This window comes from Acidisoma silvae (genome assembly GCF_020618775.1).
Taxonomy (GTDB): Bacteria; Pseudomonadota; Alphaproteobacteria; order Acetobacterales; family Acetobacteraceae; genus Acidisoma; species Acidisoma silvae.
The window spans coordinates 335918-392177 of sequence record NZ_JAESVB010000003.1; the positions used below are offsets into that span (position 1 = coordinate 335918).

Genomic DNA, 56260 nt, shown 5'->3' on the forward strand with positions numbered 1-56260 from the left:
CGATGTGTCGCAGACGGCCAGCGCCTGATCGCGCAGGCAATGCCCGTCTTCCAGAAGCAGCAGATTATACTTGGCCAGTTCCGCGATGCGGATGGTCTGTCGCGCCGCCAGATCATGATTATTCGGCACCGCGAGCAGAAAGGGCTCCTCGAACAGAAGCTCGGTCTGCAATTGCGGGTCATGGACGGGCAGGGCCAGGATGACAGCATCCAGCTTGCCGGCCTGCAGACGCTCCAGCAGCGGGTCGCTTTTCTCTTCTGTCAGGAACAGTTCCAGATGCGGAAAGCGCTGTTTGATGCCGGACATGACATGCGGCAGCAGATAGGGGCCAAGCGTCGGAAAAATGCCCAGCCGCAGCACGCCGGATTCGGGGGCGCTCATCCGCTTGGCTGCATCCTTGATGGCGGCGGCTTCGTTCAGAATACGCCGCGCGCGGGCGGTGATATCCTGGCCTGCCGGTGTCAGCATGACATTGCGGGGTGACCGCTCAATCAGCGTCACGCCAAGCTCATCTTCCAGCTTGCGGATTTGCGTCGACAGCGTCGGCTGGCTGACCAGGCAAAGCTCCGCCGCCCGGCGGAAATTCCGCTGGTCGGCCAGGGCCACCAGATATTGCAGTTCGCGGAGGTTCATCGGTTGTTGCCACCCGCGCGACAGGCGCGCGGGTGGCAAACCAACTGGCTGCTGATCAAGCGGCCTTCGCTTCTTCCGTCTGCGGGGCAGACGAACGGATCAGGTAATCGAAGGCCGAAAGCGAAGCCTTCGCGCCCTCGCCCGCCGCGATGATGATCTGCTTGTACGGAATCGTTGTGCAGTCACCAGCCGCGAAGACGCCCGGCAGAGAGGTCTGGCCGTGGCCGTCGATGACGATCTCGCCGCGCGGCGACAGGTCGATGGTGCCTTTCAGCCAATCCGTATTCGGCAGCAGGCCGATCTGGACGAAGATGCCTTCCAGATCGATCGTGTGATGCTCACCGGTCACGCGATTCTCATAGACCAGACCGGAAACCTTCTGGCCGTCGCCCTTCACTTCCGTGCTGCGCGCGGAGACGAGAACGGTGACGTTCGGCAGGCTATGCAGCTTGCGCTGAAGCACCGCGTCCGCCCGCAGCTTGGTGTCGAATTCGATCAGCGTGACATGCTTCACGATACCGGCGAGGTCGATGGCGGCTTCGACACCTGAATTGCCGCCGCCGATGACGGCGACGCGCTTGCCCTTGAACAGCGGGCCATCGCAATGCGGGCAATAGGCAACGCCCTTGTTGCGATAGATATCCTCGCCCGGCACGCCCATCTGGCGCCAGCGTGCGCCGGTCGACAGGATGACCGTCTTGGCCTTCAGCACTGCACCGCTTTCCATATGGACGGCAAAATGATCGCCTTCGCGGTTCAGCTCGGCGGCCTTCTGAAGGTTCATGATCTTCACGTCATTCTCGCGCACATGCGTTTCAAGCGCCTGGGCGAGTTTCGGGCCTTCGGTATGCGGGACGGAGATGAAATTCTCGATGCCCATGGTGTCCAGCACCTGGCCGCCGAAGCGCTCGGCCGCCACACCCGTGCGGATGCCCTTGCGCGCCGCATAGACGGCGGCCGCCGCGCCGGCCGGACCGCCGCCGACGATGAGCACCTCAAACGGCGCTTCGGCCGAAAGCTTCTTGGCTTCGCGATGCGCAGCCCCCGTGTCGAGCTTGGCGACGATTTCTTCCACGCCCATGCGGCCCTGGCCAAAAACCTGGCCGTTGAGGAAGATGGTCGGCACGGACATGACCTGACGGGCATCAACTTCCTGCTGGAACAGCGCGCCGTCAATGGCCGTGTGCTTGATGTTCGGGTTGAGCACCGCCATCAGGTTCAGGGCCTGCACAACATCAGGGCAGTTCTGGCAGGAGAGCGAGAAATAGGTCTCGAAGGTCATCTCGCCGTCGAGGTCACGGACCTGCTCGATCACGGCTTGCTCGAGCTTCGACGGATGGCCGCCGACCTGCAGCAATGCCAGGACGAGAGAGGTGAATTCATGCCCCATGGGCAGGCCCGCGAAGCGCAGGCTGATGTCCTGCCCCGGTGTCGTCAGCGCGAAAGACGGAGCGCGCTCGCCATCATCATGGGATTCGGACAAGGAAATTTTTGAGGACGCATCCTGCAATTCATGCAGAAGCTCCAGCATCTCGCGGGATTTGGGGCTGTCATTGACAGAAGCCGTGATCTGGATGGGACGGACAACCCGCTCCAGATAGGCCTTGAGCTGCGTCTTCAGATTGGCATCCAGCATGGATGATCTCCGGCGGCTAAAGGAGGGGAGGTGCCGCCTGCCCAAGAGACAATTTAGAGACCGATTCAGACCTTGGGTTGATTCAACCCAAGGGGGTCATCGGGCTCTAGGACAGGCGGCGTTAGTCAGTGAGCCGAGGCTCAGATCTTGCCGACGAGGTCGAGCGACGGGGCGAGGGTCAGTTCACCTTCTTCCCACTTCGCGGGGCAAACTTCGCCCGGATGGGCTGCGACATACTGGGCGGCCTTGATCTTGCGGAGGAGTTCCTTCGCATTGCGGCCGATGCCCTCGGCGGTGATTTCCACGGACTGCACGATACCGTCCGGATCGACGATGAAGGTCGCGCGGTCGGCGAGGCCCATGCCTTCACGCATCACGCCGAAATTGTTGGTGATGGCGCCCGAAGCATCTCCGAGCATGGTGTACTGGATCTTGCCGATGGTGTCGGATGTGTCGTGCCACGCCTTGTGGACGAAATGCGTGTCGGTGGAGACGGAATAGACTTCCACGTCCATGCGGCGCAGCTCTTCGTAGTGATCGGCCACGTCGCCGAGTTCGGTCGGGCAGACGAAGGTGAAGTCGGCCGGGTAGAAGAAGAAGACAGCCCAGCTGCCGAGGACGTCCTGCTCGGAGACCTCAATGAACTTGCCCTGCTTATAGGCCTGGGTCTTGAAGGGTTTGATCTTGGAATTAACGTTGATCGACATGTGTTTTCCTTCTGGCTCAGTGCGAGTACCGCCGAGAAGGACCATACTGCGATGCACCATATCTACCAAATAGATAAATATGTGCGTTTCAATAGATTTTATCTATCACTCGCTGCACTGCGGCAACGACAGTGGTCTAACCAATTGAATTATGCGGATTAATTGCAGCGCGCTTTTATGTTCCGTCGTAAGGCGATGGTGGGCCTTTCGTGAAGACAGGAAGAAATCAGACCATGAGGTTTTCGATAGGCACTCCGAACACACTGGCTATCGCTGCCATCACGGCCAGGCTGCCGGGCTTCTTGCCCGTTTCTATTTCGGCCAAATAGCTTGGGCTTATATCGGCTGCCTGGGCGAGGGCGCGCTGCGTCATCCCTGCACGCTCGCGTCGGATGGTGATAGGCGAAGCCCCGTCGAGCATTTTCGCTGCTTCCTGGCCGGTGAAGCCGAGGTGCTTGACCCTGTCCAGACCGATCTCTGCAACAAAAGCCTGAAACTTGGCGACCGATGCCAAGTCTTCAGCATTTTCAACAAAGGACTGCCACTCATCGCGGTTCAGCGTGACGGTGTCGTCATCCGATTCAATGATTTTCGGGCGCGTGAGAGCGGTGCTCATCGGTAAATGTCCTTTCGGCCGCCTATGTCAAAAACGATAATAGCGTCGTCGGTGATGTGATACAGCGCGCGATAGTCGCCTTTTCTGAGACGCCAATCCTGGCCAGATGTCCCAACCATTTCTGTCACAAAAGAAAGCCGTTGCGGGTGCTGGTCAGCAACCATCTGCAGCGCTTCCAGAAGCCGTTTCGCATCTGCTTTTGGAAGTTTGCGTAAAGACTGCATTGCCTCAGGGAGCAAGATCAGTTCCATGCACAAATATCGCTAATAGCGAGCGTCTGATCAAGAAATATCGCTAATAGCGAGCATTGGTAGTCACAAAAAAGGGCGAACCTAGCGGCCCCGCCCTTTTGCTAAGCCGATTGGGAAAGGCGTTACCGCCGCTCGACCTGGGACACGTCGCGCACCGCGCCACGCGAGGCCGAGGTCGTCATCGCCGCATAGGCGCGCAGCGCGGGGGAAACCACGCGATCGCGACCTTCCGGCTTCCAGCCGGCGGCACCCTTGGCTTCCATGGCGATACGGCGCAGGCCCAGTTCCTCATCCGTCAGCGCCACGCGCAGGATGCGGTTGGGAATGTCGATTTCGATGATATCGCCGTTCTGCACCAGACCGACCGCGCCGCCTTCGGCGGCTTCGGGGGACATATGACCGATGGACAGGCCCGCCGTCCCGCCTGAGAAGCGACCGTCGGTGATCAGCGCGCAGGCTTTGCCCAGGCCTTTCGACTTCAGATAGCTGGTCGGATAAAGCATTTCCTGCATGCCGGGGCCGCCCTTGGGGCCTTCGTAGCGGATCAGCACCACTTCGCCGGCCTTCACTTCGTCACCCAGAATGCCACGCACGGCGTCATCCTGGCTTTCGAAGATATGCGCGGGACCGGAGAAGACGAGGTTGGACGCATCAACGCCCGCCGTCTTCACGATGGCCCCTTCCGTCGCGATATTGCCAAACAGCACGGCCAGACCGCCATCCTTGCTGAAGGCATTCTCGACATTGCGAATGACACCCTTTTCGCGGTCTGTATCCAATTCCGCAAAGCGGCGATCCTGGCTGAAGGCTTCCACCGTGCGCACGCCACCGGGCGCCGCGCGATACAGCGTGCCGGTAGTGCCATTGGGGTCCGCGCCCACCACATCCCATTGCTCAAGCGCCGCGCCCATGCTGGTGCTGTGAACGGTCGGCAGATCGGTATGGATCAGTCCGGCGCGGTTGAGTTCCGACAGCAGCGCCATGATGCCGCCGGCGCGATGCACGTCTTCCATATGGACGCTCATCACGGAGGGCGAGACCTTGCAGAGGTTTGGCACGCGGCGGGACAGCCGGTCGATATCGGCCATGGTGAAGGGCAGTTCGGCTTCCTGCGCGGCGGCAAGAAGATGCAGCACGGTATTGGTCGACCCGCCCATGGCGATATCCAGCGACATCGCATTCTCGAAAGCTTTGAAGCTCGCGATATTGCGCGGCAGGGCCGAGGCATCATCCTGCTCGTACCAGCGGCGGGCAAGGTCAACGATGGTCCAGCCGGCTTCCACGAACAGCTTGCGGCGATCGGCGTGCGTTGCCAGCAGGCTGCCATTGCCGGGCAGCGACAGGCCCAAAGCTTCCGTCAGGCAGTTCATGGAATTGGCGGTGAACATGCCGGAGCAGGAGCCGCAGGTCGGGCAGGCCGAGCGTTCCTGCACTTCGGCATCGGCATCCGAAACATGCGGATCGGCGGCCGCGACCATGGCCGTGATGAGGTCGGCGCGTTTCTCGACCACAGCACCGCCGGTGCCGTCGGCCTTGATCTTCCCGGCTTCCATAGGGCCGCCGGAGACGAAGATGGCCGGAATATTGAGCCGCATCGCGGCCATCAGCATGCCGGGCGTGATCTTGTCGCAGTTGGAAATGCAGACCAGAGCATCGGCGCAATGGGCCTGCACCATATATTCCACCGCATCCGCGATCAGCTCGCGCGAGGGCAGGCTGTAGAGCATGCCGGAATGCCCCATGGCGATGCCGTCATCGACCGCGATGGTATTGAATTCCTTGGCGACGCCGCCAGCCTTCTGCACTTCCCCGGCAACGAGCTGGCCAAGATCCTTCAGATGGACATGGCCAGGGACAAACTGGGTGAAGGAATTGGCGATAGCGATAATCGGCTTGCCGAAATCGCTGTCGCCCATGCCTGTCGCCCGCCACAGCGCACGCGCGCCGGCCATGTTGCGGCCATGAGTGGAAGTGCGGGAACGATAGGCGGGCATAGCGCAATCCTTACTGAAGCGGCGTCATTCCGTGGCGTCACATTGCCATTTGTGACCTAAAATACGCCGTTCCGCATTATTTTGCGACCCGTCTGGCCTGCCGTCTTGGAATTTCTGATCTCTGCCCAGGGCGTGAGAGGCCCCAATGCACGCCACCGGGAATGATTACGGGCGCAGGCTCACATGCTCGTCCTCCAGGGAGAAGCCGACCTTCAGCGTGACCTGATAGTAGGCCACCTTGCCGTTCTCCACCTGCCCGCGTGTCTCGATGACTTCGAACCAGCGGATATGGCGGATGGTGCTGGACGCCTTGGCGATGGCGGATTGGATGGCGTCTTCAACGCTGCTGGGCGACGAGCCGACGACTTCGATCAGCCGATAAACATGGTCGGTCATGAACCGTTCCCTTCTGTGTCTGAGTGCTTGATGTTGGTGGCGCGGTGCAAAGCTCAAGCGGTCAACACACTGCCTTTACCCGCCTGCCCTCTCGCTTCATCATCCGCCAAAGCAGAAGAGGGGAGCATCTCCATGCATCAGGAAGAACTGGTTTTCGTCGGCATTTGCGATCTGGCGGGCCTCGTCCGTGGCAAGGCTTTCCCGGCCGTGGAACTGGACCAGCGTCTGAGCCAGGGCATGGGCATGACGGGCTCCAACATCATGATTTCTGCTTTCGGCACCATCTTCTCTTCGCCCTTCGGCACCAAAGGCGATCTGGTGATGAAGCCGGACCCGACGACTGGCGTGCTGGTGCCGTTCGACGGCGCGGCGGCCGAGCGATTCTATATCGGCGATCTCCAGGAACTGGACGGCGCGCCCTGGTCCTGCTGCCCGCGTGACTTTCTGCGCCGGGGCCTGGCCGCCCTGGAGCACGAGGCCGGGTTGCGGCTGAAAGGCGCCTTCGAGCAGGAATTCGTCCATCTCGGCATCGAGGACCGGCCAGGCGATGCCTATTCACTGAGTTCCTTCCGCCGGCAGGGGATATTCGGCGAAAGCGTTGTCGGCGCCCTGCGCGCGGCCGGCATCACGCCCGACAGTTTCCTGCCGGAATATGCGCCGCGCCAGTTCGAGGTGACGGTGAAGCCGACCTACGGCATGCGTATCGCCGATGAAGCGGTCATCACCCGCGAGATTCTGCGTGCTGTGGCTGAGCGCAGCGGCCATCGCGTGACGCTGGCGCCCGTTATGGCGCCGGACGGCGTCGGCAGCGGCACGCATATCCATTTCAGCCTGTGGGACAAGGACGGCAAGCCGGCGTCCCGCGACGTGGCCGGCCCCTATGGCATTTCCGCGCGCATGGCGCCCTTCGTGGCGGGCGTGCTGCATCACCTGCCGGCGCTGACGGCCGTGACTGCACCGTCCGTCGCCTCCTATTACCGGTTGCAGCCTGACCGCTGGGCGCCGGTCTGGGCTTTCTTGGGCAGCCAGGACCGCGGCGCGGCGCTCCGCGTGGCGCCGCTCTTCCAAGGCGCGGAGGATCGCGCCGACCGTCAGTTCAATATCGAATTCCGCGTCGGTGACGCGACCGCCTGCCCCTATATGGCGCTGGGCGCCATCGTCCATGCCGGTCTCGACGGCATTCGGAAGAACATGGCCTTGCCGGCGGAATTGCCGGATTTCTGGCAGATGCCGGAAACGGCGCGGGCGGAAGCCGGTGTGCGCACCCTGCCCCGCTCGCTGGATGACGCTCTGGACCTGCTGGAAGCGACTGACGCGGCAAAGGACTGGTTCGGGGAGCCATTGCTCTCCGCCTATCTCGAATTCAAACGCTCGGAAATCCGCGCGCTCGACGCGCTGGAGCCGTCCGATATCTGCGACCGCTACGCCGCCATCTACTGAGGATTTGCCATGAAGGACTTCAAACTCAGCCGCGACGTGCCGGTGGTGCGGGGCGAAACCGCGCTGCTGCTCATCGATACGCAGAATTATACCATGCCGGGCGGCGGTGAATATATCGGTCTCGACCCGGCGGAGATCGACCGCAAATACGGCTATTTTTTCCGCGAGATGGAAAGCCGGGGAATCCCGAATATGCAGCGCCTGCAGGCGGCGTCGCGGCAGGCGGGTATCGAGATTATCTATACGGTGATCGAAAGCCTGACCCAGGACGGCCGCGACATAGGCCTGGACTATAAGATCAGCGGGCTGTTCTGCCCCAAGGGCTCACGCGACGCGCAGGTTCTGGACGCGCTGAAGCCATTGCCGGATGAGATCATCATTCCGAAAACCTCTTCTTCCGTCTTCATCTCCACCAATATCGACTATGTGCTGCGTAATCTCGGCGTGCGCTACCTGATCATCGTCGGGGCCTTGACCGATCAATGTGTCGATTCCGCCGTGCGCGATGCCTGCGATCTCGGCTATCTGGTGACGCTGCCGACGGACGCCTGCGTCACGCAAAGTGCCGAACGGCATGAGACATCGCTTGCGAATAACAAAGGCTATTGCCGGCAGGTGACGACGGCGGCGCTGGTGGCCGAAATTGCCGCCTTGGCAGGCTAAGCCCGAACCGTCCAAACGCGCTCAGAAGGAAAGCGGCCGCCGACACCATAGGTATAGGCGCGGACCTCATTGACCATGGCCTCGTCACTGCCGAACAGTTCCTCGATCTGGCTGGCATAGCAGCGCGCGACGGCGAGGCGATGGCCGATATCGATCGGCGTGACGGACGGCACGGCGTCCCATCGAAAAAAAGCCATTGTCTCGGCAAGATTTCCAGGCCGTTCCTTCGGGAATCGGCCGGCGGCATAAGGCCATTCCTCGTAAAGCCGCAATTCCAGGGCTTCCCGTGCGGCAATACGCTGGGCGGCAGCGATGACGGCCTGATGATCGACATGCCGGCCAAGACCGATAGGCGCATAGATCACCTCGGCGCCGAAATCCCGGGCCTGGTTCAAGACGATTATTGCGATTGTATCGACAATCCTGTCCTGCGCTTCATCCAGGCTGCGGAACATGGCAGTGCGGTCCGGATAAAGCACGTCTCCGCTTGCATCACGCCGGTAGATCGCTTCCAGCAGCCCCTCGTGATGGACATCGATCCCCATCAGCGCGCAGGTCAGTCGGTCTTCCTCGCGGCGCGCGACATAGGGCTGCTCGCCACGTTCCCAGACTGCGTGAAACCGCTGCGCCAAGCATGACAGCGGTCCGGTTCCGTCACCGGTAAACACGGTGACGACGCGCACGGCCTCGCCCGCCGCCAGTTGTGACGCAATCAGGCCTGCGCAGCTCAACGGAACGTCATCCAGATGCGGGGACAGATACAAATGCTTCATGTCGGCCTCATGATCATCACGGCTTAGAGCGCCCTCTACAGTGGCGTTGCCTGCGCTTTTCCGCCATGCTTCGCTCGGCCGCTGCGCAGCCTTCCCGCCCGGATTGTGAAGCCGGATTGCCTTGTAGGGAAGGCAGGTCAGTCTACCTCCACACCAGTCCGGCCTGCGACGAAGTCTACGGACGGATCGGCATAACGAAAAGGATGAGACGCATGAAAACGACTGGTTCGGCTGTCTGGGAAGGCGGCATTAAGGACGGCAAGGGCGCCATCTCCACCAAAAGCGGCGCGCTCAGCGCCTATCCCTATGGTTTTGCCAGCCGCTTCGAAGGCAAGCCCGGCACCAATCCGGAAGAGCTGATCGGCGCGGCCCATTCCGGCTGTTTCACCATGGCGCTGTCGCTCATTCTGGGCGAAGCCGGTTTGAAGGCCAGCCATATGGAAACGACCGCCGAGGTTACGCTCGACAAGGATGGTGAGGGATTTTCCATCACCGCCGTGCATCTAACGCTGCGGGCGACCGTGCCGGGCGCCACGCCGGAAAAGTTCACGGAACTGACCAATATGGCCAAGGCCGGTTGCCCGGTCTCCAAACTGCTAAAGGCCGAGATTACGCTGGACGCGCAACTGGTCGATTGATTCGTCATACAAAAATGAGGCGGGGACATAGCCCCCGCCTCATTTCACTGTCGCCAGATAGCAAGAATCAATTGCCGGCAGCGGTGCCGCTGGCCTTGCCCATGCCTGAGCCCGTACCCGGCTGAGCGCCCGGCGGATTGCCGCTGGCGTTATTCTGGCTGCCCGGCGCCATCATCTGATTCGACGATCCGCTCATCATCATCGTGCCGGACTGCGGCTTGGTCTTGGACGGCACCGGCACGGCATTGGTAGCCGGCGCGTTGGATGCGGCGCTGCTGCTGGTCGTGCTTTGCGCGAAAGCGCCGGTGGCGGCGAGCGGCGACAGAAGAAGCGCCGAGGAAAGAGCGATATAACCGATATTGCGCATGACGTGTTCCAATCTGATATGCGCGGCCGCATGGTTCGGCCGGCTTGCAACAAGACTTGGGAACGGTCACGGGCGATTACCGCTCAATTATCCTTGTTGTCCAAAGACGGTGCCCTCACCTTTCCTCGATGATCCAGCTTGAACTTTTGACAATCGAGCGATGAATTTCACAAACTCTTCCGGTTGACAAAGACCAGACAGACCGGTGTGCCGATTGAATATCGTTCAGTCACCAAAAAGAGTTCGCCTGTTTCGCTGTTGATTTCATAAACCGCCAGATTGTCGCTGTCCTGGGTTGCAACGATCAGGAAGCGCCCGGCGGGGTCGATTGCGAAATCGCGTGGCGCCTTGCCGCAGGCGCTGTACCAGCCGATCACGCTCAATCTCTCCAAGCTATCCCGCAGGTCAATCGCGCAGAGCGAATCATGACCGCGATTGGACGCATAGGCGAAGCGGCCACTGGGATGGATATGCACAGCGGCGGCGCTGCTGGTGCCGGTCCAAGCTTGCGGCAGAATGGACAGGCTGCCGCAACGCGTGATCGCATCCCCGGCCATATCATAGGAGACCACGGTATTCGCCAGTTCGTGAATGACGAGAAAGCCCGATCCGTCGGGCAGAAAGGCGAGATGGCGGGGGAAACTGCCGGGCTCGGTGTCAAGTGACAGATCGGGCGTCGGTGCAATGCCATCTTCCGTCAGGGGATAGCGGATCAGGCGGTCAAGCCCCGCGTCGCAGACAATGACACGGCGGCCGTCCGGCGTCGGCACGGCCTGATGCAGATGTGGCCCTTCCTGGCGCTCGGGGTTTACGCTGCTTCCCTCATGCTGGATGACCTTGACCTGCCGTGTCGGCACGCGATCGGCGTCCAGCCGGATGGTGGCGAAGCGGCCACTCACATAATTGGCGACGAAAAGCTGCTGCTCGGCGTTGTCCAGGCTGAGATGGCAAGGCCAGCTGCCCTGGCTCGGCACGGATGCCAGATGCGTGAGGTTCCGCGCCTGGGTATCGAGTGCGAAGCAGTCGATTGCAGCGCCATCATCCTCGGCGCATTCCTGCACGCTATAAAGTCGCCTGGCATCGCGGGAGACCGTCAGCCAGGTGGGATTGGTGATGCCGCCGAAAGCCGGGCCATCGCTGATGCTGCCCGTCCGGCTATTGAAACCGAGCAGCTGGATGCCCGCTCCCCTGCCCGCCACATGCGGCAGGGTGGTTGTATAGGTGCCGACCACCAACAGCATATCGTTCTGATCTTGGGCCACGCTCTGCTCCGGGTCAGGCTTTTTGCAGCTCGACATAAAGATCGTCCTGCGGGTCATAGCCGAGCCAGGCCTGTGCTTCCTCCAGGCTCCACCCCATGTCGCGATTGCGCGAATTGCCGTTAACCAGAATGGCCGGACCCGGCCAGCCGACGGGATTGGCCGTCAGGCTTTTTTCGATCAGCTGCGCGAAATCCCGATTGGACAGCCACATGGCGCGGAACCAGCGCAGCGCCGTTGCGCTGGCTGTGTCCAATCCCGCCTCGCTCGCAGCTCCGCCCGGCGTGCCGGAGTAATTGATGCCGCTGGCCTTGTTCTCGCCCCGCAGCACCCAGCCGATGCGGATGGTGACGGTCGTCATGCGGCCGCCCGATTCCGCCGCCAGCAGCGCCATGCAGCGCTCACCCATTAGTTTGGAGGCCGCATAGCCGGTGGAATCGACGGTTTCGATGCCATTAAACCAATGCGTGCCGGGCGCGGGCGGCAGGCGGGTGGTCAGCCCGCCTGGGCCGATCGTCTCAGCCAGCGGGGCATCCTTGTAGCCACCCATGACGTGGTTGGAGGAAAGGAAGACCGCCCGTTTCACGCCATGACGCAGGGCGGCCAGACCCAGCGCCTGGATCATATCGAAGGAGATGGCTGCCTCCTCCCAGGTCGCTTCCGGGATGGGGTTGGCTGCCGCGCAATGCAGCAGGCCCTCGATCCCCACCATCGCCGCGTCGAGCGCAGGGGTGACGTGGCTGAGGTCGGTGCGGACCAAAGTCAGCTTCACCCGCGCGGCATCGGAAAATTGTGGATCCTCGTTTCCGAAGACCGTGCCGAGAATCCGCTCGCACCAGGGCGCGGCGCCCAGGGCTTCCACCGCCTTGCCGCCAAGATTACCGCCGGCGCCTGTCACCATGACCGAACGCGGCTTGCTGTATTGGGTGTGACCGTTCATGCGCGGGGCTCTCCTCTGCGATCCGGCCGCTGCCGCCGGATCTTAGACAGATCAGTGTCAGTCCTTGTCCAGGGCAGCTTAGGCGCAACCCCGCGTCTGGCAAAGACCGTCCCTGCGGTCTCATATGCTGAAGGTATTTAGTTGATAAAGCAACTATTGGCCTCTGCCGTGAGCCATTCCGGTCAGGCGTGACGCCGGCCGGCGCTTGGCTTACAAGGCAGGGAACTCCTTCCAAGAGATAACCATGACCCCAACCGGCCGGCCGCGCTCGCTGACAGACGTCGTTCTTGAACGTTTGCGCTATGGTATCGTATCCGGCCGGTTTCGATTGGGTGAGCTTTTGTCCGAGCGGATTCTGGCCGAGCAGTTCGGCGTCTCCAAATCGCCGGTGCGGGAAGCCCTGGGGCAGTTACGTTTGGAAGGCCTGGTGCGCATTGTGCCGCAGCGCGGTGCCTTTGTGTTCACACTGTCGTCTGACGGGGTGCGGCAATTATGCGAGTTTCGCAGAACCCTGGAAAAGACATCCTTTACCCTCGCCTTCGCGCGAGACCCGGCGGCGCTGGCGGATAGCCTGCAACGCTGCGTGACGGAGATGGAACAGGCGCGTGCGGCGGGCGACCAGCGCCGCTATCTCGATCTCGATTCCGCCTATCACAAGGCGAGCTTCGATCTTTGTGGGAACCACTACATCGCCGACGCCTATGCCCTGCATGCCGGCAAGATCGCGGCACTGCGGACGCATCTGTCGACCAAACCGCTTCATATCGAGAAATCCTTCGTCGAACATGGCGAGATGGCAATGGCTGTCGCCACCCATGATCTGGCGTCCGTGCTGGCCATTCTGGACAGGCATATCGGGCGCAGCGAAATGACCTATGAAGCGGGTGTCGCCGATATCGGCGCGGCTGATCAGGCGCCGATTGTCCCGCCCAAGCGCGGAAGGCGCCCGAAGGGGAAAACGGAAGTCTGATCCGGACCATCCGGCGGCATATGGACGAGTTAGCCGCCCGCCGTTTAGGGCTATTTAATATATTCGAAATCAAAACATTTTTGCGGCTATCGCAAACAGGGCGCTAGGCTCAGCGCTTGAATCGCATTAGTCTCCCTTCAGAATAAAAAGACGCGACGATATCGTCCGCCAGCCTGTCGTCGTCTGCATTGGGGAGACGCGCCTGTGACCACGATCATCAGTAGCGGCAGCGTTCAATCCGGTCATGAAATCGCACCGGTGGGCAGCGGGCAAAGCCTGTTGGTCGAAGCGGGTGGGACAGCGATTTCCGCCAAGATTACTGCGGGGACCGAGGTGATCTCCGGCGTCGATAGTGGTGCCGTCGTGACGGAGCATGGTTTCCAGGTTCTGTCTTCCGGCGGCCTTGCGGTCGGTGGCTCTGTCAGCAGCGATGCCTGGCAGGTGATCCACCGCGGTGCGGAATCGCTCTCAACCACTATCGCAGGCGGCGGCTCTCAATTTGTGTCCTCCGGCGGCCTCGCATCGGCCGCGCATATCGCATCCGGCGGCGCGCAGATTTTGATCGACGAGGGTAGTGCGATCGACACGGTCATCGACCAGGGCGCCTATGAGGCAATCAATGGTAACTGGTCCGGGATGTCGACGACCACTGTTGCCAGTGGCAGCACCGTCCATAGCGGCGGGCTAATCGGTGTCGATACCTATGGAACGCTTGCAGATGTCAGCCTGCGCAGCGGTGGCGTTGTTCTTGTTCAATCGGGCGGCATCGTCAGTGGTGGTAGCATTGAGTCCGGTGGCTATCTGATTATGACACCCGGTGCCGTGGTCACCGACATGCCGGCCGGTGCGGCCATCGTCCAAAGCGGCATTGTTGTTATCCAGTCATTCTCGGACGTTGCGCTACAGTCATCGTCCCTCTCGCAAGACCTGGGCAGTGGCGTGGAAGAACTGGTGCTGCCCGGCGGGGTGGTCAGTGGCGGCACCCTGTCATCCGGCGCTGCACTGCATGTCTATTCCGGCGGCCTGACCAGCGATGTGACGCTCAGCGGCAGCTTTGAGGTGGTGAGCAGTGGCGGCATCGCCAGCGGCACGATCATTGATCAGGCCTCGGTCGAATATGTTTTCTCGGGCGGGTTCGCCTCTGGGACGGTCGTCGTGTCCGGCTTCGCCATCGTCGAAGCCGGCGGATCGGCGACGGGGGTGACGGTCAGCGCCGGCGGCAATCTGACCGTTGACGGGAGTTATAATGTCAGCTCCGTCGCTGGTGTCGTGACGGGCGCAACCATCCTTGATGGCGCGACGCTTTATGTGGGCTTCGTCGGCAGCGCCACGGATGTCACGGTGCAGAGCGGCGGCGCCGCCTATATCTTCGGGACGCTGTCGAGCGGCAGTCTGGAAAGCGGTGCTTACGCCATTGTCGAAAGTGCGGTGTCCAAGGTCGAGGCCAGCGGTGCCGCCGGCATTCTGGCGGATAGCGTCATCTCAGGCGCCGCCGTGGTGGTCGAATCTGGCGGCGTGCTGACCGGAGATAGGATCTCGGATGGCAGCGTCGTGCTGGTCGAAAGCGGAGGCAGCAGCGTCGATACGACAGTCTCAGCCGGCGGCACATTGATTCTTTTATCTGGCGCGGCCGTCAGCACGACAACTGCCTCGGGTGGTGCCATCATCACCTCAGGTGCCGTGGCCATAGCGGGGCCAAGCAGCGTGACGGTATCGATGGGGGTGGACTCTGCCGCCGTCGGCAGCGGCACGTCCGCCTATATCCTGTCCGGCGGCGTGGCGAGTGGGGTTGTGGTTCAGAACTACGGCTCGCTTGAGGTTCAGTCGGGTGGCACCGCCATCAATACGGTCCTGACCGCCGGCGGCGCGCTGGTGGTGGATTCCGGTGCCATAGTAAGCGGTGCCGTCACCTTCAGCGGCATCGAGGCCAGTATCGAATTCAGTGCCCTGTCGGCCGGTGAAATCCTGATCAGTGGCTTCGCGGCCAGCGACGCCCTGACCTTCGACATGATTTCCGGCGGATCGGCGGTACTCAGCATCATTTCCGGTCATGAGATTGAGATCGCGGGAACGGAGATGGGCGCGTCCGGTCTCGTGTCCGCCTTTGTCAGCCTCGACCCGTCGTCCAGCTATGTTGCCAGCGATTTTACGGTGACGAATACGACATCAGGGACGGCAGAGGTGACGTTCGCTCCGTCGCCGAAAGATGATGGATCATCTTTGGCATCGGCGGCGGTCGTGCCGGTGGATATCCCGCTTTACGTTCTTCCATATAATAGCGGCTACAAAGTCGGCATCGAAATCAGCCTTGATGGCGGCACAACCTACAAGATGTATGAATTCGATACCGGCGGCACGGGATTCTACGCCTCCTACAATCCCGCCTGGTGGTCTTCCTACACGCCTGTCAGTTCCGCACCCGCGATATTCTCCTATACCAGCGGCAATACCTATACGGCGTCGGTCGTCTCAACGAATCTGACCTTCCAGACGACTGGTGGAAATTCAATCTCTACCGCTGCCGATATCGGATTGATCTCCTCGGCGGAAAATCCCAACACTTTTACCAATCAGGCCTGGAATGCCGACCTGACGAATGTGACGACATCCACGGCACCGCTGGAGGATAATTTCTACGGCGATTTCGGCGTCGGCCTGGGTTCCGCTGAAGATGGCATCGAAAATGTTCTGGCCCAGCTTGGTTCGGGCCTGTCCGACGGTTTCATCATCACGGTCGGCACCAATGACAGTTCGGGGGAAGTTGGCAATCTGCAGGTCGGGCTGACCGCCGAGGATATCGCAAGCTACACGACGGTCGTTCTGATGCAGGGGGAAAACGCGCTCGATACTTTCGCCAATTCCGGGGAATCGACCTACCAGGAACTGCTGGCCGAAGGCATGTATATCATCAGCGGCTATGTCGAAAACAATATGACCCCGACCTCGACCCCGACCAGTGGAACCACCGATTACGTCTTCGATACCGGCGCGCCAGAGACCCAGATCCACATTGGAACGACCGTTCACACCAGCGGCACCTTGTCGGGGGCCATGCTTAGCGCGGGCGCCGCATCACCGAACGACAGTGGCTGGGTATTGAACGTCTCATCCGGCGGCTTTCAGGTTTCGGACGGCAACGCGATCGGCAATACCACCGGCTATATCAATACCGGTCTCAATGCCTTCTGGGGCGTGAGCGTGATGTTCGACATCGCCGACGGTATTCTTGGTTTCAAGCTCATGTGCTTTGCTGCCGGAACCGCCATCCGCACGCCCCGGGGTGACGTGGCTGTTGAAGCTCTGCGGGTCGGTGACCAGGTGCGGACAGTGACCGGGGAGGCAAGGCGGATTACCTGGATCGGCCATCGCGCTATCGATTGCAGGCGCCATCCCCAGCCGGACGCTGTTCTGCCGGTCTGTGTGGCGGCCCATGCTTTCGGTCGAGGCGTGCCGGAACGTGATCTTTACCTCTCGCCGGACCATGCCGTCTATCTCGACGGTGTTCTGATTCCGGTTAAATATTTCATCGACGGCCAAAATATCCGACAAGGAGTGCGAGCAAATTTAACGTATTATCATATCGAATTGTCGAGCCATGATGTCATCCTGGCGGAAGGCCTGCCGGTCGAGACCTATCTGGCGATGGATGATCGATCAAGCTTTGCCAATGGCGGCACGGTCGTGCAGGCATATCCGGTTTTCGCGCCACAGGCCGAGGATGCGCAGCTGCACTGGGACGCACGGGGCTATGCGCCGCTTGTGGTGACAGGGCCAAAGCTAGACGCGCTGCGTCGCGCGCTGGCCGAACGCGCAGCGCCATTATCCGGGCCGGTCAGTGTGGCGGCCCAGCCGCGCCGTTAACCGGCCGCCAGCATATCCTCGCGCGCGCGGGTTGCCAGAACATCGGCGCGTTCGTTCATGACATCGCCGGCATGGCCCCGCACCCAGCGCCAGTCGATTTCGTGCCGTTTGGCGGCATCCAGAATGCGCCGCCAGAGGTCCATATTCGCCACCGGGTCGCCGGCCGCATTGCGCCAGTTCTTGCGCACCCAGCCGGCATGCCAGCGGGTAATGCCGTTGCGCAGGTATTCGCTGTCGGTATTCAAGATGATGGTGCAAGGGCGCGTCAGCGCTTCCAATGCCTCGGCGGCCGCCGTCAGTTCCATGCGGTTATTGGTGGTCGTGCGATCTCCGCCCGACAATTCCTTCTCGGCCGCGCCGAAGCGCAGGATGGCGGCCCAGCCGCCGGGGCCGGGATTGGGCTTGCAGCCGCCGTCCGTCCAGATTTCCACGACCTGTCGCGGCTTCGTGGCTTCGCTTTCCGGCTGGATATCATCCGACATAGGCGGAGATTCCCTTGGCATGACTGTGGAAGCGCAGTTTGCGCAGATATTCGACAGGGTCTTTCGGCGTCACCAGGGCGCCTTCCGGCACGTAAAGCCAGTCGTATAAGCGTGTGAGCAGGAAGCGCAGTGCCGAACCCTGGGCCAAGACCGGCAGGGCGGTGATTTCAGCTTCCGACAGCGGCCGCACGGATTGATAAGCGCCGATCAGCGCCCTGCCCTTCGTCACGTTGAAGGCGCCGTCAGCCTCGAAACACCAGGCATTGAGGCAGATGGCGAGGTCATAGGCGAGCAGATCGGTCGCGGCGAAATAGAAGTCGATAAGGCCGGAAATCTGCCCGTCGAGGAAAAAGACATTGTCGGGGAAAAGATCGGCGTGAATCTGCCCGCGCGGCAGGCCTTCGGGCCAGGCTGCCAGCAGCTGATCCAGCGTCTTGGTCAATTCAGCACCCAATCCGGGCGTCACCTCATCGGCACGGCTAAGACTGCGTTCCAGCAGCGGGCGCCAGCCGGCGGGGCCAAGGGCGTTGATCCGCTCGGGCGCGTAACGCGCGCCGGCGGCATGGAGTTCGGCCAGGGCCTTGCCCAGCGGCGCGCAATGCGCCTGCTGCACGCGGCGCGGCCAGACGCCGGGCAGAAAAGTGGTGATGGCGGCATGGCGATCGGCCAGCAGCCGCAGGGCATTGCCGTCACGCGCCACCACGGGCTGCGGGCAATTCACGCCTTCGGTCGCCAGATGCTGCATGAGGCCGAGGAACCAGGGCAGGTCGTCCGGGTTCACGCGCTTTTCGTATAAGGTGAGGATGAAATCGCCCGTCGTGGTGCGCAGCATGTAATTGCTGTTCTCCACCCCTTCGGCGATGCCGCGAAAGGCAATGGCCTCCCCGATATCATAGTCGGAGAGGAAGGCGCGCAGCGCGTCGTCGGTCACTTCGGTATAGACGGCCATTCAGATCAACCCTGGAAAGACGCCTTTTCCTACGGATCTCCGCCCGCCCGCGCCAGAGGCAAACGTGCTGGCATCCAACAGAAAGGGCGAGGGCCGGTATAACCAGCCCTCGCCCTTTTCAGTGAGGCGCAGTCTTAACTTTGGGCTGCTTACGCGGCCTTGTTCTGGCGCGGACGACGGCCGGAGCCGGAACGCTTGCCACGGCGCTTCGGGCGATCCTGCCCGGGCGCACCGCCCGGATTGGCCGGGGCATGGGCACGCGGCGGACGCGGCGCGCGGGGGGCCTCGTCCTCCACAATGTCATGGAAAACGCCATCGGGCTGGTCGTTCGCGGCAACGGGGCCGGCGACCTTCATGATGACGCCCGTCAGGCGCTGAATATCCTTCAGGAAGCCGCGCTCGCTGGGGTCGCAGAAGGCGAAGGCGATGCCGCTGGCGCCGGCGCGGGCCGTGCGGCCGATGCGATGGACATAGCTTTCCGGCTCGTTCGGCAGTTCATAGTTCACGACATGGGTGATGCCGGTGACATGGATGCCGCGGGCCGCGAGGTCGGTCGCGACCAGCACGCGGGATTCGCCGGCCTTGAAGCGATCCAGAATGCGGGTGCGGGCATTCTGGCTCTTGTTGCCGTGAATGGCGTCGGAATTGATGCCGGATGCGGTCAGATGTTCGGCCACCTTGTCGGCACCGCGCTTCGTGCGGGTGAAGACGATGACGCGGGCCAGCGCCGGGTCACGCAGCAAGGTCACCAGCAGGCGCTTCTTGGCCGGGGCATCGGTGAAATAGACATGCTGCTCGATCTTGTCGGGCGTCGCCGTCTCGGCCTTGACCTGGACGGTTACCGGGTCGCGCAGCAGGCTGCTTGCCAGTTGGCCGATTTCCTTCGGCATGGTGGCCGAGAACAGCATCGACTGGCGCTTCTGCGGCAGGCGCGACAGGATCGTGCGGATGTCCTTGATGAAGCCGAGGTCGAGCATCTGGTCGCCTTCGTCGAGGACGAAATGGCTAACCTGCTCCAGCAGCAGTTCCTGCGTGTTCATCAGGTCGAGCAGGCGGCCCGGCGTGCCGATGACGATATCGGTGCCACGGCGCATGCGGTCGACCTGCGGGGAACGGCCGACGCCACCCAGGATAACCACGGTGCGGATGCCGGTGCCCTGGGAGAATTTCTTGATGCTGTCATTGATCTGCAGCGCCAGTTCACGCGTCGGCGCCAGGATCAGCGCACGAGTGCAGAAGGGGCGGACGCGGCGCGGATCGGCCAGCAGATGCTGGATGACGGGCAGGGCGAAGGCACCGGTCTTGCCGGTGCCGGTCTGGGCAAGGCCGAGCATGTCGCGGCCGGCCAGCAGCTGCGGGATAGCGCGGGCCTGAATGGGCGTCGGTGCCGTGAAATTCTGCGCCGCGAGCGCGGCCAGGATCTGCTCGCTGAGGCCGAGGCCAGCGAAGCTGTCGTTCGTCGTCTTAGGGGTATCGGTCACAATAGTCTCCACGCCGCCCTGGCATTCATATCCAGGCGGTTCGTGTTCAAGCTCCCCGCGCGATGCAGAGTGGAACAGGTTTGAAGAGGATTGCTCAGAAAAGGATGACCCGGATGCGCCCCACGTAAAAGGGCTGCAAGAACAGCTGGATCACCGTTCGCGCATCTCACGAACAATCATGTGCGGCTGGTACCGCAGTGCAGCACGAAGATCAACGTCTATTTGCTGGCACAGGGAAGGGATGCCGCAGCAGTATGGCTGAGGACGGCATCGGCCGTCATGGCATAGCAAGGGAATGGGTCATGAGCGAGAAAGTCGCCATCATCACGGCGGGCGGGTCCGGCATGGGCGCCGCTGCCGCGCGCCGACTGGCTGCGGATGGCTATCGGGTCGCCATTCTCTCGTCCTCCGGCAAGGGCGAGGCTTTGGCCCAGGAACTGGGCGGCGTCGGCGTCACGGGCTCCAACCAGTCTCAGGATGATCTGCGGCGGCTGGTGGACCTGACCATGGCGCGCTGGGGCCGGATCGATGCTTTGGTGAACTCGGCCGGCCACGGGCCGCGCGCCGATCTGCTCGATATCACGGACGCGCAATGGCATCTGGGAATGGACGTCTATCTTATGAGTGTGATCCGGCCGGTGCGGCTGGTCGCCCCCATCATGGCAGCGCAGGGCGCGGGCGGCATCGTTAATATCTCGACCGCCTGGGTGGCCGAGCCGACCGCCATGTTCCCGACGTCCGCCGTATTCCGGGCCGGATTGGCGGCCTTCACCAAGCTCTTCGCCGACCGCTACGCGGCCCAGAACCTCCGCATCAATAATGTCCTGCCCGGCTGGATCGACAGCCTGCCGGGGACGGAGGAACGGCGGGCCAGCGTGCCGATGCAGCGCTACGGCACGTCGGAAGAGGTGGCGGCGACCATCGCCTTCCTGCTGTCGGAGGGGGCCGGCTATATCACCGGCCAAAATCTCCGCATCGATGGCGGGCTGATGCGGTCCATCTGAGCGGGACGCGCGTCCGGCGCTTCAGGCGACGCCGATGAGGAGAAGCAGCAGCCCGGCCAGGCTGACCAGCCAGACCAGCGAGCGGACCATCGGCACGCCCGTGACATAGAGCGGCCAGTAGACGACGCGCGCCCAGAAATAGAGGTTGGCGCCGATCACGGTCAGGGCCGAATGCCGGTGCAGAACCGAGCCGGCCAGGACCAGGGCGGCGAAGAAGGGGAAGGTTTCCCTGAAGTTTTTGAAGGCGCGGATGACACGTCCGCCAATGCCTTCGATCGGTTTCTGGTCATCACGGGCGCTGCCGCCAAAAGTGACGCCGCGCGACAGGGTGACCGCGAAACCGGTCGCGAGGCATTGCAGCAGCCCGATGACCACGGACCAGAGCAGCAGGGACAGTTCAATCGTCATGCTCGGTTCCTATGCGCGATCCTGGGGAGAGGGTAGACTGGGTGATGCTCTTGGCAGATGGGAGCCGGCGGCAAAACCGCCAATGCGATTGAGGTAAAGAATGCGTTTTGCCGAGAGATGGCGCCGGACATCGGGCCTAATACCACGGGCTATCCTGACGGCGGCTTTGGTGCTGGCGGCTGTCACGCCGATCGTGGTTCTGGGCGCGGCCAGCGATCCGCTGGCGCTCTGGAAGATCGTCGACGGCAAATGCGTGGTCGATCAGAAAAATCTCGGCCATCCGGCGCCCTGTACAAGCGTCGACCTATCCGAAGGCTATGCGATCCTGAAGGATCTGGTCGGTAAGACGCAGTATTTGTTGATCCCGACGACGCGGATCACCGGTATCGAAAGCCCGGCTCTGTTACAGCCGGCGACGCCGAATTACTTCGCCGAGGCCTGGTCCCAGACGCCTCTGGTGACCGCGCGGCTGGGGCATTTTCTACCGCGCGTGGATCTAAGTCTTGCGATAAATTCCATCCATGGTCGATCGCAGGATCAGTTGCATATCCATATCGATTGTATCAGCGAGGCCACGCAGGCGGCATTGATGCGTCATATGAACGAGATCACTCCCGCCTGGACGCCATTCCCAGAGCCGTTGCATGGCCAGTCCTATGCGGTCATGCGCATCATGGGGGAAGAGCTGGGCAAAATCGATCCGTTTCAGTTGCTGGCAAGCGGCTTGCCCGGAGCCTCTCAGCAGATGGGCAATTACACGCTGGTTCTGGTGGGTGCCGAGTTTCCTGCCGCCGGCCCCGGCTTCATCCTGCTGGCAGGCAAAGCCGACCTGGCGCATGGTGATTTCGGCAGCGGCGAGGATTTGCAGGATCATGACTGTGCACTGGGGCATGTGCCTTAAGCATTTCGCATTTGCCTTGCCCGCATTATAACCTCGCGACGTGATTGCGATTTAGGCTGCCGTCTTGGGGAAAGATCCGCTCTTGGATTCGATCGTTTTGTCCGCGCCGGATCGACCGGATCAAGCCGCTATTGCCCGTGCGGCGGTCGATGGAGTCTGGTACCGCAGCGCCTATCCCGATGTCGCCTCGGCCGCCATCGATCCGGTAGATCATTACCTTGCCTTCGGCTGGCAGGAAGAGCGCTGGCCGAATCCGGCCTTTGATCCGTTCTTCTACTTGTCGCAATTGCCCAGCCGTCCTGCGGGCGATCCGCTGCTGCACTATCTGCACCATGGCGAGAGCGCCGGGCATCGCCCCATTTCCTGGTTCGATCAGGGCTGGTATCGGACCGCGCAGGCGGTGCCGGAGGGCGATTCCTGCCTTATCCATTATTTGAACGGCCGTCGCGGCGGCCGGCTGAGTCCCAACCGTCGCTTCGATCCGGTCTATTATGCGGCGCAGAACCCGGACGTGGCAGAGGCCGGGATCGACCTCTTCGAGCATTACCTCCATCGGGGACGCCAGGAAGGCCGCCTGCCGCGCGATGAGCGCGAGATCGTGCGTGAGAGTGGTCTCGTCGACGCCAACTATTATTATATCAACGGGCCGGATGTGCATCAGGCGGGGCTCGATGCCGTCGATCATTACGCGGCTGAAGGCTGGCGGGAGCATCGTCGCCCGAATCCCTATTTCGACGGCGTCTGGTATCGTCAGCGCTATAACCCGCCCCAGGATATGAGCCCGCTCTGCCATTATGTGCTTGAGGGGGAGGCTTTGGGCCATCGGCCGAGCCTTTATTTCGATCCGGCCTGGTATCGCAGCACCTATGGGCTGGACGCCGATCAGACCGCGCTGACGCACTACCTGGAACATCGCGCGACCCGGCGCTTCAGCCCTTTGCCCATTTTCGACATTGATTTTTACGTGAAGACCTACGCGGCCGATTTGGGACGGGCGCGCGATATTTTCGCGCATTACCTGGCGATCGGGGCGATGCGCGACTTCAACCCGGCCTCCTGGTTCAAGGCGGCGGAGTATCGGCAGCAGCATATGAACGGCCAACCGCCGCCGCCGGCCGCGACCGGAGAAGTCGCCCGCAATCCGCTGCTTCATTTCCTCTGCAGCTATATCCTGGCCGCCGCTCACTGAGCGCGCTTGGCCCTGGGGGCCGAGCGATGCTAGAGCCCCCGCCGTGATGACCCAATCCGCAGAACTCTCCCGCTCTGATCTGGACACGGCGCCCGACGCCGAAAGCCCCATCGTGATGGCCCTGCCGAAAGGGCGCATCCTGGGCGAATGCGTGCCGCTGTTCGGCCATATGGGCATCACCCTGCCGCAAGACCTGGTGGATGAGAGCGGGCGACGCCTGCGCTTCCCCACCAGCCATCCGGGGCTCGATATCGTGCGCGTGCGCTCCTTCGACGTCGCCACCTTCGTCGCCTTCGGCGCGGCCGAGATCGGCATCTGCGGCGCCGATGTGCTGATGGAATTCGACTATCCGGAAATCTACGCGCCGCTCGACCTCGGCATCGGCCGCTGCCGCGTCTCGGTCGCCGAGCCCGAGGAGACGGCGGGCAAGGATGACCCGTCGCGCTGGTCGCGCGTCCGCGTCGCCTCGAAATATCCCAATATCGCCCGCAAGCACTATGCCGCCCGTGGCATCCATGCCGAGGTCGTGCATCTCAGCGGGGCCATGGAACTGGCGCCCAAGGTCGGCCTATCGCGCCTCATCGTCGATCTGGTGCAGACGGGTTCGACGCTGAAAGCGAATGGCTTGGTGGAGACGGAGGTCATTGCCTCGGTCTCCAGCCGGCTGATCGTCAATCGCACCGCGCTGAAGACCCGCCCCGAGGTCATCGGCGCCTGGATTGCGCGCTTCCGCCAGGCTGTGGAACAGGGGCAGATCTGATGCAGCGCCTCTCGACCCGCAACGCCGGTTTCGCCGCCGATTTTGCGGCCTTGCTGGATCAGGCGCGGGAAACGACCGAGACGGTCGGGCCGCAGGTGGCCGCCATCATCGACGATGTCCGCAAGCGGGGTGACGCCGCTGTCTGCGACTATACCTCCCGCTTCGACCGCGTGAGCATGACGGCGGACCGGCTGGCAGTGACGCCGGCCGAGATCGCGGCGGCCAAAGCTGCAATCGCGCCGGATCTGATGGCGGCGCTGGATCTGGCGGCGACGCGGATCGAGGCGTTTCATCGCGCGCAGATGCCAGCCGATCTGGTGATGACGGATGCGGCCGGCTATCGGCTGGGCATGCGCTGGTCGGCGCTGGATGCGGTCGGCCTTTACGTACCCGGCGGCAAGGCCGCCTATCCGTCCTCGGTGCTGATGAACGCCATACCGGCCAAGGTTGCGGGTGTCGACCGGATTGCCATTTGCGTGCCGGCGCCGGACGGCGTGCTCAACCCCCTGGTTCTGGCGGCGGCAGACCGCGCGGGCGTCACAGAAATCTATCGCGTCGGCGGCGCGCAGGCGGTGGCGGCGCTGGCCTATGGCACCGCGACCATTCCGGCCGTCGACCGCATCGTCGGTCCTGGCAATGCCTATGTGGCGGAAGCGAAGCGGCAGGTCTTCGGCCGGGTGGGCATTGACGGTATCGCCGGTCCCTCGGAAGTCGTCGTCGTCGCCGATGCCGCCAATGACCCGGCCCATGTGGCGATGGACCTGCTGGCCCAGGCGGAACACGATGAATCGGCCCAGAGCATTCTGATCACCGATGACGCGGCTTTCGCCGATGCCGTGGCGGCGGCGGTGACGGAAGCGTTGAAAACCCTGCCGCGCGCCGCCATCGCCCAGGCGAGCTGGGACAGGCATGGCGCCATTCTGCTGGTTGCCGACTGGTCGGAAGCCGCAAGCCTGGTCAACCGCCTGGCCCCCGAACATCTACAAGTGATGCTGGCGGGGCCTCAGCACTTTTTTGCCCAGGTGCGGCACGCGGGGGCGGCCTTCCTCGGCCGCTTCGTGCCGGAAGCTGTGGGCGATTACGTGGCCGGGCCGAACCATGTTCTGCCGACCGGACGCACGGCGCGCTTCGCCTCGGGCCTGTCCGTCTTCGATTTCATCAAGCGCACGACCTGGGTCGAGGGCGATGCGGCGGCGCTGGCGGCCGTCGGGCCGGCCGCGGTGCGTCTGGCCGAGACCGAAGGGTTGACGGCCCATGCGCAGTCAATCGCCATGCGGCTTCAGGATTAAAGCAAACGTTAAAAACGCCATTCTTAATGGCGCAAAATGTTTCTATTAAGATATAAAAAAGAACTTCTCACTATAGATCTCCCCATCGGCGCTTTGGGGGTATCATGTCTGGCACGATTTCGACGGCGATTACGCAAAGCGTGACGCTGACCGTCAGTCCGACATCGGTGACATCGACGGGCTCCGTCGAGACGATTTCGGGCGACGCCATCATTGGTCCAGCGGATACTATAGCGGTTTCGGGATGGTCCATCGTCAACGCAGGTACAGTGGCTGCATCCGGCCCGAGCGCCAATGGTATCGACCTTGCGGCGGCGGGCAGCATTGGCAATAGCGGCGTCATCGCCGGCTACAACAACGGCATCCAGATCACCGGCGGCAAAGGCAGCGTCACCAATAGCGGCACGATCGATTCCAGCCCGACTAAGATCGCTCCCGGATCACCCAATAACCTTTACGATGGCATTTATTTCGGTGCCGGCGGCAGTGTCACCAATCTGGATGCCGGCACGATCTTTGGCGCTATCGGCGGCGTCGACATCGCGGGTGGCGCCGGCACCGTCAATAATTCCGGCCTGATCGAAACGACGACATTGCAGGGCAATGGCGTGGCGCTGGAAAATGGCGGCACCGTCATCAATGCCGGCACAACCGGAATCTATGGCGATTTTTCGGGTGTTTCCGTCTATGGCGCGGCCGGAATCGTCACCAATAGCGCGATGATCGATGCTGTCGGCCTCAACGGCTATGGCATCTATCTGGCGGCCGGCGGCACAGTGACGAATATGGCCAGTGGCTCGGTCATCGGATCCTATGACGGTATCGTCACGGCGGGCGCTGCGGCGACCGTCAGCAATGCCGGCTATGTCTATGGCAGCGATGTCGGCGTTTATTTGCAGGCCGGCGGCCGTATTACCAATCTTGCCGGTGCGACGATCGAATCTGTGTCGGTCGGCGTCATGGTCAATGGTGGAGGCACCGTCATCAATGCCGGCACCATCGATGCTGGCGCCGCCGGGACGGCGGTGGCTTTCGCGGATGGTGTCGCCAATGATCTGGTTGTGCAGAGCGGCGCCGTTTTCGTGGGCCAAGTTATTGGCGGTGGTAGCGGCAGTCGGCTGGAACTGGGGGCCGAGACATCCGGCACGACCGGCACTTTGAGCGGCATTGGCGGCCAGATCACGGCCTTCAATACCATTACCTTCGACAATGGCGATGCCTGGCAGGTGGCCGGTACTTTCGCCGGTTTTGGCGGTGAGACCGTTACCGGCTTCACATCCGGCGACAGCATCCTCCTCACCGGCGTGACGGGAGTTTCATCGAGTATCAACGGATCGGCCCTGTCGCTGACCAGCGGCGGGACGACGGAAAATCTGACCTTCACGGCGCTCGAAGCCGGGACTTTGCATGTGCAGACGGTCGGGACGGATACGGTGGTGACGCTGGTGCCCTGTTTCGTCGCAGGCACCTGGATCGCGACGCCGCGCGGGGACGTTCCGGTGGAGGTTTTGCAGATCGGTGATGAGGTGCTGACCGCTGCGGGCGAGGTTCTTCCCATCGTCTGGACAGGCAAAACCGTGGTCGATTGCCTGGGACATGAAACGCCCGATGCCGTGCGGCCAGTGTGCATCAGGGCGGATGCCTTCGGTCCCCGTGCGCCGCATCGGAACCTGTATCTCTCCCCGGACCATGCCGTGCTGGCCGAGGATGTGCTGATCCCGATCAAATATCTGCTGAATGGGTCAAGCGTCATGCAGGTGGGGCGAACAGAGGTGAGCTATCATCATATTGAGCTGGCCCATCACGATGTGGTTCTGGCCAATGGGCTGGCGACGGAAACCTATCTTGATATCGGGGATCGCGGGGCGCTGGGTCTTGGCCGCAACCTGGTCGCCGAGGATGCGCCGAGAGACGTGCAGTTCCTGCGGGATGCCTTGGCCTGTGCGCCGATCCGCGTGACGGGGCCGGCGGTCGAGAGGGTGCGGCGGTTGCTGGCGGACCGGGCGCAGGCCCCGCATCAGACGCGCGCAGCGTAAGGATTGCGTAACGGGGGATTGAACGTCCAAGCTTCTCCGCATCAGGGGAGACGTGGGGATGACATCCACCAACGAAGCCGCCGGTCTGGAGGCGAAGCGCGACGGCCGGGCCGGGCGGCTTCTGCTGCGACGCCCGCAGGCCCTCAACGCGCTTGACCTATCCATGGTGCGGGCGCTGCACGGGCAGCTGCGTCTTTGGCAGGATGACCCGGATATCGAGATCGTCGTTCTGGAGGGGGAGGGCAGGGCCTTCTGCGCCGGGGGCGATGTTCGCCGCGTGCGCGCCGATATTCTGGCCGGGGCCGGTGACGCGGCCGATACCTTCTTCACCGAGGAATATGCGCTGAACGCGGCCATCGCGCATTTCCCCAAACCCTATGTCAGCCTGATCCAGGGCGCCTGCATGGGCGGCGGCCTAGGCATTTCCATCCATGGCTCCGACCGCGTCCTGACCGAGACGGCCCTGCTCGCCATGCCGGAAACGGCGATCGGCTTCGCCCCGGATATCGGCGCCAGCTATTTTCTGCCACGCCTGCCCGGCGCGCTGGGTTTTTATCTCGGCCTGACCGGAACACGGCTGGCGGGGGCCGATGCGGTTCATGCTGGGCTCGGCACCGCCTTCGTGCCGTCCGACCGCCTCACAGAGCTTGGCGATGCGCTGGCAAAGGACGGACGGGGTGCCATTTCACAGTTCGCTGTCGCTTTGCCGCTCTATTCCCTGGCGCCTCTGCTGCCGGCGATTGACGCATGTTTTTCCGCCGAGAGCGTGCCGGCCATTCTGGCGCGGCTGGCGGCCATGGACAGCGACTGGGCGCGCGCGGCGCTGGCCGAACTCAACCGCCACTCACCCTCCGCCTTGTGCTGGAGCCTGACGGCTTTGAAGGCGGGGGCGCGGCTGGACTTGGACAGCGCGCTCGCGGCCGAGTTGCGGCTGGCACAGCGCCTGATCCGGCTGCCCGATTTCGCGGAAGGCGTGCGCGCCATGCTGGTCGACAAGGATCGCAAGCCGCGCTGGCAGCCGGCCCGGCTGGAGGATGTCGACCCGCGCCTGATCCGGGATCTGTTTCGTCCCTGACCGGCAATGACGGTATGATACGCCATGCGTGGCGATCATCGCCCGGACCCGGATGCTTTGGCGGCTGCCCTTCGCGTGAAGGGCCGCGCGGGCTTGCGCATTTTTCTTGGTGCGGCCCCCGGCGTCGGCAAGACCTGGGAAATGCTGAGTGCCGGCCGGCAGCGGGCGCGCGAAGGCGCGGATGTGCTGATCGGCGTGGTTGAAACCCATGGGCGCGCGGAGACCGAAGCGCAAATCGGCGACCTGCCCATTTTGCCGTCCCGGCAGATTCCCTATCGCGGGCAAACTTTGGCCGAATTCGATCTTGACGGCGCCATCGCGCGCCGGCCGGCGCTGATCCTGATCGATGAACTGGCCCATACCAATGCGCCGGGCAGCCAGCACGCCAAGCGCTGGGAGGATGTGACGGCCCTGCTGGAAGCCGGCATTCCCGTCTGGGCGACGCTGAACGTGCAGCACCTGGAAAGCCTGAACGATGATGTCGCCCGCATCACCGGCGTGCGCGTGACGGAGACGCTGCCCGATCAGGTGTTGGAACTGGCGGATGAGATCGAACTGATCGACATCACGCCGACCGAGCTGCGCAAGCGGCTGACGGATGGCAAGATCTACCGTCCCGAAACCGCGCGGCGGGCGCTGGACGCCTTCTTCCGGGAAGGCAATCTGACGGCATTGCGGGAGATCGCGCTCCGGCGCGTAGCGCAGCATGTCGATGCCGATGTGCGGCTCTATATGCAGACCAATGCCATCAAGGGGCCTTGGCCGGCGAGCGAGCGCATTCTGGCGCTGATCGGCGCCGATGCCTCGGCCGAAGCCGTGGTGCGGCGGGCGAAGCAACTGGCCGATGCGCTGCGCGCGCCCTGGATCGCGCTGCATGTCGAACGGCCGAAGGACGGCCTGTCCGGCGTGCTCAAGTCGCAGGCGCCGAAAGCCCTGGCGGCCCGGCTGGGGGCGGAGGTGGAAACGCGGGCGGGGCGCGATATCGCGGCGATTGCCTTGGATGTCGCGGCAAGCCGCAATGTGACGCAGATCGTCATCGGCTCGCCGCGTCCTAGGCGCTTTCGCCATATCGGCCGCCGGCTTTGGGCACGGCCGTCGCTGGCCGAGCAGCTTTTACGACAGGGCAACGATTTTAACCTGCTGGTCGTGCCGTCCTTGGCCGAGCGGTCGCCGCGCCGCCTCTGGCCCAGACTGCCGCGTACGCCGCTGCCCTGGCTTGCGGGCGTCAGCGTCATCGCGCTGGTCGTCGGCCTGGGCGAGCTGGCGCAGCCCTGGCTGAACCATGAGGCACTGGGCATGGTGTTCCTGGCGGCCGTTATGGCGGTCGCGGCCTTCTATGGCCTTGCCATCGGCCTTTTCGCAGCGGCGCTGGGCTTCCTCAGCTGGAACTTCTTCTTTCTGCCGCCGCTCTATCAGCTGACCATCAATGACCCGCGCGATATCGTGGCGGTGATCGTCTTCGGTATCGTGGCCAGTTCCACCGGCCTGCTGGCCGGCCGCGTTCGCGCCGAGGCCGTGGCGGCGCAAGGGCGGATCGAAGGTCTGCGCCGTATCGGCCTTTTCAGCCGCCGCCTGGGCGAGCCCGCGACCGAGGACGAGCTGATGGTCGAAATCGCGCAGCAGGCGGCGGCGCTCGCGCCGGAAGCCGCCGTGCTGACGGATACGCCAGCCGGTCTCACCTTGCGTGCGCTGCGCCCTGAAAACAGCGCCCCGCTGGACGAGAGCAGCCTGGCCGCCGCGCGCTGGGCCTATGCGCGGCAGGAGGAGGCCGGGGCCGGCACGGCCACGCTGCCGTCCGCTTCCTGGCGGTTCCTGCCTATTCGCACCAGCCGGGGGGTGGCAGGCGTTCTCGGCTTTCGCCCGCCAGCCGCTGGGCCGCTGTCGACACCCAGTCTGCAGGCTGTCCTGGCGCTGGCCGATCAGGCGGCCGTCGCCTTGGAACGCGTGCGTCTGGCGGCCGAGGCCGCGCGGGGCGAGGCTCTGTCCGAAACCCAGGCGCTGCGGACGGCCTTGCTCAATTCCCTGTCGCATGACCTGCGCACGCCGCTGACGGGCATTCGCGGCGCAGCCGAAACCTTGCGCGCCAGTTGGGAGAGGCTGTCCGAGCCTGTGCGGCGGGATCTGCTGGCCAGTATCGAGGAGGATGTCGGGCGGATGACCCGCTTCCTGGCCAATATCATGGACCTGACGCGGCTGGAGGGCGGCGATATCGCGCCGCGCCTGATGGCGGTGGAACTGGCGCCCCTATTCGATGCGGTCTGCGGCCGTGTGCCTGGCTCGCTGCATATGGCCGTCAGCCTGCCGGAGGGGCTGGCTTGCCGCGCCGATCCCGCTCTGCTGGAACAGGCACTGGCGAATGTCCTGGAAAACGCGGTGAAATATTCACCGGTTGGGGCCGGCATTCGCCTGCAGGCCTCGGAAGACAAGGGCAGGGTGGTGATCACCCTGGCCGATGAGGGGATCGGCATTCCGCCGGAAGATCTGGCTCAGGTCTTCGACAGCTTCTATCGCGCCAAGCACGGGGATCGCGTGACACCCGGCACGGGTCTTGGCCTTGCCATCGCGCGGGGCTTTGTGCAGGCGATGGGCGGCACGATCGCGGCTTTAAGCCCCCGGCCCGACCTGCCGCGCGACGGCCTGCCCGGCACCGTCATCACCATCACGCTGCCCCTGGCAGAAAGAGACCGACAGGCATGACCGGCGCCCGCATTCTGGTCATTGACGACGAGAAGCAGATCCATCGTTTTTTGGGGCCTGCCCTGGACGCTGCTGGCTATGAGGTTGAGCCGGCAATGACCGGCGCCGAGGGACTGCGGCTGGCGGCCAGCCGTGCACCCGATCTGGTGCTGCTCGACCTGGGCCTGCCGGATGAGGACGGACAGAAGCTGTTGCAGCGCCTGCGGGCTTTCAGCGCCGTGCCGGTCATCATCCTGTCGGCGCGGGACCAGGAAGCGCAGAAGATCATGGCGCTGGACAATGGTGCGGACGACTATGTCGAAAAGCCCTTCGGCCTGGGCGAGTTGCTGGCGCGCATTCGCGCCGGGCTGCGGCACCGGCGGATGCAGGACGGGCTGGACCCTGTGCTGCGGGCCGGGGCGCTGACGTTGGACCTGGAGAAGCGGGAACTGCGCGAGGATGGCGCCTTGCTTTCGCTGTCCAAACGCGAATTCGCGCTGCTGGAAATTCTGATGCGCAATCTGGGTCGCGTGGTCACGCACCGGCAATTGCTGACAGCCGTCTGGGGGCCGGCCCATGCCGAGGACATGCAATACTTGCGCGTCTATATCTGGCATCTGCGCCAGAAGCTGGCGCCGGAGACGATGGCCCTGCTGATCAACGAGCCGGGAGTGGGCTACCGCTTGCTGGCAGAGGCGTCACCGATGGCCGAGACCGCGTCGCATCATCCAGGCTGAGCACGGTATGGGCATTGCTGAGGCTGGTCGCGAGCGTATTGATCGCGTTCGTGCGCAGCGCGCCCAGAATGCCGGCGGCCTTGGTGCTTTCGCTGGCAATGGCGACGACATTGGGGATGCGGCGCAATTCCGATGTCGTCAGGCCCATGATGCGGCCATGCAGCGGGCGGCCGGAGGGCTGGCCCTGAATATCGAAGAAATCATAGCCCATCATATCGCCAATGGTGCCGGCCAGCCGCGCTTCCGTCACTTCCTGCGGCGTGAACCAGCCCATGCGGACCATATTGCTGTCTTCGCTGAGATCGCCCACGCCGATGATGGCGATATCGGCGCGCCGCGCGCGGTCCAGAGTCTGCCGCACCGTATCGTTTTGCAGCAGCACGTCCCGAATGGCGGGCGTTTCAACCAAAGCCGGTGCATAGAGGGTTTCGCTTTCGCCGCCGAAACGGCTGGCGAGGCGGCGGCAGATATGATCGGAATTCATCACCTCACCGGCCCGCAGGGATCCGCCGATGGCCGAGACGAAAGTCACGGACCGCTGGTTGGAGGGGGTGACGATACCATCGGCGACGGAGGCGACATTGCGGCCCATGCCAACGGCGACGATCATGCTGTCGCGCAGCACGCGCGTGAGGTGGGCGGCGACGAGGCTAGCCACGGCCTGACGCTGCGTTTCCTGGTCGCGATGGTCCACCGCCACGATCAGCCGGTCTATGCCGAAGCGGCGGATGAATTCCTTCTCGATTTCCCCTGCCACACCGGGATGGGGCCGCACGCGGATTTCGACGATGCCCTCTTCCCGCGCGCGCTTGAGCAGGCGCCCGATTTTGGCGCGTGATATGCCGAAGCGCTGCGACAATTCTTCCTGCGTGACCTGATCCGCGTAATAGAGCGCGGCGATCTCCGTCATCACGTCGAGTTCAGCGTCCTTTTCATCCGAACGCTGCAGCATGGGCCAGGGCCGTCGGTGTGGATCGGACATTTTTTATTTTCTTTTTTATCCAGTGCGCCCGCCTTTTAGCGATGCGGATAAGCCTATGCGGGCAGCCAAGGATGGATCCCCGGGTTAAGCGTGGCTGGCCAAGCCCGGGGATGACGCCTTAGTAAATACTCAGCCGTATGCGCATTCGTCATCCCCGGACTTGTTCCGGGGATCTACCCGCTGCCTGCGGCGAAGCAGGCAAAAATTCCGAGAAAAATGCCTTACGGAATCAGGATGGTCTTGATGGAATTGTCACCCTTCTTCATCAGGTCGAAGCCGGTCTTGAAATCCTTCAGCGGCAGCTGATGGGTGACGACGCCCTCATAGGGCATGCGGCCATCGGTGAGGGCGGCGATGGTGAAGGGATAGCAATAGGGGCCCAGATGGGCGCCGTAGATATCCAGATGCTTGCGGTCGCCAATGATGCTCCAATCCGCCGTCACTTCCTCGCCGAAGACGCTGAACTCGACGAAACGGCCCAGCTTGCGGATCATGTTGAGGCCCTGGCGGACGCTGGCCGGATGGCCGGTCGCCTCGATATAGACGTCGCAACCATAGCCGCCGGTCAGTTTCTTGACCTCGGCCACCACATCGACTTCCAGCGGGTTCATGACGATATCGGCGCCGAATTTCTTGGCCAGCGCCAGACGGTCAGCCTTGGTGTCGAGGACGATCAGCTTGGTCGGGTTCTTCAGCCGCGCGGCACCGACCATGCCAAGGCCCAGCGTGCCGGCGCCGGCCAGCACGACGATATCGTCGAGCTCGATCTTGGCGCGGTTCACGGCATGGACCGAACAGGCGAAGGGCTCGATCAGGGCGGCGGCTTCGAGGGAAAGCTCTTCCGGCACATGATAGGTGCGGCTGGTCTTGGGGAAACGCATATAGCGTGCCATGGCGCCGTTGACGTTGTTCTGGAAACCGTAAAGGTCGTGGACCTCGCACATCCAATATTCGCCGCGCTGGCAGTAGCGGCACTTGTCGCAGGGCACGATCTGTTCCGAGATCAGGCGGTCGCCGAGCTTGAACTTGCCCTCGCGCTCGATATTGGCGCCGATCTCGACCGCGCGGCCAATGAATTCATGGCCCGGGATCATGGGCTGCTTGACGTATTTCGGCTGGCCCTTGTCGTCGCCCCAGAAGGACGGCGCGCCTTGGAAGCATTTGATGTCGCCGGCGCAGATGCCGACGGCCTCGACCTCGATGATGATATCATCCGGTCCGGCGCGCGGAACCTCGACCTGTTCGAAACGATAGTCGCCCGGTGCGTAGGCAACGACCGCGTCCATCATGGCGGGAAGATCGTTAGGCAGGCTTGTGCTGCTCATATCTTGGTGTCCCTCAAAACCGCGACGCCCCTTCATGGGGGCGCCGCGTGACTCGTTTGCAGTTAGCGGCCCAGAACCGTCAGGCCGAGCGAATGCGCCGGCCGGCTCAGTAGGCGGTCCAGCTCACTATCGACGCGGGTGACGGTGACGGAGGCGCCCATCATTTCCAGCGAGGTGAAGTAATTGCCGATGAAGCGGTGGCGCGGCGTGATGCCGCGAGCCCGCAGCAGCTCATCGACATGGTTATAGAGCAGGTAAAGCTCCATCACCGGCGTGGCGCCCAGACCGGAGACGAGAACGGCGACGTCATCGCCCTTCCCGAATTCCTTGTCGGCCAGAATATGCTCGACCATGAGAGCGGCCATGTCGCTGGCCGGCTTGATCGGCATGACGGCGACGCCAGGCTCGCCATGATGGCCGATGCCGACTTCCATCATGCCCGGGGCGATGGTGAAATTCGGCTTGCCGGCGGCGGGGATGGTGCAGGCGGAGAGGCCGATGCCGACGCTGCCCGTGGCATCGATTGTCTTCTGCGCGACGGCGATGACGTCATCCAGATTGGCGCCCTCGTCGGCCAGCGCGCCGGCGGTCTTCCACATCATAATTTCGCCGGCGACGCCACGGCGGTTGCCGGGATTGTCTTTCGGCGCCGAGGCGACATCGTCATTGGCGACGACGGTGCGCACGGTGACGCCGTCCTTGGCCGCGAGCTTCACTGCCATCTTCACGTTCATATTGTCGCCAGCGTAATTGCCGTAGAGGCAGGCGACGCCAGCACCCTGATCGGCAACCTTGAAGGCCTCATGAAAGCTTTTGGCGGTGGGCGAGGCGAAGATCTCCCCACAGGCGACGGTATCGCAAAGGCCGGGACCGACATAGCCGAGGAAGGCAGGTTCATGGCCGGAACCGCCGCCGGTAACGATGCCGACCTTGCCGGGACCGCGCTGCTGCGTCGCGCGCAGCACGCGCGGATGCGCGGTCGGCGACAGCAGTTCAGGAAATGCTTTCAGCACGCCGGCGATCGTTTCGTCGGCCACCTGCTCCGGATCATTGATGATGCGGTTCACGTCCGATCACCTGCACAATGGACCATGCTGGCCATAGACCGATAACCTCCCCTAAGACTTATTCATTTATTGCGCGGGATTGTCTTCTCTGGCTGCGCAATTGTCAATGCGGGAAGACAATCGCTCGGTCGCAATCCGAGGTTCTGTGCCCTAGCGACCGGTGTTTTGAGGGCTGCGTCGGAGTTTCCGGGTCCGATGGCGCTCGCATGACCAAGAAACAGGGAAATAACGGTCTTTAAGTGACTTTATGGCTTGAGCGATTGAACGACGCATGAGAAATTCTGCGTCGCAACAATCGGCGCGACGGATGGGTGTCAGCCTTTGCTGAAGGCCATGATGTAGTTGATGGAAAGATCGCGGCTTTCGACCCAGCGCTGCCGCCACGGATTGAAGCTCATGCCGGCGCTGGCGATTGTGCGCAGCCCGGCCTGTCCCGCCATGCCGCCCAAGGTTTTAGGTGCAATGAATTGCTGCCAGCTATGCGTGCCGGTGGGCAACAGCCGCGCAATATACTCGGCCCCGATCTTCGCGGTGAGCAGAGACCGCAGCGTGCGGTTGAGCGTGGAGACGAAAAGCATTCCGCCTGGTGCCACGGCCTGGGACAAAAGGTCCATGAAAACCTGCGGCTCCGGAATATGTTCGATCACCTCCAGCGCCGTCACGACAGGGAAACGATGCCCTTCGGCTAGCAGATCCTCCAACCGGCCCAGACGATAGCGGAGAGGAAGATTTTGTCCCTCGCTATGCTTTTGCGCAGCACGAATAGCGGCAGGGGCGGCGTCCAGGCCCAGAACCGAAAAACCTTTCTTGGCGAGCGCTTCCGACAACAGGCCCGCACCGCAGCCGATATCCAGCATCTCGGCCGCCGGAATGGTGGTGAAATGCCGTCGCACCTGCGCCTCGACCCAGTCAGCCCGCAGCGGGTTCATCTGATGCAGCGGCGCCATCGGCCCTTTCGGCGTCCACCAGGCATCGGCCAGCGCGTCAAAGCGGGCGATTTCCGCGTCTGAAAGAGTTCCGTCCTGCATCATTGCCCCTGAGCTATAGCGCGGCTATGTCTTCCGGCCGCACGGATGCCCGCTTCGGCCGCCGGCAGTCATAAAGCCTCAGCCGCCGCGTGCCTAATGCCCGTGACGACCCGAGAGGCAGAGTTTGGAATGCAGTCCTAGTCGCGGATTGCTTTGGAAAGGTATCATGGCCCGGATTGTCATGAAGTTCGGCGGCACCTCCGTCGCCGATCTCGATCGTATTCGTAATGTCGCTGAGCGTGTCCGTCGCGAGGTTGAAGCGGGGAACGAAGTGGCGGTTGTTGTCTCCGCCATGTCTGGCACGACCAACCAGCTGGTGGGCTGGTGCCAGAGCCTGTCGCCGCTGCATGACGCGCGGGAATACGACACGGTCGTCTCAACCGGCGAGCAGATTACCGCGGGCCTTGTCGCGATCGCGCTGCAGACGTTGGGCATCGAGGCGCGCTCCTGGGCCGGATGGCAGGTGCCGATCCATACCGATGGCGCGCATGGCAAGGCGCGCATCGAGCGGATCGAGGGCAGCGAACTGGTGCGCCGCATGGGGCAGGGCCAGGTGGCGGTCGTCACCGGCTTCCAGGGCATCGGTCCGGACAACCGCATCACGACCCTCGGGCGCGGTGGGTCCGACACCTCGGCGGTCGCGCTGGCGGCCGCGCTGAAGGCGGACCGTTGCGATATCTATACGGATGTCGATGGGATCTATACGACCGACCCGCGTATGGTGCCGAAAGCACGAAAGCTTGAACGCATTTCCTTCGAAGAAATGCTGGAGCTGGCCTCGGTCGGTGCGAAGGTTCTGCAGACGCGTAGCGTCGAATTGGCGATGAAGGAACGCGTGCGCGTTCAGGTCCTGTCCAGCTTCCAGGATCTGCCGGGCACGCTTGTCGTGGATGAGGAAGAGATCGTGGAAAAGGAAATCGTGTCCGGAATCGCCTATTCGCGCGATGAGGCAAAGCTCACCGTGCGTCGGGTGCCGGATCGGCCGGGCGTGGCGGCGGCCGTCTTCACCACGCTCGCGGACCAGAATGTGAATGTCGACATGATCGTGCAGAATATTTCGGACGAAGGCATGACCGACATGACCTTCACCGTCGGCAAGACCGATCTGGCGCTCGCCCAGGCGGCGCTGGCGGATAAGCGCTCTGAAATCGGCTATGCCGATCTTCTGGCCGATACCAATGTCGCCAAGATCAGCGTCGTCGGCGTCGGCATGCGCAGCCATGCCGGCATCGCCAGCACGATGTTCAAGGCTTTGGCCGAGAAGGGGATCAATATCCAGGTGATCTCGACCAGCGAGATCAAGGTGAGCATCCTGATCGCGTCCGACTATACCGAACTCGCGGTACGGTCCCTTCATACGGCCTATGGCCTCGATGCTGCTTGATCTGGAGCGCAATGCCGTGACTGCGACCGAAAGCCTGGACCGCGCGGTATCGCCGCAACTGGCGGCATTGTGGAGCCGGGGAACTGACTTCCTCGGCAGCCGCTATGCCATTCTGGGCGGGGCGATGAGCTGGGTGAGCGAGCGCCATCTGGTTGCCGCGATTTCGAATGCCGGCGGCTTCGGCGTGATCGCCTGCGGTTCGATGTCGCCGAGCCTGCTGGAAGCGGAGATTGCGGCAACCCAGGCGCTGACGGACAAGCCCTTCGGCGTCAATCTCATCACCATGCATCCGGCGCTGGACGAGCTGATCCAGGTCTGCCTGCGTGCGGGTGTCGGCCATATCGTCCTGGCGGGCGGCGTGCCTTCGGGCGCGGCGGTCAAGGCCGTGAAGGACGGCGGCGCCAAGCTCGTCTGTTTCGCCCCGGCGCTGGTTCTGGCCAAGCGCCTGGTGCGGTCCGGCGCGGACGCGCTGGTCATCGAAGGATCGGAAGCCGGCGGCCATATCGGCCCGGTCTCGTTGATGGTTCTGGCGCAGGAAATTCTGCCTGTCATGCGCGATGTGCCGGTTTTCGTGGCCGGTGGCCTGGGCCGGGGGGACGCGATCCTCGGCATGCTGGAAATGGGTGCGGCCGGCGCCCAGCTCGGCACGCTTTTCGCTGCGACCAGCGAGAGCATCGCCCATGCCAATTTCAAGAAAGCCTTTTTCCGCGCCAATGCGCGCGACGCGCTGCCCTCCGTGCAATTGGACGAGCGCTTTCCGGTCATTCCCGTGCGCGGGCTGGTCAATGCCGGCACCAAGCGCTTTCTGGCGACGCAGGCTGAAACCCTGCGGCGCTTTCAGGCGAATGAAGTCACCCGCGAGGAAGGCCAGCTGTCGATCGAGCATTTCTGGGCCGGCGCGCTGCGGCGCGCGGTGATCGAGGGGGATGTGGAGGAAGGGTCCGTGATGGCCGGCCAATCGGTGGGCATGGTGCGCGAGGAACGGCCGGTGGCCGTCGTCATCGCGCAGCTGCTCGACGAGGCCGAAGCAATGCTGGCAAGCCGTGGACCAGCCCCCGCTTCGGTCTGACGCGCTTCCCTGGACTCCCAGGCGGCTCTTCGCAAATCTGCGGGAGCGCCTGGCCCTTGGGAATACGCCCCTTCCCAAGCTGATCGAACTCGTCGCCAGCGAAATGGCGACGGAAGTCTGCTCGCTTTATGTGATGCGGACGGGCGAGGTTCTGGAACTGATCGCGACCTGTGGCCTGGAACTGGAAGCTGTCGGCCGCACGCGCCTGCGGTTGGGCGAGGGCATTGTCGGGCTGGTGGCTGCCATGGGCAGCGCGCTCAATCTGGCGGATGCCCGCGCGCATCCGGCCTTCGCCCAGCGGCCGGAAACGGGAGAGGCGGCCTTCGCCTCCCTGCTGGCCATTCCCGTTCGCCGCTCCGGCCATATCATCGGCGTGCTGACGGTGCAGAACCGCGAGCCGAGACGCTTCACCGAGCTGGAACAGGAGGCCGTGGAGACGGTCGCCATGCTGCTTGCCGAGATGCTGACGGCGGCAGGTGCGGTAGAGGTACGGGACGAGGGTTTCGGTGCGACTTTGCCACGGCGTTTCGACGGGCTGGCGCTGGCCTCGGGCATCGTCATGGGGCCGATCGTGCGCGCCGAGCAGCACTTCGCGCATCGTCAGGTTCTGGCGGCAGATCCGGTGGCTGAGCAGCAGCGTCTGCTGACCGCCAGCGAACAGATGCGGCACGGGTTGGAGGAGCTTATTCGCGGCACCTCGGCTGCCATGACGGACGACGCCTCGGGGGATGTCATGGCCGCCTATCGCATGATCGCGGCCGACGCCGGCTGGCTGAAGCGCGTCTCCGCCATGATCGAAGGCGGGTTTTCGGCCGAGGCTGCCGTGACCCGCGTGCTGGGCGAATTGCGCGAAAAGATGCGGCGCATCGCCGATCCTTATCTGCGCGAACGTCTGGTCGATATCGAGGATCTGGGCAATCGCCTGGTCAAGCAGCTCAACCGGCTGGATCCGTGCGGCTTGCCGCGGGTCGGGGGCGATGCGCAGGACGTGGTTGGGGCAATCCTGGTGGCCCGGCGCCTGGGGCCGGCGGAACTGCTGGATTGGCACGCGCGGGGCGTGGCCGGCATTGTCATCGAGGAAGGCAGCGCGGCCGGGCATGCGGCGATTCTGGCCCGGTCCCTGGGCCTGCCGGCGCTATCGGACGCACGGGGCGCTGTCGATGCCTGCCAGGACGGCGATGAGGGTATTCTGGACACCGAGGACGGGATTTTCATCCTGCGTCCGGGCGACGAGGTGCGCCACGCCTATGCCAATGCCATTACCCTTGAGCGCGCGCAGGCTGCGCAATCGGCGTCATTGCGCGACTTGCCGGCGGTGACGGCGGATGGCGTGAGCGTGTCGCTGATGATCAATTTGGGCCTGCCGCTGGAATTGCCGCAGCTGGAAGCGACGGGGGCGGCCGGGATCGGGCTTTACCGCACGGAAATTTCACTTCTGGCCCAGCATCGGCCCAGCACCGCGACGGCGGATCAGGCCGTGGAAGACGGGTTTTTGGCGAGCGATAAGCTCATGGGCCGACAAACAGCGGAATATGCGCGCGTTCTTGATCGTGCGGCCGGGCGGCCGGTTCTGTTTCGCACCCTCGACCTGGGCGGCGACAAGCTGTTGCCGAATGCCTCTCTGCCGGAAAGCGAAAACCCGGCCATGGGTTGGCGGTCTCTGCGTATCGGCCTGGACCGGCCGATGATCCTGCGGCGCCAGCTGCGTGCCATGCTGGCGGCGGCGCAGGGGCGGCCGCTGTCGATCATGTTCCCGATGGTGGCGACGATCGCCGAGTTTCGCGCGGCACGCGGATTGCTGGAGGCGGAGGTCGCGCGTCTGGAGCACGGGCCTGAGCAATTGCAGGTGGGCACCATGCTGGAAGTGCCGGCGCTGCTATGGCAGCTGCCGCAGCTGATGAAGGAAGTCGACTTTGTTTCGGTCGGATCGAACGACCTCATGCAGTTCCTCTTCGCGGCCGATCGCGGCACGCCCAATCTGGCGGGCCGCTATGACCTGATTTCACCGCCCGTACTGGATCTGTTCGATTCCGTGGTGCGCCATGCGGAAGCGGAGGGCGTATGGCTGTCCTTCTGTGGCGAGGCCGCCGGCCGGCCCTTGGAAGCGCTGATCCTGGTGGCGCTCGGTTTCCATTCGCTGTCGATGTCGCCGGCCGCACTGCCGCGGGTCAAAACCCTGCTGCGCAAGGCTGATCTGGCCGGGTTCCGGAAGGTGTTGAGCGCCATCCGCAGCCATAATCCGCTGGCGGCCAGCCTGCGCGACCCGCTCAGCAGCTGGGCCCGCGAGCACGGTCTGCCTGTCTAGGCTGAGCGCAGGCTTCCCGAATAATTCAGCTGTCGGAGCGCGGCAGCCAGGGCAGAACGCCGATATCGATCCCTTCTTCGGCCAGGGCTTCGGCCTCGGTGGCGGTCGCTTCTCCATAGATGCCGTGCGGGTCGGTCTCTCCGTAATGGATGCGGCGCGCCTCCTCGGCGAATTCCGTGCCGACATAGTCGCAGCTGCGCTCGACTTCCGACCGCAGGCGCTGCAGCAGGGCGCGGACATTGTCCGGCAGGCCGTTTTCCGCGATGGCGGCGATGGACGGATTAGCGGCAGCCACCGGCCGGTTGTCCGGGCTGTCCGTCTTGATGGCTTCGGCTTTAGGCACAGCGGTTTCGAATTTCTTGGTGCCGCGCCCGAGCGATGGCGCCATCAGTGCCCGCGTGACTTCGGTACTGTTGCAGCCGGGGCAGGAAACGAAGCCTGCCTTGGCCTGATCGTCGAAGGACGCACTGTCCTTGAACCAGCCGTCGAAGGCATGGCCCTGATGACATTGAAGCTGATAGTGGATCATCGAAAAACCGGATCTATCGCTGCATGAGAAGGGCGATAAGCCCTTCCAGCTGTTCGAAGCTTTTGTATTGAAGCTGCAGGCTGCCGCCACGCCCACGCGCGTTGATGGAGACAGCAAGGCCAAGACGCTCTTCCAACTCGCGCTCGATCATCCGCGTATCGGCATCCTTGGACGGCGCCTCGCGCCGCTTCGGCGTGCCGTCCTCACCCTGGCGCGCTGTCAGCGCCTCGGTCTGGCGCACGTTCAGCCCCTGGGCGATGACGGCCAAAGCGGCCTTTGCCGGGTCTGGATGGGTTAGAAGTGCGCGGGCATGGCCGGCGCTGATGCTACCGCGGCGCAGCTCGATCTGAACCGCAGAGGGCAGTTTCAGCAGGCGGACGGTATTGGCGATATGGCTGCGGGACTTGCCGACGCTGTCGGCAACGCGCTCCTGCGTCAGCGAAAACTCCTCCATCAGGCGGCGATAGCCTTCGCCTTCGTCGATCGGATTGAGGTCTTCGCGTTGCAGGTTTTCGACCAGTGCCGCCGCCATGGCGGCCGTGTCTTCAAGATCCCTGACCAGGGCTGGGATTTCGTGCAGGCCGGCTTGCTGGGAGGCGCGCCAGCGCCGTTCGCCGGCGATGATCTGAAAATGGCCGCGATTGGCAGGGTCAGGTCGTGCCAGAATCGGCTGCAGCACGCCCTGTTCGCGAATCGAAGCAGCCAGTGCGGCGAGTTCCGACGGGTCCAGCTGCGTGCGCGGCTGGAAGGGACCGGGCGTCAGCAGGTCCAGCGCAATATGCTGAATGGCGGCAGAGCGCGGGGCCGCGCTGCTGTCTTCGCCCAAAAGGGCAGCGAGACCACGGCCGAGACGGGGGCCAGCGTCGCGCGCGCTCACGCCGCGTGATCCGAAGACATGCCCAGGCGATCGACGAGTTCCGCGGCCAGGCGGATATAGGCCTGGCTGCCTGGCGAGCGGAAATCATAAAGCATCACCGGCTTGCCGTGGCTGGGCGCTTCGGAAATGCGGATATTTCGGGGAATCACTGTCTCATACACTTTCTTACCGAAGAAGCTGCGGACGTCATCCGCCACCAGATCCGAGAGATTGTTCCGGCGATCATACATCGTCAGCACGATACCATGCAGCGAGAGGCCAGGGTTTAGCCTTCGTTTGACCGCTTCGATAGTCTGGGTGATCTGCGTAATGCCCTCAAGCGCAAAAAACTCGCATTGCAGAGGCACGATGACGTCATTGGCGGCCAGAAGGCCGTTGAGGGTCAGCAGGCCGAGACTGGGCGGGCAATCGATAATGACAAAATGGTGCTGCGCCAAGGCCGGCCAGGCAGCCAGAGCTTCGCGCAAGCGGGTTTCCCGTCGCTCGACCGCGACGAGTTCCAGCTCGGCGGCTGAAAGATCGGGATCAGCGGGAAGAATGGACAGGCCTGGCACCATGGTGTCGCGTACGGCATCCGCGATGGCCGTGCCCTCGGCTAGCACCGAATAGGTGCCGTTGCCACGCGCATTGCGCGGCAGGCCAAAGCCGGTGGAGGCATTGCCCTGGGGGTCGAGATCGATCAGCAGCACGGCATAGCCGGTTGCGGCCAGGGCCGTTGCCAGATTGATGGCCGTCGTGGTCTTGCCGACGCCGCCCTTCTGGTTGGCGATGGCCAGGACGCGGGTCGACGAGGGCGGCGGTGCTGGCTTGCGGTCTGCAAGATCGGCCGTGACCAGCTTGCGGTCGGCGTCGATCATCGCGCGCAGGCGGGATGAGGCGCTCATGGTCTCTGCCCTTTGGGGTGAAGATCGTGAATGAGAAGAAGCCGCGCCTGGGCCGAGGTGCGGCTGGGAATACTGTCGATGCGCATGGACCAGTTGGTTTCGGCCTCTTGCAACTCAACCTCCGCGCGCTCGCCCTTTGGGAAAAGGCATGTGCCTCCGGGTGCGAGCAGTGGGTAGGCGAGGGCGAGAAGCTTCGGCAAGGGCGCGAGGGCGCGGGCAGTGATGAGCGCGCGGGGCGGAATGGTAAGCGCCTCGATACGTTCGGCATGGACGGTAACGGGGGCATTTGTCGCGACGGCGGCTTCGCGCAAAAAGGCGGCTTTGCGCTGGTCCGATTCCACAAGGTCGAAATGGATACCGGTTGCCAGAGCCAGAACCATGCCCGGCAGGCCACCGCCGGATCCGAGATCGATGGCGCCGTCGAGTCCTATTGGGATGAGGGGCAGGAGCTGAAGGGAATCCTCGATATGGCGCGCGTGAATCCCGCCGATATCCTTGGCGCTGATCAGCTGGATCGTTGGATTCCATTTGACGATCAAGGCCGCGTAGAGATCCAGGCGCTGCCGGACGGCGCTGGGCAAAGTGGTGGCAAGGGCAGTCGTCACCATGTCATGCCCCCATTGTTTCACGTGAAACGCCCGCGTCGAGTTTACGTAGTCCGGCAAGAATAATGGCGAGACCGGCCGGCGTCATGCCTGGAATACGGGCGGCAGCTCCGAGAGAACGCGGGCGATGCTGTGTTAGCTTGTCGCGAAGTTCGGCCGAAAGGCCGCCAAGGGCGGCGATATTCAGTCTTTCCGGCAGCGTGATGTCTTCCTGGCGCTTGAAGCTGCGAATCTCGGCCTCCTGACGGTCGAGATAGGCGGCATAACGGGCTTCGGTTTCCAGGGCTTCATAGACCCGCGCGGGCAGCGACCCGAGACGCGGAAAGGCGGCTTTGAGCTGATCCGCCGCAAGATCGCGCAGGGACAGCACCTCGTAGACGCTACGCGGCCGACCATCGGCACGCACATTCAGCCCCAGACCGGCGAGATGCGGCGGGGTATGGATGTCGGCCTGCGCGGTAACGCGGGCCTGGGTCAGGTCATCCCGAAACCTGTGGAAGGCCGCAGCCCGCTCTTGGCCGACGCAGCCCCAGTCGATGCCCTTATCCGTCAGGCGCAGATCGGCATTATCGGCCCGCAAGGACAGACGATATTCCGAGCGTGAGGTAAACATCCGATAGGGTTCGGTGACGCCATGGGTGATGAGGTCGTCGATGAGAACGCCGATATAGCCCTCCGACCGATCGACCTGCACGGGTGCGCTGTCACCCGCACGGCGCGCGGCATTGATGCCGGCGATGATGCCCTGGGCACCGGCTTCCTCGTATCCGGTGGTGCCGTTGATCTGGCCGGCCAGAAACAGCCCGCGCAGGATCTTCAATTCCAGGTCCGGCCCCAAGGCGCGCGGATCGACGAAATCATATTCGATGGCATAGCCGTGACGGGCAACCTGCGCCTGTTCCAGGCCGGGAATGGTCTTGAGAATCGCGTCCTGAACCGCCGCCGGCAGGCTGGTCGAAATGCCATTGGGATAGACGAGGTCGCCGCCTGGATGCTCCGGCAGGCCCTCCGGCTCCAGAAAGATCTGATGCCGATTGCGATCGGGGAAGCGGTGAATCTTATCCTCGATCGAGGGGCAGTAGCGCGGTCCACGTCCGGAGAGATGGCCGCCATAGACGGCCGATTCGTGAATATGGGCGCGGATCAGGTCATGGGTCGCGTCCGTCGTGCCGGTGATGCGGCAGCTGATCAATCGGTTGCCGATGCTCTGGGTCAGCGTGCTGAAAGGCTCCGGCACCGCCTCGCTCTCATCCTCCGGCAGGTTTTCCCAGTCGATGCTGGCGCGCAACAGCCGTGGCGGCGTGCCAGTCTTGAGGCGTGAGATCGGCAGGCCGAGCGCGCGCAGCCTTTGCGCCAGCGGCAGAGCAGGAGCCTCTCCGATGCGGCCGCCGGGCGACTTTTCGGCGCCGACATGGATGGTGCCGTTCAGAAAGGTACCGGTCGTGATGACGACGGCACCGCAAGCGTAGCGGTGGCCGGCCGCATCGATCACGGCGGCAACGGCGCCGGAACCATCCTGCTCGATATCGGCGGCCTCGCCGGCAATAATGGTGAGGTTGGGTTGCGCCGCCAGAATGTCCTGCATGGCGATCCGGTACAGATGCCGGTCCATCTGCGCCCGCGGACCGCGCACGGCCGGGCCTTTACTCCGATTGAGCACCTTGAAATGAATGCCGGCGCGATCGGCGGCGCGTCCCATGACACCGTCCAGCGCGTCGATCTCGCGGACCAGATGGCCTTTGCCGATACCGCCGATGGCCGGGTTGCAGGACAACGCGCCGATAGTCTCGATGCGATGGGTTAAAAGCAGCGTTCGCGCGCCCATGCGCGCCGAGGCCGCCGCCGCTTCACAGCCGGCATGACCGCCGCCAATGACCACGACATCGAAACGCTCGCCTGCGGTATCGGAGTTTGGGACAGAAAAATCGCTCATGGCGCGGTCATACAGCCGCGCTCGTCCGGCCGCTACTTTCCGATGCAGAAATCAGCAAAGATCCGGTCAAGCAGAGCTTCAACGCCAATCTTGCCGGTAATGCCGCCAAGTGCGGCCAGTGCGATGCGCATCTCCTCGGCCCGCAATTCCGGTTCCGGCTCATCCATGGCGAGGCACAGATGCCGATGCGCGTCCGATAGATGCGCGCGGTGGCGCTGGCGCGTCAGTGCGGGTGGGCCGGATTGCGCGGTGGCCTCGCGCGCGAAGGCGCTGAGCCGCTCATGCAGCGCCGTCATGCCGGTGCCATCGATTGCACTGACGGCCAGATCGGCGGCGGGCGTTGCAGCGCCAAGGTCGGCTTTGGTCGCGATTATCAGCCTGGGCGGCCCATCGGTGGCAGGGGCGGTCGCATCGTCCGTCTCGCCACTCACGAGATCAAGCACAAGATCAGCCTGGGCGGCTTTCGCGCGGGCTCGGCGCACGCCTTCGGCCTCGACCGGGTCATCCGTCTCGCGCAGCCCTGCGGTATCGATCAGCGTCACCGGCGCATCGCCCAGAACGATCTGCACTTCAAGCGCGTCGCGGGTCGTGCCGGCGATGGGCGAAACGATGGCGATGTCGCGCCCGGCCAGCGCATTCATGAGCGTCGATTTGCCGGCATTCGGCGCGCCCTGAATGACGAAAACCAGGCCGTCCCGCATCTTCTCGCCACGATGGCCGTCATTTAGATGGGTGCCGATTGCTTCTGTCAGCCGGGTGATTTCGCCGCTCAGCATGACCTCCACTTCCGGCGGCAGGGCTTCATCCGGAAAGTCGATCAGCGCTTCCTGATGGGCGAGCGTCCCGGCCAAACGATTGGACCAGTCCTCATAGACATGGCCTAAAGCGCCTTCCATCTGGCGCAGCGCCTGACGCCGCTGCCCGGCGGTTTCGGCCGCAACCAGATCGCCGATCCCCTCTGCCTGAAGCAGGTCCATCCGCCCGTTGAGAAAGGCACGGCGGCTGAATTCGCCCGGTTCGGCCAGGCGTGGCCCCAAAGCCAGCAGCGCCTCGACCACGCCGTCCATCACGGCCCGGCCGCCATGCAGATGTAGTTCGGCGACATCCTCGCCGGTATAGGAGGCTGGGGCGGGCGACCAGATCACCACTGCCTCGTCCAGCACCTCCCCGGATGCATCGCGCAGGCGGCGCAGGCTGGCCCGGCGCGGTTCCGGGCAGGTGCCGGCCAGTGCCTTGATGGCAGCCTCGGTCTTAGGTCCGCTCAGTCGCAGCGCGGAAATAGCGCTGCGGCCGATCGCCGTCATCGGCGCGAAGATCGTATCCTCATCCATGTCGGAATGGCCCCTGCGGTACCGGCTAGGCCGAGCGGCCGGCGGGCAGCTGCAGGTCATCGGCGCCACCGCCCTGCAGCAGGTGTTCCTCGATGATGCGGTCAACGTCCGCGCGGGTTTCGATCCTGTACCAGGTGCCGGCGGGATAGATGACGAGGCAAGGCCCGTCTTCGCAGCGGTCCAGGCAGCCGGCCATGTTGACGCGCGCATGCGGAACACCCGCTTCCTTGACGCGCGCTTTCATATAGTCGCGCAAGGCCTCCGATCCGCGCGCCGCGCAGGACCCGCGCTTATGGCCATCGGGGCGGCGGTTGCAGCAGACGAAGATATGGGCGTCAAAATACGGTGCCGGATCGATCACAGTATTCTGTTCCGCGTCATCGACCATGAGATCAATCCTTTGGTTGATAATACAACTATGTTGTTCGCCGGAGCCGATTGCAAAGCGCCTGTCGGCAGCGGCAAGCCTGCCAAAGTCCGGCCCGGGCAGACCGGTCGCGCCGGCCGTGATCTGCCAGATATTTCTGCAATAAGCCCCGCGGTCCGTCCAGCATGCGGCGGGGCAGGTCAACCACGATGCTTGACAATTGACCGCCCCGAGGCTTGCCATGCGCCGTCACCTCGTTCAGGCGCTGCCTTGCCGCAACTTTCTTTGCACACTCCCATTGGTCCCGTCACTGTCTCGGCTGAGCAGGAGAGGATCGTCGCGGTCGATTGGGGCTGGGGCCGCGACCAGGACCCGACGCCGGTTCTGACCGAGGCCCGCGCTTGGTTGCAGGACTATTTCGACGGGCAGCTTCGTCCCATGACCCTGCCGCTCGATCCCTATGGCACCGCCTATCGCCGCCGCGTCTGGAGCGTGATCGCGACCATTCCGCCCGGCCAGACCTGGACCTATGCCAAGACGGCCGAGGCGGCGGGCGGGTCGCCCCGCTCCATCGGCACAGCTATGGCGCAGAACCCGATCCCGCTGCTCATTCCCTGCCATCGCGTCGTTGGTACCGGCACCAATGGTCGTATCACCATAGGCGGCTATAGTGGCGGCGAGGGGGTGGAGACAAAGCGTTTCCTGCTCGATCTTGAGGCTCAGGCCGCCGCCCCCCAGCAACAGAGGATCACGCCATGAGCCATGCTATCCGGGTGCAGGCCACGGGCGGTCCCGAGGTTCTCGGCTGGGAACAGGTGCCGACGCCGGAGCCCGGGCCGGGGCAGGTGCTGATCCATCACGCCGCGATCGGCGTCAATTTCATCGACCTTTATTTCCGCAGCGGCCTCTACAAGACGCCGCTGCCGATGACACCGGGCATGGAAGCCTCCGGCACCGTGCTGCGGCTGGGGCCGGGCGTCACGGATTTCGCTGAAGGCGACCGCGTCGCCTATGTCTCCATGCCGCTCGGCGCCTATGCCGAAAAGCGCGTCATGCCGGCCGATCGGCTGGTGAAACTGCCGCCCTCCATCAGTTTCGAGACCGCCGCCGGCATGATGATGCGCGGCCTCACCACGCAATTCCTGCTGCATCGGACCTATAAGGTCAGCCCCGGCGAAACCATCCTTGTCTATGCGGCGGCCGGGGGCGTCGGGCTGGTGATGTGCCAATGGGCCAAGCATATCGGCGCCATCGTCATCGGCGTCGTCTCCAGTGCCGAGAAGGCGGCCATCGCTCGTGCCCATGGCGCGGATCACGTGCTGCTGGCTGATGAGGATATTCCGGCCCGCGTCCGCGACATCACCAACGGCGCCATGGTGCCCGTGGTCTATGACAGCGTCGGCCGTGATACTTTCGCGGCCAGCCTCGACTGCCTAGCGCCGCTCGGCATGATGGTCAGCTTCGGCAATGCCTCGGGTGCCGTGCCGCCTGTCGATATCAGCCAATTGGCGGCCAAGGGCAGCCTGTTTCTGACGCGGCCCAGCCTCGTCACCTATACGGCCAAGCGCTCGGCTCTGCTGGCAGCGACGGAAGACCTCTTCGATGTCGTGCAGAAAGGTCAGGTCAAGATCGAGGTCGACCAGACCTTTCCGCTGAAGGACGCGGCGGAAGCCCATCGCGCTCTGGAATCACGCAAGACCACCGGCAGCACGATTTTGAAGCCCTGAGGGGTTAGTCTGCACCGGCTCTCATCCCGGACGGGGGTGAGGGCCGGTGCAGGCTCGATTTCAGTTAGGCCGCAAGCACCGGGTCCAGGCCGCCCTGGCGGTCCAGCGCCACCAGATCGTCGCAGCCACCGATATGCTTGCCGTCGATGAAGATCTGCGGCACCGAGGTCCGGCCCGTGCGGGTGCGGGATTCCGCACGCTCCGGCGTGCCATTGGGCGCGTCGATTTCCTTATAGGCCGCGCCCTTGCTGTCCAGCAGCGCCTTGGCGCGCGTGCAATAGGGGCAGTAGGGCTGGGTGTAGATTTCAATCTGAGCCATGGTCATCTCTCATTCATGCGTTCGGTGATGAGATTTGCCGGGCTCGCCGGCCTCTGCAAGGGCATGGCCGATCTGCCAATCCTCCCGCAGACGCGGATCAGGCACGCGGGCGGCCACCAGCGCATCGACGCCGGCCGCGCCTGCCAGCAGCAGCAGCTTGGCGCAGGCATTCAGGGTCGCCCCTGACGTCATGACGTCATCGACGATGAGAAGCCGTTGACCCTGCAGACGCTGCCGCATAGCCGTCCGGATCGCAAAAGCCATGTCCACCTCCCGGTGACGCCCGGCCGCCGACAGATTGCCCAGCGGCACGGTCGCGCGACGGCGGAGCAGCGCATCGACTGCGCAGGGTTTGCCAGCCCGCCTGGCGAGATCCAGAGCCAGCAAGGCCGCCTGATTGTAGCGCCGTGCGGCGAGGCGGCTGCGATGCAAAGGCACGGGCAGGATCAGGTCAGCCTCGGCCAGCAGCGGGCTGGCAGCCCGCGCCATCAGCCGCCCGAGCAGGGGCGCCAATTCCGTCCGGTCGCTATGCTTGAAGGGCAGAATCAGGCGTTGCGCGGCCTCGTCATACACAAAGGCAGCGCGTCCGCGCTGAAAGACCGGAGGCCGCGTCTGGCAGGCGGGGCAGGCGGATGCGGGACTGGCGGCGTTCGGCAGGGCGAAGGGCAGGCCGCAGCGCGCGCAATAGGGGGCGCTAATGAAGGTGAGCGCCGCGAAACAGGTGGCGCAGAGGCCCTGTATTCCGTGAACGGGCGCGCCGCAGCCCGGGCAGCAGGGCGGCATCAGCCCATCCAGCACGATCCCGGCTGAGCGCCGCAGGCCTTGGCTTAGCCAATGCAGTCTGTCCCACATCGGTCTAGTTTATGATTCGATATCAGATCGAATCCAGGGCAAAATAAAACGCCCCGCAGGTGATCCCGCGGGGCGCTTTTCTCAGGCGAAATTATCGCCAGGTTTAGGAATGAATATCCTCGGTTGCCGGCGCAGGCGCCGGTACCGCGGGCTGGGCGGTTTTCGGAGCCGGCACCAGATACAGCAGAGCCGGCTCGAAAATGAAGGTCGCGACCAGCGTGCAGCCCAGGCTGAGCAGCAGCAGCAGGCCCATGCTCGCCGTTCCCGGATGATGGGAGAAGGCGAGCGAGCCGAAGGCCGTGCTGGTGGTCAGCGCCGAGAACAGGATCGCGCGGGCGGTGGGGGAGGCCAGGAAGCTGCGCTCGCCGGCCCGCCAGTTCATGACGAAGTAGAGGTTGAAGGAAACGCCCACCCCCTGCAGCAGCGGCAGGGCGATGATATTCGCGAAATTCAGCGGCAGCGGCAGCAGAACGATGACCAGCACGGTGATCAGCGAGGACAGCACCAGCGGCGCCATGATCAGCGCCACATGCAGCGGCCGGCGCAGGAACAGGAACAGGATGACGGCAATGGCGATCAGCGCCAGCACCGCTGCCTCGCGAAAGGCGCCGATGATCGTGGTCGCGCTGGCGATGACGGTGACCGCTGATCCGCCGGCATTGGGTGCGATCGCCGTCACCTGATGCACGAAGGCGCGCAGGCCGGCGCTGTTCATGGCCGTCGTCTTCGGCAGCACCTGGATGCGCGCCTGGCCGTCCGGCGTCAGCCAGTCCACCGTCAGGTTATGGGGCAGATTGGCGATCGTCACCGGCTGCGCCGACAGCGACTTTTGCAGATTGGCCAGCTGCATCGGCAGGAATTCCGTCAGTGCGGCATTGGCTGCCATCAGCTGCGCATCCGTCTGGCCGCTCAGCTTGGTCAGATCGTCGTCGATGGCCAGCAGTGGGCTGTCGGCCGGCAGTTTTGGTTTGGCGGCGTTGATGGCGCGCTGCGTCGCCTTGATAGCAAGACGGATATCGCTGGGCGTCACGGGCGCGGCCGGGCCAGGGGAAAGCGTCGGCGCCAGCAGTTCCTCGGTATCGGCAATCGCGTCCAGCTTCGGCTGCTGGTTATCCGGCACGAAGCTCGACAGGGACAGAGCGTGATCGACCAGCGGCAGTTTAGAGAGCCTGTCGGCCAACGTCGCGGCGGCGGCCGGTGAGGGTGCCAGAACGTCGATGCTATAGGGATCGGTGACCGGATTATCGAGCAGGCTGCGCAGCGTCTGCATCGCTTCCGAATGCGGGTCCTGCGTATCCAGCGGGTCGCTGTCGAAATTGATCAGCGGGATCATAACCAGGCCGACGATGCCGAGGATGGCGAAGATGCCCACCACCGGGCGGCGCTTCTGCCACAGGAACATATCGGCCGGTGCGGCCGCGCCGAAGCCGATTTCGCCCTTCTCCGCAGGCAGGCGGAATAGCGTGATCAGCGCAGGCAGGAAGGTGATGGTGCAGGCGAAGGCGATGAGCATGCCGAAGCCGGCGATCAATCCCAGTTCGGCCACGCCCGCGAAGCTCGTCGGCACGAAGGCGAAGAAGCCGGCCGCAATGGCGACGGCGGCCAGCAGCACGGAATTGCCGGCCTTGCGCAGCGTCTGTTCCAGCGCATGTTCGGCGCTCGGCGAAAGCCGGCGCTCGTCACGATAGCGCACTGCGATCTGGATCGCGAAATCGACCGCCAGGCCCACGAACAGAACCGCAAAAGCAACCGAGATCAGATTCAGCGTGCCGATGGCGATGGCGGCGAACAGTGTCGTTAGCAGCAGCCCCAGCACCAGCGTCAGCAGAATGGCGAAGATGTAGCGGATGCGGCGGACGGCCAGTACCAGCCATAGGATGATGAGGACGACGGAAATCACTGTATCGGTGACGACGCCTTGGGTCAGGGAGGCGAATTGCTGATCGGCCAGCGCGATCTGGCCGGTGAGGCGGAAGGTGGCGCGGCCATCGGCGATGGTCGGCACTTTCGCCGCGATGGCGCGCAGCGCGTCCGTCGCGACCGCGCCGGGTTCGATCGCGCCGTAATCCTGCGTCGGCTGAATCAGCACGAAGCGATTGGCGCCGGCGCGGTCGCTGAGCGAGCCGCCGAGCAGCTTCTGCCAGGAGACGGGTTCCGGATGCCCGTCGGCCGAGGCCTTCAGCCCGCGGTCGAAACCGTCGAGCGCGGTCTTGTAGCCCGTGAGATCGACCTGACCCTGGGCGGCGCCCTGGCCGATCAGGCCGATGGCCGTCAGCAGGCCGCGCATGGAGGGGTCGGCGGCGAGCTGGCCGATGAAGGGCTGCGCCTGCACCAGACTGTCCAGCAGCTTCTGCAACTCGGGCTGATCCAGGAACAGCAGGCCTTCCGTCTTGAAAAATTCAAGATCGTCGGGACGGCGGACGGTGTGGAAATGCGCCTTGTCGGCCATGGCCGCCTGCGCGATGGCGGCCGCAGTCTGATCCGCCTCTTCAGGCGTCTTGGCGCTGATGACGCCGACCAGCAGATCGTTGAACTGCGGAAAGGCCTTGTTCAGAACCTCCTGCGACTGCCGCCAGGGCAGTTTGGGGGAGAAGAGGTCGTCCGTATTTGTATCGATGCCAAGATGACGCGGCGTATAGAGCACGCTGCCGATTGCCAGAATAATACCCGCCAGGACCACCCAAAGGGCGTGGCGGCTGCTCAGGCGTGCGATAGCCGCCAGCTTTGTCTGAACCCACATCGACCCTTGTCTGTCCTTATTCAAATTCCGGCGTCCAGGACGCCCTGATCGCTTACCGGATAGTCTGGACGCGGTGAAGCGCGGCGGCTCGTCTGGCCCCGCCTCTCATCCCGAAACCTAGGTCCTAAGGCCTGCTTTGGCATCACAATGGTGGGAGTGGCCAAGCGCGGTACTCCGGTTGGCAGGGGCGGCAAAGCCGCCGATACTGGCCGCTCAATCGGTTGTGGGGACGGTGCGATGGTGGCTGACGGTTCTGCGGATGCGATCCAGCTCGTCGGCGTCATCGGTGCGGGCCAGATGGGCAACGGCATCGCCCATGTCGCGGCGCTGAGCGGTCTCGATGTCGTGCTGACCGACCTGCGCCCGGAAGCGCTGGCCCAGGCTCTGGCGACGATCGGCAAGAATCTGGACCGTCAGGTGCAGAAGGGGGCGGTCACGGAGTCCGATCGGACGGCGGCGCTGGGGCGGATCACCACGGCATCCGAGACGCGCGCGCTGGGCCAATGCGATATCGTCATCGAGGCGGCGACGGAGCGGGAGGAGATCAAGACCGCCATCCTGAAGGATCTGGTTCCGCATCTGAAGCCGGACGCCATCATCGCCACCAATACCTCTTCTATATCCATCACCCGGTTGGCGGCCGTCACGGATCGGCCGCACCGGGTCATCGGCATGCATTTCATGAACCCGGTGCCGGTCATGAAGCTGGTCGAGGTCATTCGCGGCATCGCGACGGATGACGCCACCTTCGGCGCTGTGCAGGCGCTGGCCACCCGTATGGGCAAGACGACCGCCGTGGCGGAAGACTACCCCGCCTTCATCGTCAACCGCGTCCTGATCCCGATGATCAATGAAGCGGCCTATGCGCTGATGGAGGGCGTGGGCTCGGTCTCGGCCATCGATACGGCGATGAAGCTGGGGACCAATCAGCCCATGGGACCGCTGGAACTGGGCGATTTCATCGGGCTCGATACCTGCCTCGCCATTATGCGCGTGCTGCAGGACGGTATGGGCGACAGCAAGTACCGGCCTTGCCCGCTGCTGGTGAAATATGTCGAGGCCGGCTGGCTAGGCCGCAAGACGAAGCGGGGCTTTTACGACTATGCCGAGGCGGTGCCCCGACCGACACGCTGACCGTTCAGAGACCGACGGCGGCGTAGAGACTGCCCAGAGCCGGGACCGCCGCGATCAATTGCGGCTCGAACAGGATCGCCGCGATGATCAGAACGATCACGATCAGCAGAATGAACCAGATCAGGCGGCCGCGATGCGGTTTGCGGCCACCGGGCGCGCGATAGTCGGTCTCTCCAAAGGACAGTTCATGTGACAGCCGGCGTTCTTCGGCGTCGGGCCTGGGGTCATCATCGATATCCGCCGCGACGTCGTCCAGCAGTGTGCGGGTCGACGCGCTGGACTCGGCCGCGATGACAGGGGCAGGCGCCGCCGAACCGGGACGCGAGGCCAAGGTGTCCGCCAGCCTGGCGGTATCGGGCGGCGGGGTCATGGCGGCAGGGGTCACTGGCGGTGGTGCCGCAGGAAGCGGTGCATCGTCGACGGGCAGACCCGCCTGCGATGGCGCGGCCAGCGACGGGACAGGCTCGGCCGGAGGCACGGGCATCGGCATGGGCGCGACGGTGGTCTCGGCAGGGGCCGCGGGTTTCACGACCGTCCACTGATAGCCGCAGCGATTGCACCGCACCTCGCGCGGTTGCGGTCCGAACAGGTTTTCCGGAGCTTCGTAGGCTGCGGAACATTCACGACACACTAGTCGCATTTGCGGCGTTACCCTTGTGTTGGAGCGAACCAACCCATTGTTTACGCGCGGATTGTGGCCAAGAGCGGCGCCGCGTGCAATCCTCTGTCTCGCGACGGACGGTCCGTTCTCGAAACTATCCTGCCTGCTTTGGAAGAAAATTGCCGTTTTGCCTGATCCTTGCACCTTCGCCGGCCTGGTCGGTCGCCCTGGTAAACCGGATGCATGGCTTGTAATGAGGCATGCGGGCAAGTTTTGTTCTAGATTGCTCTCCATGCCCTATCGTCGGTCGAGCATCCATGATCCGTCTTGAATCCGTCACGCTGCGCTACGGTGCCAGCCGCGCGGCCCAGGCCGAAGTGCTGCACGACATCAGTTTTCATGTGCCGGAGGGCGGCTTCCGCTGGCTGACCGGTCCGTCCGGTGCCGGTAAAACCAGCCTGATGCGCATGATTTATCTGGCAGAACGGCCGTCGCGCGGGCGCATGTTTATCCAAGGCACCGATATCGGCCGTGCCGAGCGACGCCAGCTGCCGCGTCTGCGCCGGCGAATCGGCGTCGTCTTTCAGGACTTCCGGCTGCTGCCGCATCTGACCGCCTTCGACAATGTCGCGCTGCCGCTGCGTATCGCTGGCCGGCCGGAGGGCCAGATTCGCGCGGATGTGATGGAAATGCTGCGCTGGGTCGGGCTCGCCGCGAAAATCGACTCCCACCCCTATGAATTGTCGGGTGGCGAGCAGCAGCGCGTTGCCATTGCCCGCGCCGTCATCAATCGCCCGGCTATGCTGCTGGCCGACGAGCCGACCGGCAATCTGGACGATGCCCAGGCCGAGCGGCTGATGCAGCTGTTTCAGGAACTGAACCGTCTGGGCACCACGGCGATCGTCGCGACCCATAACGAATCGCTGCTGGCGCGCTATCCTGCCCGGATGTTGCGCCTTGAAGCCGGACATCTTGTCCAAGATGAGTGATCAGCCACGCCAGCCCATGAGCCCGCGCTACCAGGCCTCGGGGCCGCCGCCGCCGCCGCCGCCGCGGGCTCCGCGCGCGGC

At 63.7% G+C, this 56260-nt stretch carries 52 protein-coding genes and 1 pseudogene (2 of these 53 cut by a window edge); 22 read left to right on the forward strand and 31 right to left on the reverse strand.

The features are described 5' to 3' along the window. The 7 genes from ASILVAE211_RS09610 to ASILVAE211_RS09640 all read right to left on the reverse strand — a co-directional run. Positions 1-633 carry the 5' portion of a LysR substrate-binding domain-containing protein gene (locus tag ASILVAE211_RS09610; RefSeq protein WP_227321078.1) on the reverse strand. It extends 312 nt beyond the left edge of the window, so 633 of the gene's 945 nt are visible here — the first part of the coding sequence; it begins with the start codon at positions 631-633; its stop codon lies beyond the left edge, outside the window. 55 nt (positions 634-688) lie between these two features. Further along, positions 689-2269, reverse strand: a complete 1581-nt coding sequence (ahpF, locus tag ASILVAE211_RS09615) for an alkyl hydroperoxide reductase subunit F (protein WP_227321079.1) — start codon at positions 2267-2269, stop codon at positions 689-691. 140 nt (positions 2270-2409) lie between these two features. Further along, on the reverse strand, positions 2410-2976 hold the full coding sequence (ahpC, locus tag ASILVAE211_RS09620) for an alkyl hydroperoxide reductase subunit C (protein ID WP_227321080.1): 567 nt from the start codon (positions 2974-2976) through the stop codon (positions 2410-2412). Between the two features lie 226 nt (positions 2977-3202). Next, positions 3203-3592 carry a helix-turn-helix domain-containing protein gene (locus tag ASILVAE211_RS09625; RefSeq protein ID WP_227321081.1) on the reverse strand — a complete coding sequence of 130 codons (390 nt, stop codon included), beginning with the start codon at positions 3590-3592 and terminating at the stop codon, positions 3203-3205. Then, entirely contained in the window at positions 3589-3843 is a 255-nt protein-coding gene (locus ASILVAE211_RS09630; RefSeq protein WP_227321082.1) for a type II toxin-antitoxin system RelE family toxin, read from the reverse strand. The genes ASILVAE211_RS09625 and ASILVAE211_RS09630 overlap by 4 nt, the downstream gene beginning before the upstream one ends. A gap of 122 nt (positions 3844-3965) precedes the next feature. Continuing rightward, a complete protein-coding gene (gene ilvD / locus ASILVAE211_RS09635) occupies positions 3966-5837 on the reverse strand; it encodes a dihydroxy-acid dehydratase (protein ID WP_227321083.1) in 1872 nt (623 codons plus the stop codon). 165 nt (positions 5838-6002) lie between these two features. After that, positions 6003-6233: a dodecin gene (locus tag ASILVAE211_RS09640; RefSeq protein WP_227321084.1), complete on the reverse strand. Its 231-nt coding sequence runs from the start codon at positions 6231-6233 to the stop codon at positions 6003-6005. A gap of 132 nt (positions 6234-6365) precedes the next feature. Here ASILVAE211_RS09640 and ASILVAE211_RS09645 point away from each other — a divergent pair, with 132 nt between their 5' ends. Both ASILVAE211_RS09645 and ASILVAE211_RS09650 read left to right on the forward strand, forming a co-directional pair. Next, complete coding sequence (locus ASILVAE211_RS09645) at positions 6366-7673, forward strand: glutamine synthetase family protein (RefSeq protein ID WP_227321085.1); 1308 nt, start codon at positions 6366-6368, stop codon at positions 7671-7673. Positions 7674-7682: 9 nt separating this feature from the next. Continuing rightward, complete coding sequence (locus tag ASILVAE211_RS09650; RefSeq protein WP_227321086.1) at positions 7683-8336, forward strand: isochorismatase family cysteine hydrolase; 654 nt, start codon at positions 7683-7685, stop codon at positions 8334-8336. Here the strand turns inward: ASILVAE211_RS09650 and ASILVAE211_RS09655 are convergent. After that, positions 8333-9109 carry a PIG-L deacetylase family protein gene (locus tag ASILVAE211_RS09655; protein ID WP_227321087.1) on the reverse strand — a complete coding sequence of 259 codons (777 nt, stop codon included), beginning with the start codon at positions 9107-9109 and terminating at the stop codon, positions 8333-8335. The two genes, ASILVAE211_RS09650 and ASILVAE211_RS09655, sit on opposite strands and share 4 nt — an antisense overlap. A 212-nt stretch (positions 9110-9321) precedes the next feature. On the opposite strand from ASILVAE211_RS09655, the gene ASILVAE211_RS09660 reads away from it, so the two are divergent. Next, a complete protein-coding gene (locus ASILVAE211_RS09660; protein ID WP_227321088.1) occupies positions 9322-9747 on the forward strand; it encodes an OsmC family protein in 426 nt (141 codons plus the stop codon). Between the two features lie 67 nt (positions 9748-9814). Here ASILVAE211_RS09660 and ASILVAE211_RS09665 read toward each other — a convergent pair whose 3' ends face one another. From ASILVAE211_RS09665 to ASILVAE211_RS09675, 3 genes are all read right to left on the reverse strand, one after another. Next, on the reverse strand, positions 9815-10114 hold the full coding sequence (locus ASILVAE211_RS09665) for a hypothetical protein (RefSeq protein WP_227321089.1): 300 nt from the start codon (positions 10112-10114) through the stop codon (positions 9815-9817). A 167-nt stretch (positions 10115-10281) separates the two neighbouring features. After that, positions 10282-11376, reverse strand: coding sequence for a lactonase family protein (locus ASILVAE211_RS09670; RefSeq protein WP_227321090.1), 1095 nt, complete (start codon positions 11374-11376; stop codon positions 10282-10284). Between the two features lie 13 nt (positions 11377-11389). Then, a complete protein-coding gene (locus tag ASILVAE211_RS09675; protein ID WP_227321091.1) occupies positions 11390-12313 on the reverse strand; it encodes an NAD-dependent epimerase/dehydratase family protein in 924 nt (307 codons plus the stop codon). Positions 12314-12557: 244 nt separating this feature from the next. Between ASILVAE211_RS09675 and ASILVAE211_RS09680 the strand changes: the two genes are divergently transcribed. Both ASILVAE211_RS09680 and ASILVAE211_RS09685 read left to right on the forward strand, forming a co-directional pair. Next, entirely contained in the window at positions 12558-13283 is a 726-nt protein-coding gene (locus ASILVAE211_RS09680) for a GntR family transcriptional regulator (RefSeq protein ID WP_227321092.1), read from the forward strand. A 204-nt stretch (positions 13284-13487) separates the two neighbouring features. After that, positions 13488-17144 (forward strand): Hint domain-containing protein, encoded by a 3657-nt coding sequence (locus ASILVAE211_RS09685; RefSeq protein WP_227321093.1) that lies wholly within the window; start codon positions 13488-13490, stop codon positions 17142-17144. Here the strand turns inward: ASILVAE211_RS09685 and rnhA are convergent. The 3 genes from rnhA to ASILVAE211_RS09700 form a co-directional block, all read right to left on the reverse strand. Further along, on the reverse strand, positions 17141-17626 hold the full coding sequence (gene rnhA, locus ASILVAE211_RS09690) for a ribonuclease HI (RefSeq protein WP_227321094.1): 486 nt from the start codon (positions 17624-17626) through the stop codon (positions 17141-17143). The genes ASILVAE211_RS09685 and rnhA overlap by 4 nt on opposite strands. Next, positions 17616-18575 (reverse strand): homoserine kinase, encoded by a 960-nt coding sequence (locus ASILVAE211_RS09695; RefSeq protein ID WP_227321095.1) that lies wholly within the window; start codon positions 18573-18575, stop codon positions 17616-17618. The genes rnhA and ASILVAE211_RS09695 overlap by 11 nt, the downstream gene beginning before the upstream one ends. A 149-nt stretch (positions 18576-18724) precedes the next feature. After that, positions 18725-20056 (reverse strand): DEAD/DEAH box helicase, encoded by a 1332-nt coding sequence (locus ASILVAE211_RS09700; protein WP_227321096.1) that lies wholly within the window; start codon positions 20054-20056, stop codon positions 18725-18727. 302 nt (positions 20057-20358) lie between these two features. Between ASILVAE211_RS09700 and ASILVAE211_RS09705 the strand changes: the two genes are divergently transcribed. Then, positions 20359-21060 (forward strand): SDR family oxidoreductase, encoded by a 702-nt coding sequence (locus ASILVAE211_RS09705; protein ID WP_227321097.1) that lies wholly within the window; start codon positions 20359-20361, stop codon positions 21058-21060. A 21-nt stretch (positions 21061-21081) separates the two neighbouring features. On the opposite strand, the gene ASILVAE211_RS09710 is transcribed toward ASILVAE211_RS09705, so the two are convergent. Beyond that, positions 21082-21468: an MAPEG family protein gene (locus ASILVAE211_RS09710; RefSeq protein ID WP_227321098.1), complete on the reverse strand. Its 387-nt coding sequence runs from the start codon at positions 21466-21468 to the stop codon at positions 21082-21084. A 100-nt stretch (positions 21469-21568) separates the two neighbouring features. Here ASILVAE211_RS09710 and ASILVAE211_RS09715 point away from each other — a divergent pair, with 100 nt between their 5' ends. From ASILVAE211_RS09715 to ASILVAE211_RS09750, 8 genes are all read left to right on the forward strand, one after another. After that, the gene (locus ASILVAE211_RS09715; protein WP_227321099.1) at positions 21569-22369 is read left to right on the forward strand and encodes a CDP-diacylglycerol diphosphatase; all 801 of its coding nucleotides are present in this window, start codon (positions 21569-21571) and stop codon (positions 22367-22369) included. Between the two features lie 82 nt (positions 22370-22451). Beyond that, the gene (locus ASILVAE211_RS09720) at positions 22452-23558 is read left to right on the forward strand and encodes a hypothetical protein (protein ID WP_227321100.1); all 1107 of its coding nucleotides are present in this window, start codon (positions 22452-22454) and stop codon (positions 23556-23558) included. A gap of 46 nt (positions 23559-23604) precedes the next feature. Continuing rightward, the gene (hisG, locus tag ASILVAE211_RS09725; protein WP_406566039.1) at positions 23605-24318 is read left to right on the forward strand and encodes an ATP phosphoribosyltransferase; all 714 of its coding nucleotides are present in this window, start codon (positions 23605-23607) and stop codon (positions 24316-24318) included. Further along, entirely contained in the window at positions 24318-25607 is a 1290-nt protein-coding gene (gene hisD, locus ASILVAE211_RS09730) for a histidinol dehydrogenase (RefSeq protein ID WP_227321101.1), read from the forward strand. Before hisG ends, hisD begins: the two co-directional genes overlap by 1 nt. Before the next feature lie 104 nt (positions 25608-25711). After that, positions 25712-27643, forward strand: a complete 1932-nt coding sequence (locus ASILVAE211_RS09735; protein ID WP_227321102.1) for a Hint domain-containing protein — start codon at positions 25712-25714, stop codon at positions 27641-27643. Between the two features lie 58 nt (positions 27644-27701). After that, entirely contained in the window at positions 27702-28718 is a 1017-nt protein-coding gene (locus ASILVAE211_RS09740; protein ID WP_227321103.1) for an enoyl-CoA hydratase/isomerase family protein, read from the forward strand. A 24-nt stretch (positions 28719-28742) separates the two neighbouring features. Then, positions 28743-31415: a sensor histidine kinase gene (locus ASILVAE211_RS09745; protein WP_227321104.1), complete on the forward strand. Its 2673-nt coding sequence runs from the start codon at positions 28743-28745 to the stop codon at positions 31413-31415. Continuing rightward, the gene (locus ASILVAE211_RS09750; protein WP_227321105.1) at positions 31412-32131 is read left to right on the forward strand and encodes a response regulator; all 720 of its coding nucleotides are present in this window, start codon (positions 31412-31414) and stop codon (positions 32129-32131) included. The genes ASILVAE211_RS09745 and ASILVAE211_RS09750 overlap by 4 nt, the downstream gene beginning before the upstream one ends. Here the strand turns inward: ASILVAE211_RS09750 and ASILVAE211_RS09755 are convergent. From ASILVAE211_RS09755 to ubiG, 4 genes are all read right to left on the reverse strand, one after another. Then, complete coding sequence (locus ASILVAE211_RS09755; RefSeq protein WP_227321106.1) at positions 32052-33083, reverse strand: sugar-binding transcriptional regulator; 1032 nt, start codon at positions 33081-33083, stop codon at positions 32052-32054. The genes ASILVAE211_RS09750 and ASILVAE211_RS09755 overlap by 80 nt on opposite strands. A gap of 251 nt (positions 33084-33334) precedes the next feature. Beyond that, the gene (locus ASILVAE211_RS09760; protein WP_227321107.1) at positions 33335-34438 is read right to left on the reverse strand and encodes an alcohol dehydrogenase catalytic domain-containing protein; all 1104 of its coding nucleotides are present in this window, start codon (positions 34436-34438) and stop codon (positions 33335-33337) included. A gap of 62 nt (positions 34439-34500) precedes the next feature. Then, positions 34501-35505: a dihydroxyacetone kinase subunit DhaK gene (locus ASILVAE211_RS09765; protein ID WP_227321108.1), complete on the reverse strand. Its 1005-nt coding sequence runs from the start codon at positions 35503-35505 to the stop codon at positions 34501-34503. 314 nt (positions 35506-35819) lie between these two features. Next, complete coding sequence (gene ubiG, locus ASILVAE211_RS09770) at positions 35820-36533, reverse strand: bifunctional 2-polyprenyl-6-hydroxyphenol methylase/3-demethylubiquinol 3-O-methyltransferase UbiG (RefSeq protein WP_227321109.1); 714 nt, start codon at positions 36531-36533, stop codon at positions 35820-35822. Positions 36534-36699: 166 nt separating this feature from the next. On the opposite strand from ubiG, the gene ASILVAE211_RS09775 reads away from it, so the two are divergent. Genes ASILVAE211_RS09775 through ptsP form a run of 3 tightly spaced genes read left to right on the forward strand, consistent with a single transcriptional unit; the run spans position 36700 to position 41291 of the window. After that, positions 36700-37917: an aspartate kinase gene (locus ASILVAE211_RS09775; RefSeq protein WP_227321110.1), complete on the forward strand. Its 1218-nt coding sequence runs from the start codon at positions 36700-36702 to the stop codon at positions 37915-37917. Next, on the forward strand, positions 37907-38986 hold the full coding sequence (locus ASILVAE211_RS09780) for an NAD(P)H-dependent flavin oxidoreductase (protein WP_227321111.1): 1080 nt from the start codon (positions 37907-37909) through the stop codon (positions 38984-38986). The genes ASILVAE211_RS09775 and ASILVAE211_RS09780 overlap by 11 nt, the downstream gene beginning before the upstream one ends. After that, complete coding sequence (gene ptsP / locus ASILVAE211_RS09785; protein WP_227321112.1) at positions 38961-41291, forward strand: phosphoenolpyruvate--protein phosphotransferase; 2331 nt, start codon at positions 38961-38963, stop codon at positions 41289-41291. Before ASILVAE211_RS09780 ends, ptsP begins: the two co-directional genes overlap by 26 nt. A gap of 25 nt (positions 41292-41316) precedes the next feature. On the opposite strand, the gene ASILVAE211_RS09790 is transcribed toward ptsP, so the two are convergent. The 7 genes from ASILVAE211_RS09790 to ASILVAE211_RS09820 are packed head-to-tail and all read right to left on the reverse strand — an operon-like array spanning position 41317 to position 47838. Further along, on the reverse strand, positions 41317-41820 hold the full coding sequence (locus tag ASILVAE211_RS09790; protein WP_227321113.1) for a DUF1178 family protein: 504 nt from the start codon (positions 41818-41820) through the stop codon (positions 41317-41319). A 13-nt stretch (positions 41821-41833) separates the two neighbouring features. After that, positions 41834-42697 (reverse strand): ParB/RepB/Spo0J family partition protein, encoded by an 864-nt coding sequence (locus ASILVAE211_RS09795; protein WP_227321114.1) that lies wholly within the window; start codon positions 42695-42697, stop codon positions 41834-41836. Next, positions 42694-43581, reverse strand: coding sequence for a ParA family protein (locus ASILVAE211_RS09800; protein WP_227321115.1), 888 nt, complete (start codon positions 43579-43581; stop codon positions 42694-42696). The genes ASILVAE211_RS09795 and ASILVAE211_RS09800 overlap by 4 nt, the downstream gene beginning before the upstream one ends. Further along, complete coding sequence (gene rsmG, locus ASILVAE211_RS09805) at positions 43578-44189, reverse strand: 16S rRNA (guanine(527)-N(7))-methyltransferase RsmG (protein ID WP_227321116.1); 612 nt, start codon at positions 44187-44189, stop codon at positions 43578-43580. The genes ASILVAE211_RS09800 and rsmG overlap by 4 nt, the downstream gene beginning before the upstream one ends. 1 nt (position 44190) lies before the next feature. Continuing rightward, positions 44191-46119 (reverse strand): tRNA uridine-5-carboxymethylaminomethyl(34) synthesis enzyme MnmG, encoded by a 1929-nt coding sequence (gene mnmG / locus ASILVAE211_RS09810; RefSeq protein WP_227321117.1) that lies wholly within the window; start codon positions 46117-46119, stop codon positions 44191-44193. Positions 46120-46151: 32 nt separating this feature from the next. Then, positions 46152-47450 carry a tRNA uridine-5-carboxymethylaminomethyl(34) synthesis GTPase MnmE gene (gene mnmE, locus ASILVAE211_RS09815; protein WP_227321118.1) on the reverse strand — a complete coding sequence of 433 codons (1299 nt, stop codon included), beginning with the start codon at positions 47448-47450 and terminating at the stop codon, positions 46152-46154. Positions 47451-47475: 25 nt separating this feature from the next. Then, positions 47476-47838 (reverse strand): (2Fe-2S) ferredoxin domain-containing protein, encoded by a 363-nt coding sequence (locus ASILVAE211_RS09820; RefSeq protein WP_227321119.1) that lies wholly within the window; start codon positions 47836-47838, stop codon positions 47476-47478. A gap of 249 nt (positions 47839-48087) precedes the next feature. Between ASILVAE211_RS09820 and ASILVAE211_RS09825 the strand changes: the two genes are divergently transcribed. Together ASILVAE211_RS09825 and ASILVAE211_RS09830 are read left to right on the forward strand one after the other, a co-directional pair. After that, on the forward strand, positions 48088-48576 hold the full coding sequence (locus tag ASILVAE211_RS09825; protein WP_227321120.1) for a methylated-DNA--[protein]-cysteine S-methyltransferase: 489 nt from the start codon (positions 48088-48090) through the stop codon (positions 48574-48576). Further along, a complete protein-coding gene (locus tag ASILVAE211_RS09830) occupies positions 48573-49544 on the forward strand; it encodes a quinone oxidoreductase family protein (protein ID WP_227321121.1) in 972 nt (323 codons plus the stop codon). Before ASILVAE211_RS09825 ends, ASILVAE211_RS09830 begins: the two co-directional genes overlap by 4 nt. A gap of 64 nt (positions 49545-49608) precedes the next feature. On the opposite strand, the gene grxC is transcribed toward ASILVAE211_RS09830, so the two are convergent. The 3 genes from grxC to ASILVAE211_RS09845 form a co-directional block, all read right to left on the reverse strand. Continuing rightward, positions 49609-49863, reverse strand: coding sequence for a glutaredoxin 3 (gene grxC / locus ASILVAE211_RS09835; protein WP_227321122.1), 255 nt, complete (start codon positions 49861-49863; stop codon positions 49609-49611). A gap of 9 nt (positions 49864-49872) precedes the next feature. Continuing rightward, a complete protein-coding gene (locus ASILVAE211_RS09840) occupies positions 49873-50715 on the reverse strand; it encodes a ComF family protein (RefSeq protein WP_227321123.1) in 843 nt (280 codons plus the stop codon). A 103-nt stretch (positions 50716-50818) separates the two neighbouring features. After that, complete coding sequence (locus ASILVAE211_RS09845) at positions 50819-53455, reverse strand: MMPL family transporter (RefSeq protein WP_227321124.1); 2637 nt, start codon at positions 53453-53455, stop codon at positions 50819-50821. A 297-nt stretch (positions 53456-53752) separates the two neighbouring features. Here ASILVAE211_RS09845 and ASILVAE211_RS09850 point away from each other — a divergent pair, with 297 nt between their 5' ends. After that, the gene (locus ASILVAE211_RS09850; protein ID WP_406566044.1) at positions 53753-54589 is read left to right on the forward strand and encodes a 3-hydroxybutyryl-CoA dehydrogenase; all 837 of its coding nucleotides are present in this window, start codon (positions 53753-53755) and stop codon (positions 54587-54589) included. A 4-nt stretch (positions 54590-54593) separates the two neighbouring features. Here the strand turns inward: ASILVAE211_RS09850 and ASILVAE211_RS09855 are convergent, their stop codons facing one another. Together ASILVAE211_RS09855 and ASILVAE211_RS26460 are read right to left on the reverse strand one after the other, a co-directional pair. Beyond that, positions 54594-55118, reverse strand: coding sequence for a hypothetical protein (locus ASILVAE211_RS09855; RefSeq protein ID WP_264478778.1), 525 nt, complete (start codon positions 55116-55118; stop codon positions 54594-54596). 9 nt (positions 55119-55127) lie between these two features. Beyond that, positions 55128-55484, reverse strand: a pseudogene (locus ASILVAE211_RS26460) (zinc-ribbon domain-containing protein); the annotation flags it as partial. A gap of 23 nt (positions 55485-55507) precedes the next feature. On the opposite strand from ASILVAE211_RS26460, the gene ftsE reads away from it, so the two are divergent. Continuing rightward, positions 55508-56179: a cell division ATP-binding protein FtsE gene (gene ftsE / locus ASILVAE211_RS09860; RefSeq protein WP_227321127.1), complete on the forward strand. Its 672-nt coding sequence runs from the start codon at positions 55508-55510 to the stop codon at positions 56177-56179. Beyond that, positions 56172-56260, forward strand: partial view of a cell division protein FtsX gene (locus tag ASILVAE211_RS09865; RefSeq protein ID WP_227321128.1) — the beginning only. The gene runs 937 nt beyond the window's last position; only the first 89 of its 1026 coding nucleotides appear in the window; its start codon is at positions 56172-56174; its stop codon lies off the right edge, out of view. Before ftsE ends, ASILVAE211_RS09865 begins: the two co-directional genes overlap by 8 nt.

What these genes read in the sequence shown, in the direction of transcription:
- ASILVAE211_RS09710 (WP_227321098.1), bottom strand. Translation starts at nt 21,468, where the DNA reads ATGACGATTGAACTGTCCCTGCTGCTCTGGTCCGTGGTCATCGGGCTG.
- ubiG (WP_227321109.1), bottom strand. Translation starts at nt 36,533, where the DNA reads ATGCAGGACGGAACTCTTTCAGACGCGGAAATCGCCCGCTTTGACGCG.
- ahpC (WP_227321080.1), bottom strand. Translation starts at nt 2,976, where the DNA reads ATGTCGATCAACGTTAATTCCAAGATCAAACCCTTCAAGACCCAGGCC.
- ftsE (WP_227321127.1), top strand. Translation starts at nt 55,508, where the DNA reads ATGATCCGTCTTGAATCCGTCACGCTGCGCTACGGTGCCAGCCGCGCG.
- hisG (WP_406566039.1), top strand. Translation starts at nt 23,605, where the DNA reads ATGACCCAATCCGCAGAACTCTCCCGCTCTGATCTGGACACGGCGCCC.
- ASILVAE211_RS09755 (WP_227321106.1), bottom strand. Translation starts at nt 33,083, where the DNA reads ATGCTGCAGCGTTCGGATGAAAAGGACGCTGAACTCGACGTGATGACG.
- ASILVAE211_RS09695 (WP_227321095.1), bottom strand. Translation starts at nt 18,575, where the DNA reads ATGGCCGTCTATACCGAAGTGACCGACGACGCGCTGCGCGCCTTCCTC.
- ASILVAE211_RS09640 (WP_227321084.1), bottom strand. Translation starts at nt 6,233, where the DNA reads ATGACCGACCATGTTTATCGGCTGATCGAAGTCGTCGGCTCGTCGCCC.
- ASILVAE211_RS09775 (WP_227321110.1), top strand. Translation starts at nt 36,700, where the DNA reads ATGGCCCGGATTGTCATGAAGTTCGGCGGCACCTCCGTCGCCGATCTC.
- ASILVAE211_RS09655 (WP_227321087.1), bottom strand. Translation starts at nt 9,109, where the DNA reads ATGAAGCATTTGTATCTGTCCCCGCATCTGGATGACGTTCCGTTGAGC.
- ASILVAE211_RS09750 (WP_227321105.1), top strand. Translation starts at nt 31,412, where the DNA reads ATGACCGGCGCCCGCATTCTGGTCATTGACGACGAGAAGCAGATCCAT.
- ASILVAE211_RS09665 (WP_227321089.1), bottom strand. Translation starts at nt 10,114, where the DNA reads ATGCGCAATATCGGTTATATCGCTCTTTCCTCGGCGCTTCTTCTGTCG.
- ASILVAE211_RS09760 (WP_227321107.1), bottom strand. Translation starts at nt 34,438, where the DNA reads ATGAGCAGCACAAGCCTGCCTAACGATCTTCCCGCCATGATGGACGCG.
- ASILVAE211_RS09715 (WP_227321099.1), top strand. Translation starts at nt 21,569, where the DNA reads ATGCGTTTTGCCGAGAGATGGCGCCGGACATCGGGCCTAATACCACGG.
- ASILVAE211_RS09650 (WP_227321086.1), top strand. Translation starts at nt 7,683, where the DNA reads ATGAAGGACTTCAAACTCAGCCGCGACGTGCCGGTGGTGCGGGGCGAA.
- ASILVAE211_RS09830 (WP_227321121.1), top strand. Translation starts at nt 48,573, where the DNA reads ATGAGCCATGCTATCCGGGTGCAGGCCACGGGCGGTCCCGAGGTTCTC.
- ASILVAE211_RS09705 (WP_227321097.1), top strand. Translation starts at nt 20,359, where the DNA reads ATGAGCGAGAAAGTCGCCATCATCACGGCGGGCGGGTCCGGCATGGGC.
- ASILVAE211_RS09735 (WP_227321102.1), top strand. Translation starts at nt 25,712, where the DNA reads ATGTCTGGCACGATTTCGACGGCGATTACGCAAAGCGTGACGCTGACC.
- ASILVAE211_RS09850 (WP_406566044.1), top strand. Translation starts at nt 53,753, where the DNA reads ATGGGCAACGGCATCGCCCATGTCGCGGCGCTGAGCGGTCTCGATGTC.
- ASILVAE211_RS09745 (WP_227321104.1), top strand. Translation starts at nt 28,743, where the DNA reads ATGCGTGGCGATCATCGCCCGGACCCGGATGCTTTGGCGGCTGCCCTT.
- ASILVAE211_RS09645 (WP_227321085.1), top strand. Translation starts at nt 6,366, where the DNA reads ATGCATCAGGAAGAACTGGTTTTCGTCGGCATTTGCGATCTGGCGGGC.
- ASILVAE211_RS09680 (WP_227321092.1), top strand. Translation starts at nt 12,558, where the DNA reads ATGACCCCAACCGGCCGGCCGCGCTCGCTGACAGACGTCGTTCTTGAA.
- ASILVAE211_RS09800 (WP_227321115.1), bottom strand. Translation starts at nt 43,581, where the DNA reads ATGAGCGCCTCATCCCGCCTGCGCGCGATGATCGACGCCGACCGCAAG.
- ASILVAE211_RS09630 (WP_227321082.1), bottom strand. Translation starts at nt 3,843, where the DNA reads ATGGAACTGATCTTGCTCCCTGAGGCAATGCAGTCTTTACGCAAACTT.
- ASILVAE211_RS09660 (WP_227321088.1), top strand. Translation starts at nt 9,322, where the DNA reads ATGAAAACGACTGGTTCGGCTGTCTGGGAAGGCGGCATTAAGGACGGC.
- grxC (WP_227321122.1), bottom strand. Translation starts at nt 49,863, where the DNA reads ATGGCTCAGATTGAAATCTACACCCAGCCCTACTGCCCCTATTGCACG.
- ASILVAE211_RS09780 (WP_227321111.1), top strand. Translation starts at nt 37,907, where the DNA reads ATGCTGCTTGATCTGGAGCGCAATGCCGTGACTGCGACCGAAAGCCTG.
- mnmE (WP_227321118.1), bottom strand. Translation starts at nt 47,450, where the DNA reads ATGGATGAGGATACGATCTTCGCGCCGATGACGGCGATCGGCCGCAGC.
- hisD (WP_227321101.1), top strand. Translation starts at nt 24,318, where the DNA reads ATGCAGCGCCTCTCGACCCGCAACGCCGGTTTCGCCGCCGATTTTGCG.
- ASILVAE211_RS09790 (WP_227321113.1), bottom strand. Translation starts at nt 41,820, where the DNA reads ATGATCCACTATCAGCTTCAATGTCATCAGGGCCATGCCTTCGACGGC.
- ahpF (WP_227321079.1), bottom strand. Translation starts at nt 2,269, where the DNA reads ATGCTGGATGCCAATCTGAAGACGCAGCTCAAGGCCTATCTGGAGCGG.
- ilvD (WP_227321083.1), bottom strand. Translation starts at nt 5,837, where the DNA reads ATGCCCGCCTATCGTTCCCGCACTTCCACTCATGGCCGCAACATGGCC.
- rnhA (WP_227321094.1), bottom strand. Translation starts at nt 17,626, where the DNA reads ATGTCGGATGATATCCAGCCGGAAAGCGAAGCCACGAAGCCGCGACAG.
- rsmG (WP_227321116.1), bottom strand. Translation starts at nt 44,189, where the DNA reads ATGGTGACGACTGCCCTTGCCACCACTTTGCCCAGCGCCGTCCGGCAG.
- ASILVAE211_RS09840 (WP_227321123.1), bottom strand. Translation starts at nt 50,715, where the DNA reads ATGTGGGACAGACTGCATTGGCTAAGCCAAGGCCTGCGGCGCTCAGCC.
- ASILVAE211_RS09675 (WP_227321091.1), bottom strand. Translation starts at nt 12,313, where the DNA reads ATGAACGGTCACACCCAATACAGCAAGCCGCGTTCGGTCATGGTGACA.
- ASILVAE211_RS09740 (WP_227321103.1), top strand. Translation starts at nt 27,702, where the DNA reads ATGACATCCACCAACGAAGCCGCCGGTCTGGAGGCGAAGCGCGACGGC.
- ASILVAE211_RS09625 (WP_227321081.1), bottom strand. Translation starts at nt 3,592, where the DNA reads ATGAGCACCGCTCTCACGCGCCCGAAAATCATTGAATCGGATGACGAC.
- ASILVAE211_RS09820 (WP_227321119.1), bottom strand. Translation starts at nt 47,838, where the DNA reads ATGGTCGATGACGCGGAACAGAATACTGTGATCGATCCGGCACCGTAT.
- mnmG (WP_227321117.1), bottom strand. Translation starts at nt 46,119, where the DNA reads ATGAGCGATTTTTCTGTCCCAAACTCCGATACCGCAGGCGAGCGTTTC.
- ASILVAE211_RS09845 (WP_227321124.1), bottom strand. Translation starts at nt 53,455, where the DNA reads ATGTGGGTTCAGACAAAGCTGGCGGCTATCGCACGCCTGAGCAGCCGC.